51 protein-coding genes and 1 riboswitch (2 of these 52 running past the window's edge) are annotated in these 57,081 nt (G+C 67.9%); of the genes, 15 read left to right on the top strand and 36 right to left on the bottom strand.

Annotated elements, in window-relative coordinates:
* Positions 1-101: the beginning of a GNAT family N-acetyltransferase gene (locus ABZ004_RS27710; protein ID WP_355683993.1), read on the bottom strand. The gene continues 391 nt to the left of window position 1, outside the view; only the first 101 of its 492 coding nucleotides appear in the window; it begins with the start codon at positions 99-101; the stop codon falls past the left edge of the window.
* A gap of 80 nt (positions 102-181) precedes the next feature.
* Here ABZ004_RS27710 and ABZ004_RS27715 point away from each other — a divergent pair, with 80 nt between their 5' ends.
* Together ABZ004_RS27715 and ABZ004_RS27720 are read left to right on the top strand one after the other, a co-directional pair.
* On the top strand, positions 182-562 hold the full coding sequence (locus ABZ004_RS27715; protein ID WP_355683994.1) for a nuclear transport factor 2 family protein: 381 nt from the start codon (positions 182-184) through the stop codon (positions 560-562).
* A 46-nt stretch (positions 563-608) separates the two neighbouring features.
* Positions 609-878 (top strand): hypothetical protein, encoded by a 270-nt coding sequence (locus ABZ004_RS27720; protein WP_355683995.1) that lies wholly within the window; start codon positions 609-611, stop codon positions 876-878.
* Here the strand turns inward: ABZ004_RS27720 and rny are convergent.
* From rny to ABZ004_RS27735, 3 genes are all read right to left on the bottom strand, one after another.
* A complete protein-coding gene (gene rny, locus ABZ004_RS27725) occupies positions 835-2,538 on the bottom strand; it encodes a ribonuclease Y (RefSeq protein ID WP_355683996.1) in 1,704 nt (567 codons plus the stop codon). The two genes, ABZ004_RS27720 and rny, sit on opposite strands and share 44 nt — an antisense overlap.
* A 507-nt stretch (positions 2,539-3,045) precedes the next feature.
* On the bottom strand, positions 3,046-3,768 hold the full coding sequence (locus ABZ004_RS27730) for an antitoxin (protein WP_355683997.1): 723 nt from the start codon (positions 3,766-3,768) through the stop codon (positions 3,046-3,048).
* A 553-nt stretch (positions 3,769-4,321) separates the two neighbouring features.
* Entirely contained in the window at positions 4,322-4,861 is a 540-nt protein-coding gene (locus tag ABZ004_RS27735) for a regulatory protein RecX (protein WP_355683998.1), read from the bottom strand.
* A gap of 295 nt (positions 4,862-5,156) precedes the next feature.
* On the opposite strand from ABZ004_RS27735, the gene ABZ004_RS27740 reads away from it, so the two are divergent.
* Complete coding sequence (locus ABZ004_RS27740; protein ID WP_355683999.1) at positions 5,157-5,390, top strand: hypothetical protein; 234 nt, start codon at positions 5,157-5,159, stop codon at positions 5,388-5,390.
* A 981-nt stretch (positions 5,391-6,371) separates the two neighbouring features.
* Here the strand turns inward: ABZ004_RS27740 and recA are convergent.
* Entirely contained in the window at positions 6,372-7,457 is a 1,086-nt protein-coding gene (gene recA, locus ABZ004_RS27745) for a recombinase RecA (RefSeq protein ID WP_355684000.1), read from the bottom strand.
* Between the two features lie 250 nt (positions 7,458-7,707).
* Between recA and ABZ004_RS27750 the strand changes: the two genes are divergently transcribed.
* Both ABZ004_RS27750 and ABZ004_RS27755 read left to right on the top strand, forming a co-directional pair.
* Complete coding sequence (locus ABZ004_RS27750) at positions 7,708-8,499, top strand: hypothetical protein (protein WP_355684001.1); 792 nt, start codon at positions 7,708-7,710, stop codon at positions 8,497-8,499.
* A gap of 62 nt (positions 8,500-8,561) precedes the next feature.
* Positions 8,562-9,125 carry a GrpB family protein gene (locus ABZ004_RS27755; RefSeq protein ID WP_355684002.1) on the top strand — a complete coding sequence of 188 codons (564 nt, stop codon included), beginning with the start codon at positions 8,562-8,564 and terminating at the stop codon, positions 9,123-9,125.
* A 4-nt stretch (positions 9,126-9,129) separates the two neighbouring features.
* Here ABZ004_RS27755 and ABZ004_RS27760 read toward each other — a convergent pair whose 3' ends face one another.
* Both ABZ004_RS27760 and ABZ004_RS27765 read right to left on the bottom strand, forming a co-directional pair.
* Positions 9,130-9,324: a DUF3046 domain-containing protein gene (locus ABZ004_RS27760; RefSeq protein ID WP_112240694.1), complete on the bottom strand. Its 195-nt coding sequence runs from the start codon at positions 9,322-9,324 to the stop codon at positions 9,130-9,132.
* Complete coding sequence (locus ABZ004_RS27765) at positions 9,321-10,397, bottom strand: hypothetical protein (RefSeq protein ID WP_355684003.1); 1,077 nt, start codon at positions 10,395-10,397, stop codon at positions 9,321-9,323. The genes ABZ004_RS27760 and ABZ004_RS27765 overlap by 4 nt, the downstream gene beginning before the upstream one ends.
* An 87-nt stretch (positions 10,398-10,484) precedes the next feature.
* Here ABZ004_RS27765 and ABZ004_RS27770 point away from each other — a divergent pair, with 87 nt between their 5' ends.
* Entirely contained in the window at positions 10,485-15,071 is a 4,587-nt protein-coding gene (locus tag ABZ004_RS27770) for an ATP-dependent helicase (protein ID WP_355684004.1), read from the top strand.
* A gap of 50 nt (positions 15,072-15,121) precedes the next feature.
* Positions 15,122-15,907, top strand: a complete 786-nt coding sequence (locus tag ABZ004_RS27775; protein ID WP_355684005.1) for a DNA-formamidopyrimidine glycosylase family protein — start codon at positions 15,122-15,124, stop codon at positions 15,905-15,907.
* Between the two features lie 63 nt (positions 15,908-15,970).
* Here the strand turns inward: ABZ004_RS27775 and ABZ004_RS27780 are convergent, their stop codons facing one another.
* Together ABZ004_RS27780 and ABZ004_RS27785 are read right to left on the bottom strand one after the other, a co-directional pair.
* Positions 15,971-16,342 carry a YciI family protein gene (locus ABZ004_RS27780; protein ID WP_355684006.1) on the bottom strand — a complete coding sequence of 124 codons (372 nt, stop codon included), beginning with the start codon at positions 16,340-16,342 and terminating at the stop codon, positions 15,971-15,973.
* 94 nt (positions 16,343-16,436) lie between these two features.
* Complete coding sequence (locus ABZ004_RS27785; RefSeq protein ID WP_355684007.1) at positions 16,437-17,354, bottom strand: hypothetical protein; 918 nt, start codon at positions 17,352-17,354, stop codon at positions 16,437-16,439.
* Positions 17,355-17,364: 10 nt separating this feature from the next.
* On the opposite strand from ABZ004_RS27785, the gene ABZ004_RS27790 reads away from it, so the two are divergent.
* Complete coding sequence (locus ABZ004_RS27790) at positions 17,365-17,799, top strand: DUF4262 domain-containing protein (RefSeq protein WP_355684008.1); 435 nt, start codon at positions 17,365-17,367, stop codon at positions 17,797-17,799.
* Between the two features lie 86 nt (positions 17,800-17,885).
* Here ABZ004_RS27790 and ABZ004_RS27795 read toward each other — a convergent pair whose 3' ends face one another.
* From ABZ004_RS27795 to ABZ004_RS27830, 8 genes are all read right to left on the bottom strand, one after another.
* Positions 17,886-18,176: a helix-turn-helix transcriptional regulator gene (locus ABZ004_RS27795; protein ID WP_185444637.1), complete on the bottom strand. Its 291-nt coding sequence runs from the start codon at positions 18,174-18,176 to the stop codon at positions 17,886-17,888.
* 163 nt (positions 18,177-18,339) lie between these two features.
* Positions 18,340-18,834 (bottom strand): CinA family protein, encoded by a 495-nt coding sequence (locus ABZ004_RS27800; RefSeq protein ID WP_355684009.1) that lies wholly within the window; start codon positions 18,832-18,834, stop codon positions 18,340-18,342.
* The gene (gene pgsA / locus ABZ004_RS27805; protein ID WP_355684010.1) at positions 18,831-19,454 is read right to left on the bottom strand and encodes a CDP-diacylglycerol--glycerol-3-phosphate 3-phosphatidyltransferase; all 624 of its coding nucleotides are present in this window, start codon (positions 19,452-19,454) and stop codon (positions 18,831-18,833) included. The genes ABZ004_RS27800 and pgsA overlap by 4 nt, the downstream gene beginning before the upstream one ends.
* Positions 19,451-21,133 (bottom strand): 30S ribosomal protein S12 methylthiotransferase RimO, encoded by a 1,683-nt coding sequence (gene rimO, locus ABZ004_RS27810; protein ID WP_355684011.1) that lies wholly within the window; start codon positions 21,131-21,133, stop codon positions 19,451-19,453. Before rimO ends, pgsA begins: the two co-directional genes overlap by 4 nt.
* A gap of 154 nt (positions 21,134-21,287) precedes the next feature.
* Positions 21,288-22,031 (bottom strand): RodZ domain-containing protein, encoded by a 744-nt coding sequence (locus tag ABZ004_RS27815; protein ID WP_355684012.1) that lies wholly within the window; start codon positions 22,029-22,031, stop codon positions 21,288-21,290.
* A 106-nt stretch (positions 22,032-22,137) separates the two neighbouring features.
* Positions 22,138-22,719 (bottom strand): hypothetical protein, encoded by a 582-nt coding sequence (locus ABZ004_RS27820; RefSeq protein ID WP_355684013.1) that lies wholly within the window; start codon positions 22,717-22,719, stop codon positions 22,138-22,140.
* 3 nt (positions 22,720-22,722) lie between these two features.
* Positions 22,723-25,347 carry a DNA translocase FtsK 4TM domain-containing protein gene (locus ABZ004_RS27825; RefSeq protein ID WP_355684014.1) on the bottom strand — a complete coding sequence of 875 codons (2,625 nt, stop codon included), beginning with the start codon at positions 25,345-25,347 and terminating at the stop codon, positions 22,723-22,725.
* 110 nt (positions 25,348-25,457) lie between these two features.
* A complete protein-coding gene (locus ABZ004_RS27830; protein ID WP_355684015.1) occupies positions 25,458-25,976 on the bottom strand; it encodes a DinB family protein in 519 nt (172 codons plus the stop codon).
* 153 nt (positions 25,977-26,129) lie between these two features.
* A riboswitch (SAM riboswitch) is annotated at positions 26,130-26,243 on the top strand.
* A 15-nt stretch (positions 26,244-26,258) separates the two neighbouring features.
* On the opposite strand from ABZ004_RS27830, the gene ABZ004_RS27835 reads away from it, so the two are divergent.
* Positions 26,259-27,623, top strand: a complete 1,365-nt coding sequence (locus tag ABZ004_RS27835) for an aminotransferase class V-fold PLP-dependent enzyme (protein WP_355684016.1) — start codon at positions 26,259-26,261, stop codon at positions 27,621-27,623.
* A gap of 4 nt (positions 27,624-27,627) precedes the next feature.
* Here ABZ004_RS27835 and ABZ004_RS27840 read toward each other — a convergent pair whose 3' ends face one another.
* The 4 genes from ABZ004_RS27840 to ABZ004_RS27855 all read right to left on the bottom strand — a co-directional run bounded on the left by ABZ004_RS27840 (position 27,628) and on the right by ABZ004_RS27855 (position 34,632).
* Positions 27,628-29,904 (bottom strand): LuxR C-terminal-related transcriptional regulator, encoded by a 2,277-nt coding sequence (locus ABZ004_RS27840; RefSeq protein WP_355684017.1) that lies wholly within the window; start codon positions 29,902-29,904, stop codon positions 27,628-27,630.
* A gap of 28 nt (positions 29,905-29,932) precedes the next feature.
* Positions 29,933-30,913, bottom strand: a complete 981-nt coding sequence (locus ABZ004_RS27845) for an alpha/beta hydrolase (protein ID WP_355684018.1) — start codon at positions 30,911-30,913, stop codon at positions 29,933-29,935.
* A gap of 86 nt (positions 30,914-30,999) precedes the next feature.
* On the bottom strand, positions 31,000-33,060 hold the full coding sequence (locus ABZ004_RS27850) for a prolyl oligopeptidase family serine peptidase (RefSeq protein ID WP_355684019.1): 2,061 nt from the start codon (positions 33,058-33,060) through the stop codon (positions 31,000-31,002).
* A gap of 27 nt (positions 33,061-33,087) precedes the next feature.
* Entirely contained in the window at positions 33,088-34,632 is a 1,545-nt protein-coding gene (locus ABZ004_RS27855; RefSeq protein ID WP_355684020.1) for an alkaline phosphatase D family protein, read from the bottom strand.
* 128 nt (positions 34,633-34,760) lie between these two features.
* On the opposite strand from ABZ004_RS27855, the gene ABZ004_RS27860 reads away from it, so the two are divergent.
* On the top strand, positions 34,761-35,471 hold the full coding sequence (locus tag ABZ004_RS27860) for a GAF and ANTAR domain-containing protein (protein ID WP_355684021.1): 711 nt from the start codon (positions 34,761-34,763) through the stop codon (positions 35,469-35,471).
* Between the two features lie 126 nt (positions 35,472-35,597).
* Positions 35,598-36,674: an acyl-CoA desaturase gene (locus ABZ004_RS27865; RefSeq protein ID WP_355684022.1), complete on the top strand. Its 1,077-nt coding sequence runs from the start codon at positions 35,598-35,600 to the stop codon at positions 36,672-36,674.
* A gap of 3 nt (positions 36,675-36,677) precedes the next feature.
* Here ABZ004_RS27865 and ABZ004_RS27870 read toward each other — a convergent pair whose 3' ends face one another.
* The 10 genes from ABZ004_RS27870 to paaA form a co-directional block, all read right to left on the bottom strand.
* On the bottom strand, positions 36,678-37,709 hold the full coding sequence (locus ABZ004_RS27870; protein ID WP_355684023.1) for a LacI family DNA-binding transcriptional regulator: 1,032 nt from the start codon (positions 37,707-37,709) through the stop codon (positions 36,678-36,680).
* 15 nt (positions 37,710-37,724) lie between these two features.
* Positions 37,725-39,419, bottom strand: coding sequence for a ribonuclease J (locus tag ABZ004_RS27875; RefSeq protein WP_355684024.1), 1,695 nt, complete (start codon positions 39,417-39,419; stop codon positions 37,725-37,727).
* On the bottom strand, positions 39,416-40,330 hold the full coding sequence (gene dapA, locus ABZ004_RS27880) for a 4-hydroxy-tetrahydrodipicolinate synthase (protein WP_355684025.1): 915 nt from the start codon (positions 40,328-40,330) through the stop codon (positions 39,416-39,418). Before dapA ends, ABZ004_RS27875 begins: the two co-directional genes overlap by 4 nt.
* A gap of 311 nt (positions 40,331-40,641) precedes the next feature.
* Positions 40,642-41,463, bottom strand: coding sequence for a metal-dependent hydrolase (locus tag ABZ004_RS27885; RefSeq protein ID WP_355684026.1), 822 nt, complete (start codon positions 41,461-41,463; stop codon positions 40,642-40,644).
* A 105-nt stretch (positions 41,464-41,568) separates the two neighbouring features.
* Positions 41,569-43,212, bottom strand: coding sequence for an alpha/beta hydrolase (locus ABZ004_RS27890; RefSeq protein ID WP_355684027.1), 1,644 nt, complete (start codon positions 43,210-43,212; stop codon positions 41,569-41,571).
* Between the two features lie 86 nt (positions 43,213-43,298).
* Complete coding sequence (paaE, locus tag ABZ004_RS27895; RefSeq protein ID WP_355684028.1) at positions 43,299-44,381, bottom strand: 1,2-phenylacetyl-CoA epoxidase subunit PaaE; 1,083 nt, start codon at positions 44,379-44,381, stop codon at positions 43,299-43,301.
* A gap of 2 nt (positions 44,382-44,383) precedes the next feature.
* Complete coding sequence (paaD, locus tag ABZ004_RS27900) at positions 44,384-44,863, bottom strand: 1,2-phenylacetyl-CoA epoxidase subunit PaaD (RefSeq protein ID WP_355684029.1); 480 nt, start codon at positions 44,861-44,863, stop codon at positions 44,384-44,386.
* Positions 44,857-45,591, bottom strand: a complete 735-nt coding sequence (paaC, locus tag ABZ004_RS27905) for a 1,2-phenylacetyl-CoA epoxidase subunit PaaC (protein WP_355684030.1) — start codon at positions 45,589-45,591, stop codon at positions 44,857-44,859. The genes paaD and paaC overlap by 7 nt, the downstream gene beginning before the upstream one ends.
* On the bottom strand, positions 45,588-45,866 hold the full coding sequence (gene paaB / locus ABZ004_RS27910) for a 1,2-phenylacetyl-CoA epoxidase subunit PaaB (RefSeq protein WP_355684031.1): 279 nt from the start codon (positions 45,864-45,866) through the stop codon (positions 45,588-45,590). The genes paaC and paaB overlap by 4 nt, the downstream gene beginning before the upstream one ends.
* Entirely contained in the window at positions 45,863-46,801 is a 939-nt protein-coding gene (gene paaA / locus ABZ004_RS27915) for a 1,2-phenylacetyl-CoA epoxidase subunit PaaA (RefSeq protein ID WP_355684032.1), read from the bottom strand. The genes paaB and paaA overlap by 4 nt, the downstream gene beginning before the upstream one ends.
* A gap of 334 nt (positions 46,802-47,135) precedes the next feature.
* Here paaA and ABZ004_RS27920 point away from each other — a divergent pair, with 334 nt between their 5' ends.
* Positions 47,136-48,347: a DUF418 domain-containing protein gene (locus ABZ004_RS27920; protein ID WP_355684033.1), complete on the top strand. Its 1,212-nt coding sequence runs from the start codon at positions 47,136-47,138 to the stop codon at positions 48,345-48,347.
* 74 nt (positions 48,348-48,421) lie between these two features.
* On the top strand, positions 48,422-49,054 hold the full coding sequence (locus ABZ004_RS27925; protein ID WP_355684034.1) for a GNAT family N-acetyltransferase: 633 nt from the start codon (positions 48,422-48,424) through the stop codon (positions 49,052-49,054).
* On the opposite strand, the gene ABZ004_RS27930 is transcribed toward ABZ004_RS27925, so the two are convergent.
* Complete coding sequence (locus ABZ004_RS27930; RefSeq protein WP_355684035.1) at positions 49,045-50,007, bottom strand: helix-turn-helix domain-containing protein; 963 nt, start codon at positions 50,005-50,007, stop codon at positions 49,045-49,047. The two genes, ABZ004_RS27925 and ABZ004_RS27930, sit on opposite strands and share 10 nt — an antisense overlap.
* A gap of 52 nt (positions 50,008-50,059) precedes the next feature.
* Between ABZ004_RS27930 and ABZ004_RS27935 the strand changes: the two genes are divergently transcribed.
* Positions 50,060-50,446 (top strand): cupin domain-containing protein, encoded by a 387-nt coding sequence (locus ABZ004_RS27935; RefSeq protein WP_355684036.1) that lies wholly within the window; start codon positions 50,060-50,062, stop codon positions 50,444-50,446.
* 19 nt (positions 50,447-50,465) lie between these two features.
* On the opposite strand, the gene ABZ004_RS27940 is transcribed toward ABZ004_RS27935, so the two are convergent.
* On the bottom strand, positions 50,466-51,143 hold the full coding sequence (locus ABZ004_RS27940) for an alpha/beta hydrolase (protein ID WP_355684037.1): 678 nt from the start codon (positions 51,141-51,143) through the stop codon (positions 50,466-50,468).
* 162 nt (positions 51,144-51,305) lie between these two features.
* Here ABZ004_RS27940 and ABZ004_RS27945 point away from each other — a divergent pair, with 162 nt between their 5' ends.
* Positions 51,306-53,021, top strand: a complete 1,716-nt coding sequence (locus tag ABZ004_RS27945) for an alpha/beta hydrolase (protein ID WP_355684038.1) — start codon at positions 51,306-51,308, stop codon at positions 53,019-53,021.
* Positions 53,022-53,488: 467 nt separating this feature from the next.
* On the opposite strand, the gene ABZ004_RS27950 is transcribed toward ABZ004_RS27945, so the two are convergent.
* The 3 genes from ABZ004_RS27950 to dapB form a co-directional block, all read right to left on the bottom strand.
* On the bottom strand, positions 53,489-55,984 hold the full coding sequence (locus tag ABZ004_RS27950) for a tetratricopeptide repeat protein (protein WP_355684039.1): 2,496 nt from the start codon (positions 55,982-55,984) through the stop codon (positions 53,489-53,491).
* Between the two features lie 141 nt (positions 55,985-56,125).
* Entirely contained in the window at positions 56,126-56,581 is a 456-nt protein-coding gene (locus ABZ004_RS27955; RefSeq protein WP_355684040.1) for a hypothetical protein, read from the bottom strand.
* A 31-nt stretch (positions 56,582-56,612) separates the two neighbouring features.
* On the bottom strand, positions 56,613-57,081 hold the 3' portion of the coding sequence (dapB, locus tag ABZ004_RS27960; protein WP_355684041.1) for a 4-hydroxy-tetrahydrodipicolinate reductase. 269 nt of this gene lie beyond the right edge of the window; only the last 469 of its 738 coding nucleotides appear in the window; the start codon falls outside the window, past its right edge; its stop codon occupies positions 56,613-56,615.

The raw sequence follows: 57,081 nt of genomic DNA on the forward strand, positions 1-57,081 counted from the left end.
TGGGCCCAGCGCTCGCGGTGGTGTTCGCGCGTCGCGGGTGATTGCGCGGCGGCGATGAGGGCGTCGAGTTCGTGCTGTTCCGCCGGCCGGATGTCGAGCATTGTCCGAAGGTAGCCGAGGGCTTTAAGCCTGGCTAAAGGATTTCGGCGCAGACTGGGATTCTCCGAAGGGGGTGGCCGGGATGACCGATCGGAATCGGGAACTGCTGGAGCGGTTGTGGCCGATGGACGGGCAACTGGCATTGTCCGCCGAGGCCGAGCACGAGTTGCGGACCGACGACTACGTGCTGGTGATGCCGCAGTCCGGCGAGCAGATCACCGGGCGGGACACGATGCGCGCGATGCAACAGGAGTACCCGAACCCGCCGTCGATCGAGATCCAGCAGATCCTCGGCGCCGGCGACACGTTCGTCGTCCTCGGCCGATCGAACTACGCCGGCGAGATCTACCACGTTGCCAACATCGTCGAGTTCTCCCAAGGCAAAGTCGCCCGAGAAACCCGAATCTACGGCTCCCCCTTCGAGGCCCCGCAGTGGCGAGCAAAGTACGCCGATCCACGCTGAACCTGGCCGATGTACGACCAACACGGCAGCCGGTACGCCGTATTCGGTGGCCCGTTTGCCGAAGCTGATCCCGGTCCGACCTTCGCCGTACCGGGTGCCCGGCGCGACCTTCGCCGCACCGGGTGCCCGGTCGTCCGACGCGGGTCCCAGCGCGACGTACGTCGTACCGGCTGCTTGGTTGAGCGACGCGGATGCCGGCGCGACGTACGCCGGACCGGCTGCTCGGTTGAGCGACGCGGATGCCGGCGCGACGTGCGGCGTACGGGGATCCGCTACTTGGCGACCTCGGTGGCGCGGGATTCGCGGACTACGGTGACGCGGATCTGGCCGGGGTAGGTGAGTTCCTCCTCGACCTGCTTGGCGATGTCGCGCGCCATCACCTGCGCCGCGATGTCGTCGACCGCGTCCGGCAGCACCATCACCCGGATCTCCCGCCCGGCCTGCATCGCGAACACCTTCTCGACCCCGTCGTGATGCATGGCGATCTCCTCCAGCCGCTCCAGCCGCTGGACATACGCCTCGAGCGACTCCCGCCGCGCCCCCGGCCGGCCACCACTCACCGCGTCAGCCGCCTGCGTCAGCACAGCTTCAACGGTCCGTACTTCGACTTCGTTGTGGTGCGCCTCGATGCAGTGCACGACATCGTCATCCTCGCCATACTTCCGCGCGAGTTCCGCTCCAACGATCGCGTGACTGCCCTCGGACTCGTGCGTGAGCGCCTTACCGATGTCGTGCAGGAACGCCCCGCGCTTGCACCGCTTCGCATCAAGCCCGAGCTCGGCCGCCATCATCGAGGCGATGTGCGCGGACTCGACCAGATGCTTGAGCACGTTCTGCCCGTACGACGTGCGGTAGCGCAGCAGCCCCATCGTCCGGACCAACTCCGGATGCAGGTCGGTGATCCCGACCTCCGCCATCGCGTCCTCGGCAGCCCGCTGGCACAACTCGGCGACCTCGCCCTTGCTCCGCTCGTAGATCTCCTCGATCCGGCTCGGATGAATCCGGCCGTCGAGCACCAGCGAGTCCAGAGTCAGCCGCGCGGTCTCCCGGCGTACCGGATCAAAACAAGACAGCAGAACGGCCTCAGGAGTGTCGTCGATGATCAGATTGACGCCAGTCGTCTGCTCGAACGACCGGATGTTGCGCCCCTCGCGGCCGATGATCCGGCCCTTCATGTCGTCGCTGGGCAGGTGCACGACGGAGACCACGGACTCGCTGGTCTGCTCGGAGGCGAGTCGCTGGACCGCGCCGGTGATGATCTTGCGCGCCTTGACCTCACCCTCGTCCTGCGCCTGGCGTTCGATGTCGCGGACGATCGAATGCGCGTGCCGCTTCGCCTCGTCCTCGATCGCGGCGACCAACTCGGCCTTCGCCTGCTCGGTGGTCAGGTTCGCGACGCCTTCGAGGATCCGCCGGCGTTCGTCCTCGAGATCGCGGATCTCGGCCTTCCGCTGATCGAGCTCCGCGAGCTGGACCGCCAGATCGTTCTGCCGCTCCTCGGTCGCCCGGTGCTGTTCGTCGAGGCGCTCCTCGCGCTCGGTCAGCCGGTGCTCGCGCCGCTCCATCTCGAGTCGCTGCTCGCGCAGATCATCACGGATCGATTGAGCCTCGAGCTCGGCCTCCCGGCGTACATCGGAAGCCCGTTGCTCAGCCTCACGCCGTACTTCGGACGCGCGATCCTCGGCGCCCCGGCGGATCTCCTCCGCGCGCTGCTCAGCGGCCTCGGCCCGAACCCGCAGTACCGCGGCTTCCTCCTCGGCCTGCCGGCGGACCGACTCGGCCGCCGCCTTCGCACCGGCCGTGATGGTGGCAGCCTCCAGCTTCGCCGTCGCCTCGGCCGCGTTCAGGGCAGCCGACGCGTCGGCCTCCTTGCGGCGGGACAGCGTCAGCCCGATCCAGGCGAGGAGACCCACGATCAGCAGGCCGATCAGCACCAGCCCGATTGACGCCGCTACCGGCATGGCCGCGAGTGACATCGGCGTCTCCCCTCTTCGGAGTCACGCTGGGCGTGACTTTGGCTGCGACGAAGGGATGGTCCACTTGTGCGGTCGGACGACGGTACGGCGAAAGACACCAACCTTCGTGAGGCGGTGCCTTGTCAGTCATATTCCCGCCGCGATCGGAGTCGCGGTGGTCCGTCTTTCAGCTCGGTCGAGCGTGCTCTCGTGTTCATCGTTCCGGCGGGTCAGCCGGTGATCAACCGGCCCGCCGGTGCTATATCCGCCACCGTCAGGTGGAGTGATCCCTTACTGATCCCGAGGCTAAGCGCGGCTATCCACAGGGTCAAGACAAACACCCACCCCTCACATCACGGTCTGTCCCACCCCCTATCCCTCTCACCCCCAGAACCCCGCCACCCCCGCCAACCCCTCACCCCCGCCATCACCCTTGGGGGTATCACCGTAGGTACTCATCCGCCTGCGGACAGAGCTCGGCCCCGCGGGATACAACTCGCCGCGGGGCCTGAGCTGGGGTTTGAGCTGTCAGTCGCGGAGACCTGGAAGACCTTGGTCCGTGCCGGTCGCCGTCGCACCGGTCCCGGCTCCGTCAGCATTCGAGCCGGCCGAACTACTCGGCTGGTCAGCCACATCAGGCGCTTCGCCGCCAACCACAGTGGGATCGACGTCCGTCGGGTCCTGCGCCTGACTCTCCGCCTCAGGCGCCCCGTCATCTGGCCCGGTCTCAGCCGCCACACCAGCGTCATCCGCCGAAGCCGTCGCGTCATCTGCCGCCGAATCCCCCGCCGCAGCACTCTCATCCCCAGCGGCATCGCCAGCTACACCGGTCTCGTCACCCGCCGCATCGTCCGCAGCGCCCGCCTGATCGCCCGCATTGTCATCAGTGGCGCTCGGTTCATCAGCCGTGGAGCTCGTCGCGTCCCCGGCGGATTCGGCGCTGCCCGTCGTGTCGTCGCCTGCTGCGGCGTCAGTTGTTGTGTCTGACGTCGGGGGCTGGGTCGGGTCTGCACTGGTGCTATCGGTGGACTCCGGAGAGGTTTCGGAGGTACCGGGAGTTCCCTTGGCGGATTGCGAATCGACGTACTGGCCGACCTTCTCCTGCACGGAGTCGATCTTGTCGGCATACTTCCCGCCGGTCTGCTTGTCGATCAGGTCGCCGGCCTTTTCGACGCCCGCCTTGATCTTGTCCGGGTCTTGCTTGACGACATTCCGGAGCCAGTTCTTCGCCTGTTCCTGGAAATCGTTCATGTGCACCCTCCGAGAGGTGTCAGGGGCGGATCGGACGAAAATCTCAGCCTACGGACCGGTCACAAACAACCAGTCCACACTCCGGATCAGACACCGTTCGCCCCCACCCGTCAACGTCCCTCGCCGCGCACACCCCCGCCGATCCCCCGCACCCCACCATTCCTCCACACCATCCGCCCCCTAACCACGCGGCCGCTCCCACCCCAGCCCCCACCAACCGCCGTACCGGCGGACAGGAGGTATCCCCCCAATCCTGCTCCCGCCCCCGCAACTCAAGCGTGAAGCAGACGCCCCAACAGGACACCTCCTGTCCGTCGGCACGCACCCAAGCGCTCTCCATCGGCACACTGACCCGAACGCCACCTGAGCCTCAACCCGCCGATACTGCCGCGGAACACCCCGCGATCCCGGCCGCTCCACCGGCACGCACTGAGCCGAACACCACCTGAGCCTCAGCCGCCGACGCCGATTTCGACTGGGTACGTGGTTCGACTGGCCCAGGAGAACGGCGTGGTCGTCGGTTCGCCGCGCCGAGCGGGCTGAGGGGGTTGGGCTACTCGAGTTCTAGGCCGGAGTCGTTGAGGAGGGGGAGTTCCTCGTCGCTGGCGTCGAGTTCTTGTTTGATGACGGTCATGGCGAGTCCGCCGGGATAGCCCTTGCGGGCGAGGAGGCCGAGGAGGCGGCGCATGGCTACCTGACGTTCGAGGGAACGCATCGAGCGGAGTTTCTTGCGGACCAACTCGCGGGCGGTGGCTTCTTCCTGGTCCGGGTCGAGTTCGTCGAGGGCGTCGCGGGCGAGTTCGTCGTCGACTCCGCGACGGCGGAGTTCTTGGGCGAGGGCGCGCTTGCCCAGACCACGACCGCGATGGCGTGATTCGACCCAGGCGTTCGCGAAGGCGGCGTCGTCGATCAGTCCGACCTCGGTGAAGCGATCGAGCACCTCGTCCGCCACCTCGTCGGGAATCTCCCGCTCAGCCAGCAGATCAGCCAACTCGGCACGCGTCCGCGGCTGTCCCGTCAACTTGTCCAACAGAATCGACCGAGCCACCTGAGCTGGATCCGCCGCCAGATCCAAGTCCGACTCAGCGGACACCCTCGCCTGCCCACCCCCGAACTTCCGAGTCCGCCGCATCCCAGGCCGCCGCGCTCTTCCCCGCGACGACCCTCCAGCCGCACCCTCCGAAGACGACCCACCAAGCCCATCGGAAGGAGGTCCAGCAAAGCCCTCCGCCGACGTCTGACCGAGCTCAGACGACCTGGCCTGAGTTGGTACGGAATTCGGTGAAGACACCTGACCAGGCTCCGACTCCAGGGCTGACTCGTCGCGGACCGAGGCTGACTCCTCGTGAGCCAACTCTGACTTCTTGTGGGCTGAGGTTGACTTCCCTTTGGCTGAGCGGGAGCTGCTTCGAGATGAGGTCGACGGGGAGGCTGAGGTCGAGGTGGTGGTGGGTGAGCTGTTCGTTCGGGAGCCGACGGTCCATTCGGGGCGGTCCGAAGGATCTCCGGGATCGCCGAACCAGTCGGGACCACTTGAGGTTCCGCCAGACTCTGTCGACCCGGCGGAACTCCGGGCGGAGGCGTTCGATTCGTCCGGAGCAGCGGTGGGGGCGGTTGAGTGATCGGCGAAAGATCCTGGCTCCTCCGAAGCAGCCGCGAGCGGCTCGATGGAGCGGCTTGAGGGTCTCGGATCGGCCGCGGGCTTGACTCCAGTTGAGTGGATCGGCGGCGATTCCTCTTCGCCCCAGACGTCGGTGAATGTCTTGGTGCGGGTTGCGGGTGAGGTTTTGTTGCCTGAGGCGTCTGTCGGTGCCTTGGTTTCGTTTGAGTCGGTGCCGGGCTCGTCCTTGTCACCCCAGAAATCTGTGAACGTTTTGGGCTTGGCGGTGCGGGCGGCGCGGCCCTCTGTGTCGCCCCAGACGTCTGGGAGTGGCTTGGTTTCGGTTGAGCGGATGGCGGGTGCTTCGGGGGTGCCCCAGATGTCGGTGAAGGGTTGGGCTGCTTCTGGGCGATCGGGAGACGGGTGCTCGTCTTCCGGGAGCGCAGCCGCGAATGCTCGGGCTTCGTCTCGGCGGCTTCTGAACTCTCCGGCGTTGCCCGAACGGCTGCGGAGTGAGCTGGGGGCGTCCGGGAAGTCGATCGACTCGTCAGGGGTGGTTGACCAGCCATAGTGCTCATCGGCTTCGGCGGCACTGCCGTCGCTGGACTTTCCGCGGCGGCTGCCTGCCTTGCCTGTACGGCGGCCGCTGCCGGACCGATCACCCGCGACCGATCCGGCGGACCGGGGCGATCGAGCGGATCCGGCGGAGCGCGCGGATCCGACTGCACTGTCTGTGGACCCGGTCAGCCCGTCGGTCTCATCCGCAGCCCGCCTGGTGGGGGCTGCGGATCGCTTGGGCCGCTTCGTGGAGCGCGAGTCGGCGGTGCTCTGGGGATCGCCGTCGCGGAACCATGGGAGGGGCTCGACGGGTGGGCGTTCCTCGTCAGGCACCGCCGGTTTCGGCCGGGTGATTCCGGCTAGTCCCCGGCGGACTCCGTCGGGCAGCTCCGGTAGTGACTTCTTGGAGCTGCCCGGACGGTTCGCGCCGGGAGACCGGGTGGGGTCAGAAGTCGACATCGACCTCGACCGGCGCCTTGGCGTCGACCGGCTTGTCCAAGGTCGGGCCGATGCCCATCTTCTCCTTGATCTTCTTCTCCAGCTCGTTGGCCAGATCGGGGTTGTCGCGCAGGAAGTTCCGCGCGTTCTCCCGGCCCTGGCCGAGCTGGTCGCTTTCGTAGGTGAACCAGGCGCCGGCCTTGCGGACGAAGCCCTGCTCCACGCCGAGGTCGAGCAGGCTGCCCTCGCGGCTGATGCCCTGGCCGTAGATGATGTCGAACTCGGCCTGCTTGAACGGCGGGGCCACCTTGTTCTTCACGACCTTGACCCGGGTCCGGTTGCCGACGAAGTCGGTGCCGTCCTTGAGCGACTCGATCCGGCGTACGTCGAGCCGGACCGATGCGTAGAACTTCAGCGCCTTACCACCGGTGGTGGTCTCCGGCGAGCCGAACATGACGCCGATCTTCTCGCGCAGCTGGTTGATGAAGATCGCGGTCGTGTTGGTCCCGCTGACCGCACCGGTCATCTTGCGCAGCGCCTGGCTCATCAGCCGGGCCTGCAGACCGACGTGGCTGTCACCCATCTCGCCCTCGATCTCGGCCCGGGGCACCAGCGCGGCGACCGAGTCGATCACGACGATGTCGATCGCGCCGGAGCGGATCAGCATGTCGGCGATCTCCAGCGCCTGCTCACCGGAGTCCGGCTGCGAGACCAGCAGTGCGTCGGTGTCGACGCCGAGCTTCTGCGCGTAGTCGGGGTCGAGCGCGTGCTCCGCGTCGATGAACGCCGCGATCCCGCCGGCTCGCTGCGCGTTGGCGACCGCGTGCAGCGCCACCGTCGTCTTACCCGAGGACTCCGGGCCGTAGATCTCCACCACCCGGCCGCGCGGCAGACCGCCGATCCCGAGCGCGATGTCGAGCGCGATCGACCCGGTCGGAATGACCTCGATCGGCGCCCGGCCCTGCTCACCCAGCCGCATCACCGAGCCCTTGCCGCACTGCCGCTCGATCTGCGTCAACGCGGTCGCCAGCGCCTTCTCGCGATCCCCGGCCTTACGTTCCGCCGCCGCCGCACTCGCCGCTGCACCAGCCATCTGACTGCCACCTAACCCATCTAGTGATCGGGGCCGCTGTCCAGCCGCCCGGAGGATTTCTTTGTCGCCAGAGACGGTATGGGTTCGGTAGGACAGTTTTCGGTGCAACCCGAAATCTGTGGACAACTCGACCCACACCAGCGAACTTCGTACGGGACAAACTAACCCGAACACGTGTTCGAACCGCAAGTGACACGCCGAAGTTGCCCCAACATCTGCTCTGGCCCGCAGAGTGTCTACCCTGGCGACCGTGACCGAGCGCCCGGATGTCCCTGATTCCGCCGTTGTCCTGGCTCTCAGCCGGGTCGAGTTCGGCATCGACTCGGTGCTGGACGCGCTCCGCACCCAGGACCCGTTCGGCATCCGCAGCACTCTCGCCGAGTACTCCGCGCAGGAGCAGCCCAACCTGGCCGAGAAGGGCCTGATCCTCGCGATCGACCGGCTCCTGCTGATGAAGGTGCCCGGGCACGCCGAGTGGCCGGCGCTGCCACTGGCCAAGCGCTGCGAATGGTGGGTCGAGCGGCTCGGCGGTTTCGCCGCGGTCGTCGCCGGACTCCCCCGGCTCAGCGGCGCGGCCGCCGACACCCTGCCGATCAAGGACACCCTGGGCGCCGCAGTACAGGCGATGGTGATCGGGGCCGTCTGTCGTGAGTACGGCGTCGAGGCGCACGCCGATCGCACCGCGGTGATCGCCAGGGTGCTCACTGCTCGCCCGATCACGCCGGACGCAGTACTCGAGTACGACGAGCCGACTGCGGCTGGTCAGGACGTGGCCAAGCAACTTGGCTTCGGTGACGAGTCCGAGGAAGCAGGGCTGCGCAAGGGAGTCCGCTTGGTCTGGCGGATCAGCAAGCTGCTCGGCGGACTCGGTGAAGTGTTCGAGGATCGCCCGCGCGGCAGCATCGGCGCCAGGATCATCGGCAAGCTTCCGGCCGTCGGTGTCGTCGGCGGCTTCTTCGACGAGCGCAAGGGCATCCGCAAGGCCGCGTACGCCGCGGCAGAGCTGCTCCACACCGGGTCCTTCCGGGTCAAGCCGCTCTGAGCAAACCCCCTCCTGAGCAAACCCCTGTCCGCGAACTGCCCCGGACTGGAATGATCTGCGCCATGAGCGCGATCGCGATCGTTCGTCCGGACGAGACCTGGCCGGCGCAGTACGCGAAGACCGCCGAGGTCATCCACCGGATCCTCGGCAGTACTGCGGTCCGCGTCGACCACATCGGCTCGACATCGGTACCGCGCCTTCCTGCCAAGGACATCCTCGACATCCAGGCGACAGTCGCCACCGAACCCGAACTGGACGAAGCAGCCCAGCTACTTGTGGCTGCCGACTGGGAACTGCGCCCACCACGCCGTGACCATCCCGTGCCAGGCCTACCCGAGGACGAACTCCAGTGGGTGAAAAGGCTAGTCGTCGAGCCCATGTACAGACGTCGCGTAAACCTGCACATCCGGGTAGACGGCCGCGCCAACCAGCGGTATGCCCTGCTCTTCCGTGACTATCTACGCGCCCACCCGGACACTGCTGCGGCGTACGGCGAGTTCAAGCGCCGGGCGGCAGCTCTGCCGTTCGACTCTGTCGGCGACTATGCCGATCTCAAGGACCCGGTCTGCGATCTCGTCTACCTACCAGCCGAGGAGTGGGCAGCGAGAACCGGCTGGTCTGCCTGAGCTTTCAGCGCTCGCTGGGCGGTAGCTGGAGATGCGCCCAGACAGCACGCCAAACAGTCTTGGCGTGCTCACCCTGGGCCAACGCCTCGGTGACCGTCCGGCCACCAAGGCCACTCACCACCTGGGTCTCCGCCCAGGTGCGTGAGTAGGCGGGACCGAGATGGCGATCCATCCGGTCCCAGAATTCAGTCAGTCTCATGCCTGCCCGTCATTGTCCGGACGGTTCCAGCCGCCCTGCTGTCCGCCCTGCTGCGGCGGCTGACCCCAACCACCTTGCTGCGGAGGCTGTCCCTGCGGCCCAGGCTGTCCCCAGCCGCCCTGCCCCGGCTGGCCCTGCTGCGGCGGACCCTGCGGAGCCGGGCCCTGCTGCGGTGGCGGCCCCCACTGCCCCGGCTGCTGCTGTCCAGGCTGCTGCGGGCCCGGGTACTGCCCAGGCTGGGGCTGTCCCGGGTACTGCGGCGCAGGTCCCGGCTGGCCATACTGCTGCGGAGGCCCGTACTGCGGCCCGCCCGGACCCGGCTGACCATACGGCCCACCCTGGCCCGGCTGCCCGCCGTACTGGGGTCCCCACTGGCCACCAGGCTGCGGCTGGCCGGGGTACTGGCCGTATTGACCCGGGTACTGCTGCTGCGCGGCCGTCTTGCGACTCCGTAGTACGAAGAAAACCACGGCGCCGATCACCAACAGCACCAGCACGATGATCAGGATGAGCGCCCACGCCGGGAAACTGCTGCCCGCCTCGGACACCAGGTCGACGTTGCCGAGCTTGTCCAGACTGTCGTACGTCGCGGTGCGGCCGTCGACCTTGGCGCCACTGTCGTGCGCGGTGATCTTGCCCGGCATGGTGATCTTGAAGTTGATCACCGGCGTGCCACCGGTATCGGCCGCCTTGCCCAGGTCCATCCCCTTGACGGTGACGTGGATCTTGTCGCCTTCCTTGCGGAACCCGACGCCGTCCTCCGTCGACGAACCCATCTTGCTGAACGGCACGTTGTCGAACTTGCAGTTGGACCCGATGTACTTGTCGTCATCGAACGGCTTGCAGGTGACGCCGTCGGTGGTGGTCTGCTTGACCCCCTGCTCCACCTGTTCGCGGACCTTGTCCAGCGACTGGCCGCTGGACTCGAGCACCTGCTTGTCGACCCCCAGCTTCATCGTCCCGGAGACGGTCTCGTTCGAATTCACCTTGAGGTCGGCGTCGACCTTCACGCAGCCGGTCAGCGCGACCAGGCAGGCGATGCCGATGAGCGCAGCGCGCACGCGGTTCTTCATGCGCCCGATCATTCCAGAAGAGGGGGACACTTCGGCCGCCGGTGCCGCTCGCAGAAGACTGTCGGCGGCACCCGGCAAGATGGAGGCATGCAGAGATCAGGCGCGTTCAGCCGCTTCTCGCCCGCGACCCGGGCGTGGTTCGGCGACGTCTTCGAGGCGGCCACCCCGGCCCAGCTCGAGGCGTGGGACGCCATCACCGCGGGCCGGGACGCGCTGGTCGTCGCCCCGACCGGCTCCGGGAAGACGCTGGCCGCCTTCCTCTGGGCCCTCGACCGGCTGGCCACCGTGCCGCCACCGGACGACCCGAAGCTGCGCTGCCGGGTGCTCTATGTCTCTCCGTTGAAGGCCCTCGCGGTCGACGTCGAGCGCAACCTTCGCGCCCCGCTGATCGGCATCCGCGAGACCGCACGGAGGCTGGGCGACACACCACGCGAGGTCGAGGTCGCGGTCCGCTCCGGCGACACCCCGGCGAACGAGCGGCGCAAGTTCGCCACCAAGCCCTCCGACATCCTGATCACCACGCCCGAATCCCTGTTCCTTCTGCTCACCTCGCAGGCACGCGAGTCGCTGCGCGGCGTGGAGACGGTGATCGTCGACGAGGTGCACGCCGTCGCCGGCACCAAACGTGGCGCGCATCTGGCCCTCACCCTGGAACGTCTCGATGCACTGCTGCCGAAGCCGGCGCAGCGGATCGGGTTGTCCGCGACGGTTCGGCCGGTCGAGGAGGTCGCCCGCTTCCTGGGTGGCGAGCGGCCGGTGACCGTAGTGCAGCCCAAGTTCACGAAGCAATGGGATCTGAGCGTCGTCGTACCGGTCGAGGACATGGCCGAGCTGGCCAACACCGAGATCGAGACGTCGGGTTCCGCAGCCGGTCCGCCACAGCACGCGTCGATCTGGCCGCATGTCGAGGAGCACGTGTTCGACCTGATCTCGGCGCACCGCTCCACCATCGTCTTCTCGAACTCACGGCGCCTCGCCGAGCGACTGACCGCCAGGCTGAACGAGATCGCCGCCGAGCGAGCCGAGCTCGAGCTACCCGACGCTGGATCACCGGCGCAACTGATGGCGCAGTCGGGTGCCTCGCTGGCTGCGCCGCCGCTGATCGCCAAAGCTCACCACGGTTCGGTGAGCAAGGAGCAGCGAGCCCTGATCGAAGCTGATCTGAAGTCCGGCCGACTCCCCTGTGTCGTCGCGACGAGCAGTCTGGAGCTCGGCATCGACATGGGTGCGGTCGATCTGGTGATCCAGGTCGAGGCGCCGCCGTCGGTCGCGAGTGGTCTGCAGCGTGTCGGCCGTGCCGGGCACCAGGTCGGTGCCGTGTCCCGCGGAGTGCTCTTCCCGAAGTTCCGCGGTGACCTGATCGACACGGCCGTCGTGGTCCAGCGGATGCGCGACGGGATGATCGAGAGCCTGCACATCCCGGCCAACCCGCTCGACGTGCTCGCCCAGCAGATCGTCTCGATCGTTGCCCTCGACACCATCGACGTCGAGGACCTCTTCAACCTGGTACGCCGGTGCGCTGCGTTCGCGACCCTGCCTCGTTCGGCGTACGACGGGGTGCTCGACATGCTGTCCGGCCGCTACCCCTCCGACGAGTTCGCCGAGCTGCGACCGCGGATCGTCTTCGACCGGGTCAGCGGGGAGATCTCCGGCCGTCCGGGGGCGCAGCGGCTCGCAGTCACCAGTGGCGGCACGATCCCGGACCGCGGGTTGTTCGGCGTCTTCCTGGTCGGCGAATCGACCAACCATCGGGTCGGCGAGCTCGACGAGGAGATGGTCTACGAATCGCGCGTCGGCGACGTGTTCACGCTCGGCGCCTCCAGTTGGCGGATCGAGGACATCACCCACGACCGGGTGCTGGTCTCCCCCGCACCCGGTCAGCCCGGCCGGCTCCCGTTCTGGAAGGGCGATGCCGTCGGTCGGCCGGCCGAGCTCGGAGCCGCCACCGGCGCCTTCGTGCGGACGATGGCCGCCCTCCCGGCGACGAAGGCGGTCAAGCGCGCCCGTGACGCGGGGCTGGACGAGTTCGCGGCCAACAACCTGGTGGCTTATCTGGCCGAGCAGAAGCAGGCGACGAGTCGTGTGCCGGACGACATCACCATCCTGGTCGAGCGGTTCCGCGACGAGCTGGGCGACTGGCGGGTCTGCATCCATTCGCCGTACGGGGGTCAGGTCCACGGCCCGTGGGCGCTGGCGATCGCGGCCCGGCTGCGCGAGCGATACGGGATGGACGCGCAGTCCGTCTCCGGTGACGACGGCATCGTGCTGCGGCTGCCCGAGACGGACGAGGCGCCGCCGGGTGCGGAGCTGGTGCTGTTCGACCCGGCGGAGATCGAGGACATCATCACGGCCGAGGTCGGCGGATCTGCGCTGTTCGCGGCTCGCTTCCGTGAGTGTGCGGCCCGCGCTCTGTTGCTGCCCCGGCGCAATCCGGGCAAGCGGTCGCCGTTGTGGCAGCAGCGGCAGCGGTCGGCGCAGTTGTTGAGTGTGGCAAGCAAATACGGTTCGTTCCCGATCGTCCTGGAGACGCTGCGCGAGGTGCTGCAGGACGTCTACGACCTGGATGCTCTGAAGGACCTGCTGACCGGGATCGGCGAGCGGCGTATCTCGGTGGTCGAGGTGGAGACGACCGAAGCGTCACCGTTCGCGAAGTCGCTGCTGTTCGGCTATGTGGGCGCCTTCATGTACGAGGGCGACACGCCACTGGCCGAGAAGCGAGCCGCAGCGCTGTCCTTGGACCAAGGTTTGCTCGCGGAGCTGCTCGGCCGGACCGAGTTGCGCGAGCTGCTCGACGCCGAGGTCGTGCTGCGGACCGAGGCCGAGCTGCAACGACTGGCCGAGGACCGTCGGGCCCGCGACGCCGAGGGTTTGTTCGACGTACTACGGATGGTCGGGCCGCTGTCCGTCTCCGAGGCCTCGCAGCGCTGTGTCGAAGGATCCGACGCGGAGACCTGGTTGACCGAACTGGCCGCCGCGCGCCGGGTCGTCCGGGTCCGGATGGCCGGTGAGCATCGCTGGGCCGTGGTCGAGGATGTCGCCCGCCTCCGCGACGCCCTCGGCGTACCGCTTCCGCCGGGCGTCGCCGAGGCACACGCAGAGCCCGTGGCGGATCCGCTGGGTGACCTGGTCTCGCGCTATGCCCGCACACATGGGCCTTTCCGGGCTGTCGATCTGGCAACCCATCTGGGGACCGGTGTCGCTGTCGTCACGGACACCCTCCGTCGGCTGAGCGCTGCCGGGCGGGTGGTCGAGGGCGAGTTCCTTCCCGGCGGCATCGCCATGGAGTGGTGCGACGCCGAGGTGCTGCGGCTGTTGCGACGCCGGTCGCTGGCCGCACTGCGCAAAGAGGTCGAGCCGGTCGATCCGGCCGTACTGGCTCGGTTCCTGCCTGCGTGGCAGGGCATCACGAGCAGCCGAGGACGAGGGTACGACGTACTGCTGGCCGCGGTGGAGCAGCTCGCTGGCTGTGCCGTGCCGGCGTCGGCGCTCGAGTCGATCGTGTTGCCGTCACGCGTGCCCGGGTATCAGCCGTCGATGCTGGACGAGCTGACCGCGACCGGTGAGGTGGTGTGGGCCGGGTCGGGTTCGCTGCCTGGTACGGACGGCTGGGTCTCGTTGCATCTGGCGGACAATTGCGACCTCACACTGCCCGATCCGGACCCGACCTTTGAACTCGGCGAGACCCACCAGGCGGTGCTCGACGCACTGGCCGGTGGCGGCGCGTTCTTCTTCCGGCAACTCAGTGACGTCGTCGGATCCACGGCCGGTGTGGTCGATGACGAGACGCTCGTCGGAGTGCTGTGGGATCTGGTCTGGGCCGGCCAGCTCACGAACGACACGCTGGCACCTGTCCGCGCACTGGTCGGCGCAGGCCGCGGCAGCCACCGAACCCGCCGTACGACGCCGCGCGCGCGACCGGGTCGCCCACTCCGGCCGGGCCGACCGGCGATGCCGTCGCGAGGCGGCCCACCGAATGCGGGTGGACGGTGGTCGCTGCTTCCCGAACGCAACGCGGATGCCACCCGTCGAGCACATGCCGCGGCGGAAACGCTCCTCGATCGGTACGGGATCGTCACGCGGGGCTCGGTGATCACGGAACGTACGCCGGGTGGGTTCGCCGCCGTTTACAAGGTGCTGAGTGCCTTCGAGGAGTCGGGGCGTTGCCGACGTGGGTACTTCGTTGCCGGGCTCGGGGCTGCGCAGTTCGCGCTGCCTGGTGCGGTGGACCGATTGCGGGCGATGGCGGAGTTGCCGGGGACTGCCGGCTCTCCCAGTCCCAGGGCTGCTGGACGGGCGGGGAAGGAGGAGCCGGCTGCGCGAGCCGTAGTACTGGCTGCTTCCGATCCGGCGAATCCGTATGGGGCCGCGTTGCCGTGGCCGGAGCGGGACGGGCATCGGCCGGGGCGGAAGGCCGGAGCGTTGGTGATGCTTGTCGACGGGCGGCTGATCGTTTATGTGGAGCGTGGTGGGCGGACGGTGCTGAGTTTCACTGAGGATCCTGAGCTGCTGCAGCCCGCGGTCGATGCGTTGGCATTGGCGATTCGGGACGGGCATCTGGGGAAGCTCAGCGTGGAGACGGCCGATGGGGAGCAGGTCCGGCATACGGCGTTCGGGGATGCGCTGGCGAAGGCCGGCTTCCATGCGACGCCCAGAGGCCTCCGACTGCGGGCGTGAGGCAGGGGCTGAAGGCATGAGGATGTGCGCTGTGGCTGAGGATGTGAGCGGTGCCTGAGGGCGATACCGTTTGGCGGGCGGCGAAGCGGCTGGATCAGGCGCTGGCAGGCAGCGAGCTGATCCGGACGGACTTCCGGGTGCCGACCCTGGCGACGACCGACCTCAGCGGCCGGACAGTGCTCGAGGTCGTTGCGCGCGGCAAGCATCTGTTGACCCGGCTGTCCGGTGGGCTGACGATCCACAGCCACTTCCGGATGGACGGCAGCTGGCATCTGTACCGGCCTGGTGAGCGGTGGAAGGGCGGGCCTGACCATCAGGTCCGCGCTGTGCTGGAGACTGCGAACTGGTCCGCTGTCGGGTATCGCCTGCCGGTGCTCGACCTGGTGGCGACCGATGCCGAGGACGAGGTGGTCGGGCACCTCGGGCCTGATCTCCTCTCCCCTGACTTCGACCGATCCCTCGCGCTGGCGAATCTTGCCGCCGAGCCGACCCGCACCATCAGCGAGGCGCTGCTCGATCAGCGCAACCTGGCCGGGATCGGCAACTTCTACCGCGTCGAGGTCTGCTTCCTGCTCGGTCTGCACCCGTGGCGGCCGGTTTCGTCTGTCGACCTCGGTGCGGCCGTCGACCTCAGCCGTCGGCTGATGAAGGCGAATCTGCGCAACGGCACACAGGTCAGTACCGGCGTGAACCGTCCCGGTCAGCGCAGCTGGGTGTTCGAGCGAGCCGGCAAACCCTGCCGACGCTGCACCACGACGATCCTGACAGCCCCGATCGGCGAACCACCGCGCGAGCGCGTCACCTACTGGTGCCCCTACTGTCAGCCGGCCCTCTGAAGCCTTAGATGCCCTGAGCTGTCGGGTGCTCGGCTTCGTCGCCGAGGTCGAGCACCCGACGGGCTACATGAGCGGGCGGAGCTCGATAGTGTCGCCGGGACTGGTGAAGCGCTCCGCGATGGCTTCGGCGCGCTCCTGGGACGCGACGTCGAGCAGGAAGAACCCGGCCAGGTGCTCCTTCGCTTCGGCGTACGGACCGTCGGTGGCGATGCGGCGGCCGCCCTTCAGCCGGTAGATCTTCGCGTCGGCCGCCGGTCCAAGTGCCTGCCCCGAGATCAATTCGCCGGCCTCGGAGAGCTCAGTCAGCATCTCCTCGAACTCCTTGTTCATCCGCTCCCGTTCGGCGACAGGAGTCGCCCGGCCCTCCTCGGTGAAGTCGAAGGTCGGGTGCCCCCACGGCTGAGGGTTGGAGTGGATCAGAATCAGGTACTTCACGACATCCTCCTGGTCTCGTGCTGTGTACCTGCGACGTCGGAGCCGCCGAACAGCCCTTCGACATTCTGTCCGAAGAGTTTCCTGGCCCGCGCGACTAGGCAAACCGGTATGAGCGCGAGGAGGCCCAGACCTGCCGGTCGTCGTCGCGAGCAACGAGAGGCCCCAGGACTTCTTTCACCTGGTTGTTCTTCCGGTGACTGCCGAGGCCGACGCGGGCTGACTTCAGCGCCGGGCAGTCCAGCAGAGGCGCCACGGCCTCAGGACTGAGATGGCCCATGTCGATCAGCGCAACGTGTTCGACCGCTGGAGCGCTCGAGAGCAGCGAGAGATCGGTCAAGCCCCTCATCGTCTCGATCCACAGAACTCTGAGATCGCGCGCAGCCGAGAGATCCGGCAGTTGCTCGACTCTCCGCAACGACTGGAGGTGCAAGTACTCCAGGTGCGTCAGCTCGCTGACGACTGAGATGTCCGCGAGGCCGCGGATCTGCCAGAGCTCCAAGTACTGCAGGCGCCCGACATGCCGCAGCGCGCGGAGGTCTGTGGTGCCACCGAGTTTCAGATCGAGAGCCCGGAGTTCGTCCAACGGTTCCAGGAACTCGAGGCTCGGGACGGTGATGGATCTCAGCGTGAGATCAACGAGCGAAGTCAGCCCTCCCACCACGTCGAGGTCCTTCGTATGACCTTCCAGGGAGAGCGAGCGCATCTCGCTGAAACGAGATAAGGCTCGGACAGACAGTCGCTTCTTCGTAGCACCGAGGCGGAGGGATTCGAGGTTGTCCGGCAGATGACGAAGGCCGTCCAGATCATCGAGCCCGCGGGCGTCGACAGCGAACCTCATCAGCCTGGGGAACCAGCGAAGGAAGTCGAGATTGCCGATGGCCCCGTACGCGCGCAACGTGACCCGCGGCCGAAACCCCTGTGGACAACCCTCCGCACTGCGCGAAACGCGGATACCTTCTCTGATGCATCGAACATCTGTTCGAATCGGAGAGGAGAAGCCCATGTGCTTCAAGTGCGAAGGAATGACCGACGATGAGTACGTCCGGCAGATCGGGCAGCACCTCACTACCCACGGGTGGATGGTGAACCACGTCGAAGCCGACGGCGAGCGCAATCCGTCCTTCGCCTACACACTCGGCCTGAGCCTGCATGAGCATCCGGAGCTGATCATCTTCGACTGCCCGCCGTATCCGGCGTACCGGGCGCTCGAGCCGCTGGCGCTGGCCGTGCTGGCAGGCCGCCGTTTCGACGAGGGTGCCGACGTCAACGACCTGTACGCCGGACGTCCGCAACTGCTCCGGCTGCCGGACTCGTCGACGCACTTGTATGTGGCCAACGATCTGTTCCGCCGACCAGGCGGGCCGCCCATTCCAGCCCTTCAGCTGGTGTGGCCCACTCCCCGACGGTCACTCGCCGAACTGCTGGATCTACCGGGCCATGACGGGGACGCCCGATGAGTCCCTTGATGGCACCCGAAGACCGCGGGCAGACGAACAATAGCCAGACGCGCGCAACGGCGTCCGGCCGGAATGCAGCAGGGCGGTCAGGCCGCCGAGGCGACGACCGCGGGCTCGATGCTCGGGTGCGCCAGCACCAGAGCCTCTTCGCGGGCCAGGTCCTCGCTCACCTCGGCGAAGATCGTCGACAGCGGCACATCGAGCGCCGTGCAGATCGCGGCGAGCAACTCGCTGGAGGCTTCCTTCTGACCGCGTTCGACCTCGGACAGGTAGCCGAGACTCACCCGGGCATCGGCAGACACCTCGCGCAGTGTGCGCCCCTGGCGCAGCCGCTTACGCCGCAGGACGTCGCCCAGCAGGCCACGAACCAGCACCATGAGGTTTCTCCCTTCCGCCTGTCGGACCGAATCTACTCGCACGGTAGCTCGGCCGTGAGGACCAACGGTACCCGTTGCCGGGTCACTACTCCTCGCAATGTCCAGCTTCGGTGCGCCGTGCCAGTCTGCCCTACCTGTTCCCATGCTGGTCTCAACACTCCGATCAGCCTGGTTCTTCCGCGACCATTTCGACCGCCAGCTCGAAGACACCTTGGACACTGCCCCTTCGGACGGCCTCCCGGTCACCGGTCAGGGACAGCTTCCGGACCCGTACGCCGGCCGGCCCGGCGGCTCCCACGTAGACCGTGCCCGCCTCGATCCCGGCCTGGGGGTCGGGTCCGGCCACACCGGTGGTCGCCAGCCCGTAGGTGGCCCCCAGCCGCTCCCGCACACCTGAGGCGAGGGCAGCTGCAGTGTCCGGATGCACCGGCCCGACGTCGGCCAACAGGTCCGCCGGAACGCCGGCCAGAGTCGCCTTCAGATCGGTCGCATAGACGATCACGCCTCCGCGGTAGATCGCCGAGATCCCGGGGACGTCGGTCAGCGCCGCACCGACCAGGCCGCCGGTCAGGGACTCCGCGGTGGCCAGCGTGGCTCCGCGGTCCCGGACCAGTTCGATCAACTTCTGCAGCGCTGCCTGTGTCGCGTCCTGGGTCATGGCAGCGGGCGCTTGGCCGCGGCTCGAAGGCGAACGGCCCGGCCGACGTAGTCCAGGCCGGTGACGAGAGTGACGATCACCGCCGCAGCCATGAAGACGACGGCGGACCAGTGCACGACGGCCACCGAATGCCAAGGAAGGAGGTAGAGGCCCAGTGCGAAGGCCTGCAGGACGGTCTTCAGCTTGCCGCCGCGGCTGGCCGGCATGACGCCGTGCCGGATCACCCAGAACCGGAGCGCGGTGACACCCCACTCGCGGACCATCACCACGATCGTCACCCACCACGGCAGGTCGCCGAGGATGGACAGCCCGATGAACGCGGCGCCGGTCAGGGCCTTGTCGGCGATCGGGTCGGCGATCTTGCCGAAGTTGGTCACCATGTTCCAGCGCCGGGCGATGTCGCCGTCGAACCGGTCGGTGACGATGGCCACCACGAACGCGGCCGTCGCCAGCAGCCGGTTGCCGTCGCCGCCACCACCGTCGCGGAGCAGCAGCCAGACGAACAACGGCACCAGGACGAGCCGCAGCACGGTCAGCGCGTTGGCCACGTTCCAGGCACTGGGCGCGCTGAGCGGGCCGGCCGCCGCGCGCGGCACCGGGTTCGTCGGCGGGATCGTCACGCGGTCAGGTTAGCGGCCGGGACGCCTTCCCGGGTGATCACGTGCGCGGCGTACTCCGCGATCAGGTCGACTCCGTCGCTGCCGACCACCTCGGCGGTCACCAGGTCTCCCACGGCCAGGTCGTCCGGGAAGCCGGTCAGCGTGGTCGAACCGTCGACCTCGGGACCCTGATGAGCCGCGCGTCCCTCGGCGGTGTCGCCGTCGAGCGACTCGACCAGGATCTCGACCGTCTCACCGATCCGGGCCTCCGCGCGGGCGGACGTGACGTCCTCGGCGAGCCGGGTGACCCGGTCGAGCCGGGCGGCGATGGTGTCCTCGTCCAGCTTGCCGTCGTAGCCCTCCGCCTCGGTGCCGTCCTCGTCCGAGTAGCCGAATACCCCGATCGCGTCGAGGCCGGCGCGGGACAGGAAGTCGCAGAGAATCTCCACGTCGTCCTCGGTCTCCCCCGGGAACCCGACGATCACATTGCTCCGGATGCCGGCGGTCGGCGCCTGCGCGCGGACCATTTCGATCAGGTCGAGGAAGCGCTCGGCGTCGCCGAACCGGCGCATCCGGCGCAGCAGCGGGCCGGAGGCGTGCTGGAAGGAGAGGTCGAAGTACGGGACGACGCCGGGGGTCGAGGCCATCGCCTTGATCAGGGTCGGGCGCATCTCGGCGGGTTGCAGGTACGAGACGCGGACCCGGGTCAGGCCGGGAACGGCCGCGATCTCGCCGACCAGCGTCTCCAGGAGCCGGATGTCGCCGAGGTCCTTGCCGTAGGAGGTGGAGTTCTCCGACACCAGGAAGACCTCGCGGACACCGTTCTCGGCCAGCCAGTGCGCCTCACCGAGGACCTCGGTCGGGCGGCGGGACACGAACGCACCACGGAAGGCAGGAATCGCACAGAACGCGCACCGCCGGTCACAACCAGAGGCAAGCTTCAGCGGCGCCATCGGCCCACCGTCGAGCCGCCGCCGCATCACCCGCGGCCCACTCGCCGGCGCAGACTCCAGATCCGGAGCATCAATAGTCAGCTCCCGCTCCGACGCCTTGACAGTCCGTCCCTTCAACTCACGCTCTCCGGCAGTCCCATCGAGCTCGCCGTCGGTCGCGATGCCGGTCAGCTCAGCGCGAGTCACGCCGGCTGCTTCTAGTTCGGCGTCTGTGAGGGCTTGACCGTCGAGTACGCCGAACTCCTCGTTTACCGGGGTCAGGGGGCGGGGGGTGTCGCCGTGGCCGGGGAGGGCTACACCGGTGGCGTTAGCGCGGTCGGCAGGGGCGAGCGGCAGGAGCTTGCGGCGGTCGCGGGGGACGTGCGACTGGTGCTTGTTGCCGGCAAGGATGGAGCGGAGGCGCTCGGAGATGTCGGCATAGTCGTCGAAGCCGAGCACTGCGTCGGTCTCGGGGAGCGCCTCGGCCAGCTGTTCGCCGTACCGCTCGGCGAGGCAACCGACGGCGACGACCGCCTGGGTGCGGCCGGAGTCTTTGTAGTCGGACGCGGCCAGCAGCGTGTCGACGGAGTCCTTCTTGGCGGCCTCGACGAAGCCGCAGGTGTTCACCACCACGGTGTCCGCCTCGGCGGCATCGTCGACGAGGCGGAATCCGCCGGCTTCGAGCCGGCCGGCCAACTCCTCGGAGTCGACGTCGTTGCGAGCACAGCCCAGCGTGACCAGGGCGACGGTGGTAGGAGTCTTAGTCATCACCCCCGAGTATGACTGCTCCCCGCACCCCACAGAAACCAGCCACCACCCAACACCCCCGTCCGGCTGGTCCCCGCCCACCCGCTTCCCACCCCGCAGCGAAGAAAGCCACACCTACCCGGAGCACAGGTGTCCTCAACGTTGGGCGGGGAGGTTACTTGGATTTTTGGATTGTGCCGGTGGGGGTTATCAGGAAGCGCTTGAATTTCAGGGTGGCTGGTTTGTCGTTGATTTTGAGGGTGATGTTGGTGAGGGAGCCGAGGGTGACGCGGATTGAGCCTGGGTAGATGACCGTCTGGGACGAGCCGGGGCCTAGGAGGCCCTGGAAGAGTTTGAGGCCGTGGTAGTCCCGGAGGGTGACGTAGGCGCCGTCCTTGCTGCCGGTCAGCGTCACCTTGAGCTTCGTGGCAGCCGGTTTGACGGGTTTCACCGGTGGTTTCGTGGTCGTCTTGGCAACGGTCGGCTTGATCGACGGCGTCACGGCGACGGTCGGCGTGGACTTGGAGGCGTTGGCCTCGATGTCGCTCGGCAGCGTGAAGAGCCGGATCATCCCCCAGCCCATCAGGCAGACCAGGATTGCGCCGACGACGAGCGTCCAGCGTGGCCTGGCCGGGTGCAACGCGGGGCTCTTCTGGTTCAGTCGCTCCTCGCGGCGGCCGGTGTCGACCGCCGGGTGCGTCTCGTCGTACTTCGCCAGCAGCGCGTCCGGATCGGCCTTGACCACGCGCGCGATCGACCGGATGTGGCCGCGGGCATAGAAGTTCCCGCCACAACGGGAGAAGTCGTCGGCCTCCATGGCCGTGAGGAGGCCGCTTCTGATCCTGGTCGCGGCGCTCAACTGCTCGATCGTCATGCCGGCCCGTTCGCGGGCCGCCGTGAGCTCGCTACCGATACTCACGTGCTCACCGCCTCTCCACCGTGCGCAGATCCTTCGGTCCCGTCGACTTCACTAGTCAACGGTCGCGGGCCGACGGGGTCACGCAAGGCTCAGAGTTCTCGCCTGATCAGAGTTGTTCCCTGACCGGACACCTTGCGTCCGCGAGCATGTGCAGCGCCTGCACCACTTCCCCGTTCGACGGCCGCGCCGTCAACCCGAACGGTACCGCGAGCGACGTCCCGGTCAGTCGACGGTTGGCATCGGTCACCTTGCGAGTTGCCGACGACATCGCGCCGAGCACCGGTCCGGGGTCGAGCAGGTGCACCGCGATCCGGCCGTCGTCGAGCGGGTGCCGGCGCCGCAGTACGGTCACTTCTTCGATCTCTTCCCAGCGGGTGCCGATCCACTCGTCGCGGATCCGCAGCCGGATGCCGACCCGGTCGGCGACGAGCATGTCCCCGACCGTCATCGCCCGGGCGCAGATCACGGCCAGCGCGGCGAAGGCGGCGGCCGCAAGCCAGCGCAGTACGCCGGTGGCACTGGTCGAGGCAGAGGCGGCGAAGCCGATCGCGACCAGCGCCGCGCCGGCCGCCAGTCCGCCGTGCACCTTCTGCGACGCACGGATCGTGAACTCCTGGGTCACTGCGTCCAGATCACCGGGCTGAGCCTGGACGGCCGCCGCATGGGGCATCGTGGAAGAGGCGGTCACGGGTCACTCTCCTCGCAGGGTGGCGATGAAGTCCTCCAGGTCGTCCGGTTTCACCAGGACGTCGCGCGCCTTCGAACCCTCGCTCGGCCCGACCACACCCCGGCTCTCCAGGATGTCCATCAGCCGGCCCGCCTTGGCGAAACCGACCCGGAGCTTACGCTGCAGCATCGACGTCGAGCCGAACTGCGTGGAAACGATCAGTTCGGCCGCCTGGACCACCAGGTCCATGTCGTCGCCGATCTCGTCGTCCAGGTCCTTGGAAGGACCGGCGACGGCGGCGACGTCTTCGCGGTACGTCGGCTGCAACTGCTCCTTGCAGTGCTCGACGACCGCCCGGATCTCGTTCTCGGTGACCCAGGAACCCTGGATCCGCATCGGCTTGCTGGCGCCCATCGGCAGGAACAGCCCGTCACCCTGACCGACCAGCTTCTCCGCTCCCGGCTGGTCCAGGATGACCCGGCTGTCGGCCAGCGACGAGGTCGCGAAGGCGAGCCGGGACGGCACGTTCGCCTTGATCAGACCGGTCACGACGTCAACCGAAGGCCGCTGGGTGGCCAGCACCAGGTGGATACCGGCGGCCCGGGCGAGCTGGGTGATCCGGACGATCGAGTCCTCGACGTCGCGCGGGGCGACCATCATCAGGTCGGCGAGCTCGTCGACGATCACCAGGAGATACGGGTACGGCGTGAGCACGCGCTCGCTGCCCGGCGGCGGCTTCACCTTGCCGCTGCGGACCGCCTTGTTGAAGTCGTCGACATGGCGGAATCCGAAGGCCGCCAGGTCGTCGTACCGCATGTCCATCTCGCGGACGACCCACTGCAGCGCCTCGGCCGCCTTCTTGGCGCTGGTGATGATCGGCGTGATCAGGTGCGGGATGCCCTCGTAGTTGTTCAGCTCGACCCGCTTGGGGTCGACCAGCACCATCCGGACCTCGTCCGGCGTGGAGCGCATCAGCACCGAGGTGATCAGCGAGTTCACGAACGACGACTTACCCGAACCGGTGGCGCCGGCCACCAGCAGGTGCGGCATCTTCGCCATGTTGGCGACCACGAAGCCGCCCTCGACGTCCTTGCCGAGCCCGGCGATCATCGGGTGGTGGTCGTTGCGCGCGGTGGCGGACCGGATCACGTCGCCGAGGCTGACGATCTCCTTGTCGGTGTTCGGGATCTCGATACCGATCGCGGACTTGCCCGGGATCGGCGAGAGGATCCGCACATCGGCGCTGGCCACGGCGTACGCGATGTTCTTGCTGAGCGCGGTGACCTTCTCGACCTTGACCGCGGAGCCGAGTTCGACCTCGTACCGGGTGACCGTCGGGCCACGGGTGTAGCCGGTCACCTGGGCGTCGATGCCGAACTGGTCGAACACCTCGGTCAGCCGGTCCACGACGGCGTCGGAGGCCTTGGTCCGCGCCTTGTGCACCGAACCAGGCTTCAGGATCTGGCCGTCAGGAAGCGTGTAAGTGATGTCGCCGGACAGGCTCAACTGCTCGACGCGCTGTGGCAGCGGCGTGTGCGGCGGCGGCTCGGGAGCCGACTCGGACTGGGCGGCAGCGGCAGGCTTCATCGCGGCAGCAACAGCCCCGTACGCCGGTGGTGCCTCGACTCCGGCATTGCCGTCGACGTCGTACGGCTCCTCCTCGGCGGCCTTCTTGCGACTCCGCTTGGAGATCTCGCGGCCCTCGAGCACCGGCGAGTCATAAGGCTTGACGGTCGGTTCACCGTCGTCGTCCAGTGCAGCGTTCGCCCGGCGCTCCTTGCGACTGAGCCGCACGGTGTCATCCGCTGCTGCGGTGACGGAGGGAGCGTCGGCGGGGAGCTCAGTACGACCGAGCAGTACGTCGAACGCGGCCCGGACACGCAGCGGGATCGCGTAGATCGGCGTACCGGTGACTACCAGCGCGCCGAAGATCGAGAGCAGCACCAGGAGAGGGGCTGCGACGTACTGCGTGAGTAGGTCGGACAAGAGCGACGACACGACGTACCCGATCGCTCCGCCGGCCTCCTTCAGGCTGCCGGAATCGGGGTTGCCCGGGCGCGGGATGCCGTTGGCGATGTGCACCAGGCCGAGCACGCCGAGCGAGATCGCCGTCCAGCCGATCACCTGGCGTCCGGCCGGGCCGTTGCGGTCCGGGTGACGCAGGGTGCGGAGGGCGATGAACAGGAGCATCAGGGGAACGGCCCAGCCGAGCATGCCGACGCTGCCGCCGACCACGGTCCGTGCGGCGTTGCCGACCGCGCCGGGCAGCTGCCACCAAATCGCGGCGGCCACGACGACGGACAGGCCGATCAGGGTGAGGCCGGCACCGTCGCGACGGTGTGCCGGGTCGAGGTCGCGCGCGCCGTGGCCGACACCGCGGACCATGCTGCCGATCAGATGCGCGATGCCGATCCAGCACTTCACGAAGCCGCGGCCGAGGTAGATCATCGCGGCCGCGAACGGACCCGCGCCAGTGGATTGGGACGCGCTGGGACGCGCAGTGGTGCTGCCACTGCGCTTCTTCGCGCTCTGCCCACGCTTCTGGGCGCCTGACGGACGGGAGCGTCCACCAGCTGCCGACCGGCCCGTTGCGGGGCTGTTGGCTGCCGACTTCCGCGCCCGCGCCGGGGAAGACGTGCGGGTCGCCATATCTAGCAGGCTACCCCGACAACCACTCGAGTCCCACGTGTCACACGCCGATCACACTCCCCCATCCGTCACGTCACGGGTCAGGGACGGGCAGGTCAGGGACCGGCAGGTCAGGCGCCGGTGGTGCCGTCCAGTTGTTCGCGGACCAGGTCGGCGTGGCCGCAGTGCCGGGCGTATTCGCCGATCAGGTGGATGTAGATCATCCGGAGCGAGGACACGTTGGCACTGAAAGTGAACTGCTCGTCCAGAGAACGCCCGGCGGCGGCCTTGTCCGAGAGGGCCCATTCGTCGATCAGGCCCTCGTACTCCGCCTGGGCCCGGGACGCGTCGATCAGCTCGAAGTCCGCGTCCTTGCCCAGCTCCGGCGCGAAGACGGGCTCGGCAGGAGCGTCACCGGCGAAGTGGATCCGGAACCAGATCCGCTCGACCTTGGTGAGATGCCGGATCAGCCCCAGCAGCGAGAGGTTCGACGGCGGCGAAGGCCGCTCGGCCAGCTGCTCCGCGGTGAGCCCGGCGCACTTGTGCAGCAACGTCGTCCGGTAGAAGTCCAGATAGCCGGCCAGCAGCTCGCGTTCGGGAGCGATCAGTGAGCCTTCGGGGCGGGTGACTTCGGGTGCGGTCCAGGTCATCCCCAGATCCTCTCCTACCCGCACCCCCACCTCGGACACCGGTGAGGCTCACAGGCGGAGGCACCGAGGTATATCTCACGCCTTGTCACTGAATCTCGCACAGTGAGATAGCTGCTGGCGCATTCGTCATCGCGTTGGTTACCGTCTTCGGCAGGTCATGAGTGTCAGCGTCAAGCCCCGGCTCGCTGGCCGGCAACCCTCCTCCGCGGTGGGGTGCCCCGGGTGAGGACCCGGCCGTTCGGATACCCCGATCGGCAAGTGCGGACTTCCCGGGAGCAGAACATGTCGATCCTCTCCATCCTCGAGCCGGCCAACAGCACCGCCGCGCGGCCGGCCACCGTCCGGCTCAGCAACGGCAGCATCCCCGCCACCGTCGGCTCGGACCTGCTGGTCCCGCTGGCCGACGGTCGCGTGACGGACTACGCCAACTTCGACCACGGCGCGAGCGCCCCGTGTCTGGAGTCGGTGCGCGCCGCGGTCGAGGCGGCCCTGCCGTCGTACGCCTCCGTGCACCGCGGCAACGGGTACGCCTCCCGCATCACTACCCAGTGGTACGAGCGGGCCCGCGCCGAGGTGCACGGCTTCGTCGGCGCCCGCGAGGACGACCAGGTCATCTTCACCCGGCAGACCACTGACGCCCTCAATCTGCTGGCCCGCGCCGTCCCGGCCGACGCGACCGTGATCGTCTTCGAGTCCGAGCACCACGCGGCCCTCCTCCCCTGGCCGGCCGAGCGCACCGTCCGTCTCGCGGCACCGAGCTCGGCGAACCAGGCAGTCACCGCGGTCGCCGACGCACTCCGCATCGCCCCCGAGGGACCGCGGCTGGTCGTCGTCACCGGCGCCTCCAACGTCACCGGCGAGATCTTCCCGATCGCCGAGATCACCAAGGTCGCCAAGGCGCACGGCGCCCGGGTCTGCCTCGACGCGGCTCAGCTCGCCCCGCACCGCGTGGTGGACATTGAGGAGCTGAACGTCGACTGGGTCGCCCTGTCCGGCCACAAGCTCTACGCCCCGTACGGCGCGGGCGCCCTGATCGGCCGCGCCGACTGGCTCAACGCGGCCGACCCCTACCTGTACGGCGGCGGCGCGACGGCATCAGTAGCCGGCACCGAAACCGTCTGGAACCAGGGACCGTCCAGGCACGAAGGCGGTTCCCCGAACGTCATCGGCGCCATCGCCTTGGCAGCAGCGTGTGCAGCAATCACCAAGCACCGTGAGGCGATCGAGCAGCACGAGCGGAGCCTGCTGGCGCGGCTCCGGACCGGTCTGGCCCAGCTGCCCGGCGTCACGACGTACTCGATCTTCGGTGCGGAAGCGGATCGCGTAGGCACGGTCTGCTTCACGGTCGACGGCATCAGCTCGACCCTGGTCTCCGCAGCTCTGGCAGCCGAGTACGGCATCGGCGTACGGGACGGCAAGTTCTGCGCACACCCGCTAGTCGGTCACCTGCTTGCCGACTCCGCCGAGCACGGTACTGCGGTGCGCGCGAGCCTCGGTCTCGCGACGACCCGCGAGCACGTCGACCGCCTGGTCAACGCGATCCGCACCATCTCCACCACCGGACTCAGCAGCACCTACGAAGAGACCGCCCACGGCTGCCAGCCCACGAACGACCCCCGCGACCTCGACGCCCCGCACATCTGGTGAATCGTCAGCCCGGCCCTCCGTGGCGCCTGGCTGTCATCCAGGTGGCGATCTGGCTACGCGAGCTGAAGCCGAGCTTGTCGAGGATATGGACGACGTGTGACTCAGCGGTACGCCGGCTGATCACCAGGCGCAAGGCGATCTCCTTGTTCGTCAGCCCTTCGGCTACCAGCTCGGCGACCTGATACTCGCGCTCACTCAGGGAACCAAGGCCCGGATCCGCCGTGACCGGTGGCCCGTCGGTGGTGACCGGCCCCACGGCATAGGAGATCGCCTGACCGAACTCGACGGCTGCAGCAACGCCACGGTCGAACGCAGTCCGGTAGCGGTCCGGACCGAGGGCATTAAGCGTGTTCCGCTCGCAGGTCTCGTGGGCATCGATCATCATCAGCGAGCCCAGCAAGGGCTGCCCGCCACCGAGCGGCCACAGTCTGCTCGCCACTCCCAGCAACCCGGCGGTCCTCTCGTACTGGCCCATCGCGGCGGTGGTCCAGCACAGCAGCTCCAGCCAGGTCACCGCGCCGAGTACGTCGTTGAACGTCTGGGCCAGCCGGATCCCCTCGGTCAGATCGGTGCTGGCCTGGCTGTACTCCCCGAGCACCCAGCGACTCAGGGCCGAGGCGAAAAGCAAAGCACTTCGTGCGTACTGCTCGCCGGTGACGTCACACAACTCCAGGCCACGCCGAGCAGTGGCCAGCCCGTCGCGCGGGCGCCCCTGCCAGATCTCCGCCTGGGCAATGGCCGAGTGGACCTGCAATGTGAAACTTCCGCCCGGCAGCCCAGCGAGGGCTTCCCGGAACAGCGGCAGCGACTTCTCTATGTCGCCAGTCAGGAAGTAATAGGAGCCCAGCAAGAACACCGTATGGGCAGCGAGGTCGTCGTCCCCAAAGTCGTGCGCTACCGCCTCTGCTTCCCTGGCGTACGAATAGATCATCGGTGCGTGGCCGAGCAGACTCAACGCGTACGCCGTGATGCCTAGCGTCTCACCACGATCCCTGCTTTGCTCCGGGTTCAGCTCCAGCGCGCGTTCGAGCCAGACTCTTCCCTCCGCCGTATGACCGCAGAACAGCCACAGGAAATGCAGTGCATTGACCAGCCGCAGCCCTGTCGCTTCCTCCCCCGCGGTGCTGAAGCAGAACTCGAGTGCGGCTCGCAGGTTCGCGTGCTCCGGCCGCGACTGCTCGTACGTCTCGATCTGTGCGACACCGCGTCGCCAGTCGCGGCTCCATCGCCCAGCCAACCGCAGGTAGTGATCCCGGTGCCGTACTGCGATCTCTCGGCCATCCAGCTTTGCCGACCCGTACTGGCGAATCGGCTCCAGCAGATGGAACCGCCCCGCCTCTGGGTCGGCCTGCACGATCGACATGTCCACCAACCGCGCCAGGAGCGGCAGTACGTCGAGCGAGTCCACCTTCTCCCCTGAGCACACCGCTTCGGCCGCCACCAGGTCGAAGCCGCCGACGAACACCGACAGCCGCGCCCACAGCAGTTGCTCCGGTTCGGAGCAGAGGTCGTAGCTCCAGTCCATCGTCGCCAGCAACGTCTGCTGTCGGGTCGGAGCCGTCGAGTTGCCTCGGGCAAGCAACCGGAATGAGTCCAGCCGCTGCAACAGGTCACTCACAGCAAGCACTCGCGTCCAAGCTGCAGCGAGCTCAACCGCCAGCGGAATCCCGTCGAGCCGGCGGCACACTTCGACCACGCCGGGCCAGTTCCGCTCATCGACCCGGAACCCGGGAGACACCGCAGCCGCTCGCTCTGCGAACAGCCGCACCACGTCAAGTTCCAGAGCAGGTGCAAGGCCGCTCACTTCACCGACGAGCAGTGGCGGCACCGAGAACACGTGCTCGCCGTCAACTCCCAGCACATGGCGGCTGGTCGCCAGCACACGGATGCCCGGGGCTGCGGCGAGCAGTAACCCCACGAGCTCAGCACAAGCTCGGGCAAGGTGCTCGCAGTTGTCGAGGACGAGCAGCAGCGATCGATCCCGCAGATACCCAGCAAGCCTGGCGGCAGGATCGTCGTCGGCATCACGCAGCCCGAAGGCGAGACTCACTGTCCGCGCCAGCAACGCCGCGTCCTGTACTGCGGCCAGCTCCACCAACCACACGCCGTCGGGAAACGTCCGGCGGACCTGCGCCGCCACCTGGAGCCCCAGCCTGGTCTTGCCGACTCCACCGGCGCCGGTCAACGTGACCAGGCGGCCGGTGGACAGCAGAGCCCGGGTGTCGGCCAGCTCCTGTCGTCGCCCGACGAAGCTCGTCAACTCTGCTGGCAAGGTCCCCATCGGTCCTATGCCAGCACACACCGGTCGATCAGGCGAGCAGGTACTTGAGATCGGCAGCCGCGTGCCGGAACTCGGCCCTGGTCGAGGGGAGGTCGTGGATCGGGTTCAGCAGGGCCATGTCATGGATCTGGCCCACATAGAGCACGGAGATGACGTCCACGCCGGCTTCGTCCAGCTTGTGGCCGTAGGCCTGCCCTTCGTCCCGCAGTACATCGTTGCCCGACGTGTGGATGATCGCCGGCGGCAGGCCGCGCAACTGCTCCACCCGGGCTTGCAGCGGCGCGGCGTACGGATTGTGCCGGGTTGCTTCGTCGGGCGCGTAGACGTCCCAGCCGAACTTCATGAATTCGCGGGCCAGGAATCGGCCGTCGGCGAACTCGCGGTACGAGTCCGTGTCCAGCTGCGCGTCGGTTGCCGGGTACATCAGCAACTGCGCTTTGATCTCAGGTCCGCCGTGGTCGCGGGTGTACAGCGTGAGAGCCGCGCTGAGGTTCCCGCCGACGCTGTTGCCGGCCACTGCCAGCCGGCTGGCGTCCAGACCGGCCTGTGCACCCTCGCGGGCAACCCATTGCAACGCGGCGTACGCCTGCTCCAGCTGGACCGGGAACACCGCGTCGGGGATCGGTGTGTACTCGACGAACACCACGGCGTACCCGGTCGCGAGCACGAGGTCATGGGTCAGCCGCTGGTGGTTGTCGAAGTTGCCGGCGATCCAGACGCCGCCGTGCAAGAACAGCACCACCGGTAGCGACCCGTCGACTCCGGACGGGCGCTGGATGTAGATCTTGGTCCGGACCCCCTCGACCTCGATGTCCCGCTCTTCGACGTCGACTCCGCTCAGGTCCACCTCGACCGTGCCCTGCAGACCGCTGAGCGTCGCCCGTACCTGGTCGCCCGGCAGCAGCCAGAACGGTTCTGGGTTCTTGTTCACCTCGGTCAGGAACTCTCGGACTCGCCGTTCGATCCTGAGGTCGGTCCCTGCGTCGGGGACCTCGAACGCTGCATTCATGGGTCAACTCCTGCTCACGGATGGGACTGGTGGCCCGAGTTCACCACCGCCCACCGTGAGCCGGCATCCGTCAAAATACCGACCTGCTACTCCGGCTGCAGTCCTGTGTGGTGAGCAGCGAACGCCAGCAGGTCGGCCCATTCTGATGCGACCATCGCGGCGGGCTTTCCGAAGCCGTGGCCGGTGTCGACCTCGATGCGGGTCAGGACCGGAGCGGAGCCCGCCTGCGCGTGTTGCAGGGTTGCTATGAACTTGTGGCTGTGCAGCGGCACGACGCGATCGTCGTGATCGCCAGTAACGACCAGAGTCGCCGGGTACGTCGTACCGTCGTGCAGGTTGTGTAGCGGTGAGTACGCCAGCAAGTCCTCGAACTGGTCGGGGTCGTCGGGTAGACCGAAGTCCGAGGCCCAGGCAGCGCCCACGGTGAAGAGGTGGAAGCGCAGCATGTCCATCACGCCGACACCGGGCAGTGCGACGGCGAAGAGGTCCGGGCGCTGAGTCATGACAGCGCCAACCAGTAGACCGCCGTTGCTGCGTCCATGGATGGCCAGCTGGCCTGCAGTAGTCACCCGGGTCTTCTGCAGATGCTCAGCGACGGCGATGAAGTCGTCGAAGACGTTCTGCTTGTTCTTCAACCGGCCTGCTTCGTACCAGTCGCTGCCGTACTCACCACCGCCCCGCAGGTTCGCGATCACCAGTACGCCGCCGGCTGCGAGCCAAGCGGGCCAGCCCGGCCGGTAGTCGGGGAAGATCGGGACGCGGAAGCCGCCGTACCCGTACAACATGGTCGGCCGCGGCTCGGACCAGTCCAGGTCAGCTCGCGTGATCACGTAGTACGGGACCTCTCGGCCGGGCTCGACCACTCGGGTCATGGTGATCGGCGGCGCGACGAAACCCGCTCCGGAAGACGCCAACAGAGGAAGGGCCTCGATCTCGCCGGAGGCGGCAGAGACGACGTACGACGTGGTCGGCTCGGTCGAGGAGGACATCCCGACGAACACCTCGTCGTGCGTCGCTGAGGCGTGCAGGTCGACCAGACCACCCCGCGCGAGCGGGATCGACCGGGTGTTGCCGCCGTCGAGGTCGTGCAACCGGAGCTCGGGCTGCGCATCGACCAGGTAGAGCGTCGCCAGCCCGGCGGCAGTCCCGTACGCCGAGAGCAGCGCGTCCTCCGCCTCCGGGATGACGTCAATGAAGTTGCCCGAGAGATCACTGCTCACGACCCGCCCACGCGGCGCATCCCGGGTGGTGCGCAGGATCAGCCGCTCCCCCGCCATCCGGACGAAGCCGATCTCGTCGGCGAACTCGTCGATCACCTTGATCGGCTCACCGAGCCCGTCGGCGGTGACCGGGTAGAGCCAGAGCCGGGTCGCGGGGTCGGTGCCCTTGCGGAGATGGGCGACGACGTACCGGTCGTCGTCGGAGACCACCGGTCCGATGTTCATCCGCGGGTCGTCCGGGAAGCTGAGGATCAACTCGTCGTCGGCCTGCGGCGTACCGATCCGGTGCAGCTTGAGCTGGCCGCCGCCGAGCGCCTTGGTCTCGGTGCCTTCGGTGCGCCCGCTCGCGGGATAGTGCGAGTAGAGGTACGCCGAGGAGTCGGGCAACCAGACCGCCTCGGAGAACTTCGCTTCGGTCACCACGTCGTCGACGGCCTCACCAGTGGCGATCTCTAGCAGCCGGAAGGTGGTCCAGTCGCTGCCGCTCTCGTTGATCCCGTACGCGAAGTACCGGCCGTCCGGGCTGACGGTGAAGCTGCCGAGCGAATCGGTGCCGGCCTCGGACAGCGTGTTCGGGTCGATCAGCACCCGGCCGCCCTCGAGCAGCCCGGCGAGCGAGTCCGCGACGTACACGACGTCCTGCGCGGTCGTCCCGTCGTTGCGGCCGACGAAGAACCAGCCCGACTCGTGCACCGGTACGCCGGCCCGTGGGCGCGCGAGGATCTCGGTCATCGTGCGCGCGAACCACGGCCGTTCGGCGTACTGCGTCAGCATGCTTTCGGTGAAGGCGTTCTGCCGGCCGACCCAGTCCTTGGTCTCGGCGGCGTCGGCATCTTCGAGCCAGCGGTAGGGATCGGCGATCTGGTGGCCGTGCAGGGTGTCGACGATGCTCTCGTCGCGACGGCTCTCGGGATACTCGACGGTCATACCGCCAACCTAGTACGCCGCATCCGTTCAGCTCGAAGGATTTCCCCTTCCTGCAGGCTGCAGATCCTTACGCCACAGGACGGTGCCGTAGAGGTCACGCAACGAGACGGCGAGCACCTCGCTGTGCGGGTCGATGGCGGCGTGGCCGAAGAACTGGTTCCCGCCGCTCGGCGGCTGGTTCGGGAAGTCTGCCGCCTTCTGGAACTCGACCTTCGGGCCGAAGGTGGAATCGAGTGCGTTCGGGCCGAAGGTGCCTGCGTTCACCGGGCCCGCGACGATCTCCCAGAACTGGTCGAAGTCCGTGTACGCCGCGCGCGAAGGGTCGTAGTGATGCGCGGCGCAGTAGTGCACGTCCGCCGTCAACCAGACCGTGTTGCGCACCTTGCGTCGCTTGAACTGCGAGAGCACCCAGGCCATCTCGTGCTCGCGCCCACCGGGTGCACCGGCCAGTCCGTTCGCGACCGCCTCGATCTCCGTACCGTCCGGGACCAGCACGCCGAGCGGCATGTCGCTGGCGATCACCTTCCAGGTCGCCTTCGACGCGGCGGCCTCGCGCACCAGCCAGGCTGCCTGCTCGCTACCGAGCATCGCGACCGGCCCAGCGACATCGGGAGCCGGGTTGGCGCCACGGTAGGTCCGCATGTCCAGGCAGAACACGTCCAGCAGCGGTCCGTAGCTCACCTTGCGGTAGATCCGGTCCCGGCCGGCGGTGTGCACCATCGGCAGGTACTCGAGGAACGCCTTCCGGGCCCGCGAGGCGAGCACGTCCACGCGCTTCTCGGTGTACCGATCGTCGGTCAGGATCTCACCGGGGTACCAGTTGTTCAGCGTCTCGTGGTCGTCCCACTGGCTGATCAGCGGCACGTCGGCGTACAGGTCGCGCACGTTCTGGTCGAGCAGGTTGTACTTGTAGCGGCCGCGGTACTCCGCCAGCGTCTCGGCGACCTTGGAGACCTCCTCGGTCACCACGTTCTTCCACACGGTGCCGTCGGCAACATTCACGGTGGCCTGGATCGGGCCGTCGGCGTAGATGTTGTCGCCGGAGTGCAGGAAGAAGTCCGGCCGGGTCTGGTGCATCGCCTTGTACGCGATCATCCCGCCGATCTCCGGGTTGATCCCGTAGCCCTGGCCGGCCGTGTCGCCGGTGAAGACGAAGCTCAGCGGGCGGTTGCGGCCCGGCGTACTGAAGGAGCCGCAGGCAGTCTCGCCGATACGGCCGGAGGAGTCCTCGAAGCCGATCCGGTAGTCGTAGCGCTGTCCGGGCCGCAGCCCGCGCAACGGCAATTGCGCGGTGAAGTCGTCGTCCGCGGAGGTGACCGGTCCGCGCAGCCGGATGGCCCGGTCGAAGCGGCCGTGGCTGGTCAGCTCGACGACCAGGCGCGACCGGCGGTCGGTGCGGGACCAGACGACGGCCGAGTTCGTGGTGACGTCCCCGCTGGCGATCCCGGACGTGATGGCCGGCCGGGTCCGGCGTACGACGTTGGGCGCGGCGGCGGCGGACGCGGCTGGAAGAGCGAGCGATGCGCCCGCGGCGGTGGTGGCGGCCAGCAGCTGGCGGCGACTCAGGTTCATGCTGCCGAAGGTGCTCGCCGGAGATGACGGCCGGGTGACGGCAGAGCGAACTACCTGACAACTCAACAGGGGTGGTGAGCCCTTGCGTGGAGCTCGATGATTGAGGCACGAGCGGGCGGGAAGGACCCATGACACGCGAACATCGCCTCACCCAGATCTTCATCGAGCTGGCCGACACGCTGGTGGCCGAGTTCGACCTGGTCGACTTCCTCAGTGGACTCGCCGAGGCGACGGTCGAACTGCTCGACGTGGACGCCGCCGGGCTGATGCTGACCGACGACGACGGCGTACTGCATGTGCTGGCCTCCTCAGAGGACCAGGCCGAGGTCCTGGAGCTGTTCGAACTGCAGCACGATCAGGGCCCTTGCCCGGAATGCTTCCGGACCGGTATGCCGGTGGTCAACGTCGATCTCTCCCGCTGGCCGGACTTCGCCGCGGCCGCGGCAGCCGCCGGCTACGCGTCGACCCACGCCCTGCCCTTGCGCCTCAGAGGCCAGGTGATCGGTGTCATGAATCTGTTCCGCACCCACCCCGCACGACTGACCGACGCTGACGCCGCGCTGGGGCAAGCGCTGTCCGACATGGCGACGATCGGACTCCTGCACGAGCGCGAGGTCCGGTCCCACCAAGTGCTGACCCAGCAGCTCCAGCACGCACTCGACAGCCGGGTCCTGATCGAACAGGCCAAGGGAATGCTGGCCGAACGAGCCGGTCTCGCTCTGCCCGAAGCCTTCACCGCGATGCGCTCGTACGCGCGGCGCAGCGGCTGCGGCCTCACCTCGGTGGCGGCCGGTGTGCTCGACGGCACACTCCGTACCTCATCCTTAATGACCAGTTAAGCCCCCGATGGCTTGTGTAGTACCGGCGGAGATGGTTCCGTTGCGGGTGACAGCCACACTTCTCGTGGCGCTGCCCCGGACCCCGGTAGCGCATCGACGATGCACTGCCCGGACGGAGCTCCCCCTTTGACACAACTCGTTGCCGATGACCCGCGCCCGCAAGGAGCGCAACAGCGCCACGCGAGCCTCTACAGCGATCTGCTGAACACGGTCCGCGAACTCGGGCTGCTGAAGCGGCGTCACGGCTATTACTGGACGCGGATCGGACTGGTCCTCGCCGCGCTCGGCGGCATCGTCACCGGATTCATCCTGCTCGGTGACTCCTGGTTCCAGCTCCTGATGGCCGGTGCACTCGCGCTGGTCCTGGTCCAGGTCGCGTTCCTCAGCCATGACAGCGCGCACCGGCAGATCTTCGACTCGGCCAGCTGGAACGACTGGACCGCGCGGGCGCTGGCCGGTGGGCTGGCCGGGATGAGCATTACCTGGTGGCGCAACAAGCACAGCAAGCACCACAACGCGCCGAACCAGCTGGGCAAGGATCCCGACATCGCGATCGGCGTCGTCGCCTTCACCCCCGACCACGTCGCCCGGCGTACGGGTCTGGTGAAGTGGCTCGGCGATCGCCAGGGCTGGCTCTTCTTCCCGCTGCTGACGCTCGAAGGCCTGAGCCTGCACGTGGCGAGCATCCAGCATCTCCTCCGCCGTAACGCGACCAGAGTCGAGCGGGTCGAGGCAGCAATCGTGCTGTCCCGGCTGGGCCTCTACGTGGCCGCACTCCTCATCCTGCTGCCGCCCGGTAAGGCCCTCGCGTTCCTCGGCCTCCAGCTGGCCGTCTTCGGCGTGATCCTCGGCGCCTCGTTCGCCCCGAACCACAAGGGCATGCCGCTGGTGCCGAAGACGATGAAGCTGGACTTCCTGCGCCGCCAGGTACTGATGTCGCGCAACATCCGCGGTGGTGTGCTGACCGACTTCGCGATGGGCGGGCTGAACTACCAGATCGAGCACCACCTGTTCCCGAGCATGCCGCGGCCGACCCTGAAGCAGGTCCGGCCGATCGTCCGCGAGTACTGCGAACTGCACGGCGTTAAATACACCGAGGTCGGGCTGTTCGAGTCCTACAAGATCGTCATCGACTACCTGAACAACGTCGGCCTGCGCGCCCGGGACCCGTTCCAGTGCCCGTTGAGCGCGCAGATGCGCTGACCGTCAGCTCGACGGCGGAATCTCGCCCGACCCACGGATCGTCAGTTTGACCGGCACCCGGACCGTCCGCCCCGGGCGGTGCGGTTCGGGGAGCCGCTCGGTCATCAGCTGGATCGCCGTCCGGGCCATCACGTCGGCGGACTGGGCCACCGCGGTCAGTCCCGGGCTCAGCAGGTCGCCGAGCGCGAGGTCGTCGAAGGACACCAGGGCGACCCGGTCACGCCGGCCCGCCATCCCCCGGAGTACCTCGGCTGTGGTCATGTTGTTGGCCGACAGGATCGCGGTCGCGGGCTCGGGCCGGTCCAGTACTGCGGACAGGGTGATCCCGATCCCCTCGGTGGTCGGCTCGCTCAGGTGGACCAGGTCCTCGTCCACGTCGATCCGGTGCCGGGCCATCGCGGCCCGATAGGCGACCACGCGTTCGCGGGCGGTGAAGATCCGCTCGTCGTCACCGAGGTAGGCGATCCGGCGATGGCCCTGCCGGATCAGGTGGTCGATCGCCTGGTCGATACCGCCGGCGTTGTCGGCCAGCACGGCGTCGGCCTCGATCCCGTGCGCCGGCCGGTCGATCGTGACGACCGCCATCCCGGCGTCGACGTGCGGCGCCAGGTACTCCTGGGTCTCGCCGATCGGCGCCATGATCAGCGCATCGGGGCGCCGGGCAACGAACTCCAGGCAGACTTCCCGCTCCCGATCCGGGTCCTCGTCGGTCAGGCCGATCATCACGACCGAGCCGCTGCCCCGGGCCCACAGTTCGACCGCGCGGCCGAGCGAGGCGAAGAACGGGTCGCCGATGTCGCGGATCACCACCGCGATCGTGCCGGTCTTGCCGCGCCGCAGCATCCGGGCGCTCTCGTTCGGCGTGTAGTTCAGTTCCTTGATCGCGGCCTGGACCTTGGCGGTCAGCTCCGGGCTGACGTTCGGCTCCTCGTTGACCACCCGGGAGACGGTCTTGAGCGCCACGCCCGCCCGGGCCGCGACCTCTTTCATGGTGGGCCGGCGCTGACCAGCTCCGTTGACACCAGTGATGCTCACAGGCCCACCTTTCAGTTAGCTTTCCACGACGACCGGGATGATCATCGGCCGGCGACGATGTGTGTCGCTGACCCATTTACCGACCACGCGGCGGATGACCTGCTGCAACTGGTACATGTCGTCCACCCCGCTCCCGATCGCCTTCTCGATCTCGGCCTCGATCTTCGGCTTCAGGTCGTCGAAGACAGTGTCGTCCTCGGCGAACCCGCGCGCCTGGATCTCCGGTCCGGCCGTCAGTTTGCCGGTGACAGAGTCCATCACGGCGATCACCGAGATGAAACCCTCGTCGCCGAGAATCCGCCGGTCCTTCAGCGAAGTCTCCGTGATGTCGCCCACGGTCGAGCCGTCGACGAACACGTAGCCGCACTCGACCTTGCCTGCGACGACGGCCTTGCGGTCGATCAGATCGACCACCACCCCGTCCTCGACCACGACGACGTTCTCCGCCGGTACGCCGGTCTGCCGGGCCAGCTCCGCGTTCGCGTGCAGGTGCCGGATCTCGCCGTGCACCGGCATCACGTTGCGCGGCTTGACGATGTTGTAGCAGTAGAGCAACTCCCCCGCCGACGCGTGCCCGGACACGTGCACGAGCGCGTTGCCCTTGTGGATCACGTTCGCGCCGTGCCGGGTCAGCCCGTTGATCACCCGGAACACCGAGTTCTCGTTGCCCGGAATCAAGGAAGAAGCCAGTACGACGGTGTCGCCGGGCTGGATCTGTACGACGTGATGGTCGTTCGCCGCGATCCTCGACAGCGCCGACATCGGCTCGCCCTGCGACCCGGTGGAGACCAGCACCACCTGCTCGGGCGGGTAGTTCTCCAGCTCACGCATGTCGATCAAGGTGTCGCCTGGGACGGTGAGGAAACCGAGGTCGCGAGCGACGGCCATGTTGCGGACCATCGAGCGCCCGACGTACGCGACCTTGCGGTGGTGCTTCACGGCGGCGTCCATCACCTGCTGGACGCGGTGCACGTGCGAGGCGAAGCAGGCGACGATGATGCGCTGGTTCTTCGCCTTGCTGAAGACGCCGTCCAGCACCGGGGCGATGTCGCGCTCGTGGGTGGTGAAGCCGGGCACCTCGGAGTTGGTGGAGTCGACGCAGAACAGGTCGACACCCTCGTCGCCGAGCCGGGCGAACGCGTTCAGGTCGGTGATCCGGTTGTCCAGCGGGAGCTGGTCCATCTTGAAGTCACCGGTGTGCAGGACCAGGCCGGCCGGCGTACGGATGGCTACTGCCAGGGCGTCCGGGATCGAGTGGTTGACCGCGACGAACTCGCACTCGAACGGGCCGAAGGTCACCTTCTCGCCCTCGGTGACCGTCTGCTGCGGCACGTTGCGGTGCCGGTGTTCCTTGAGCTTGCCCTCGAGCAGCGCCAGGGTCAGCTGCGAGCCGACCACCGGGATGTCGCCACGCTCGCGCAACAAGTACGGCAGGCCGCCGATGTGGTCTTCGTGGCCGTGCGTCAGGACCACCGCCACGATGTCGTCCAAACGCTCCCGGATGGGCTGGAAATCCGGGAGGATCAGGTCGACACCGGGCTGGTTCTCGTCCGGGAAGAGCACGCCGCAGTCGACGATCAGCAGCTTGCCGTCGTACTCGAAGACCGTCATGTTCCGGCCGACCTCGCCGAGGCCGCCGAGCGGGATCACCCGGAGCGCGCCGGGCGCGAGCGGGCCGGGAAGGTCGAGATCGGGATGGGGGTGACTCATGCAATCAGTCCTGCCGTCTTGAGGTCGGTGGTGAGCCCGTGGAGCTGCTCGGGCGTCGCCTCGACCAACGGCGACCGGACTGTCGCGTGCTCGATGACGCCGGCCAACCGCAGCGCGGCCTTCACCATGATGGCGCCCTGAGTTCTGGTCATGATCGCCTCGACGGCGGGCACCAGCCGTCGGTCGATGGTTCGCGCGGTAGCCAGGTCGCCGCGCACGACCGAGTCGATGAGTTCGCGGTACTGCTCGCTCGCGACGTGGGCGACCACGCTCGCGATGCCGACCGCGCCCATGGCGAGCCAGGCGAGGTTCAGCTCGTCGGCACCGCAGTAGTAGAAGAGGTCCGAGTTGGCCAGCACCTTGGTGGTCGCGGCGACGTCGCCCTTGGCGTCCTTCACCGCGACGATCCGCGGGTGCTCGGCGAGCGCCAGCAATGTCTCGGTGTGAATCGGTACGCCGGCCCGGCCGGGAATGTCGTACACCAGCACCGGCAGGCCGGTCGCGTCGGCGACGGCGGTGAAGTGCACCTTGATGCCTGCTTGCGGCGGCTTGTTGTAGTACGGCGTGACGACGAGCAACCCATGTGCGCCGGCGGCCTCCGCAGCCTTGGCGGACTCGACGCTGTGCGCGGTGTTGTTCGAACCGACGCCGGCGATCACCTGAGCGCGGTCGCCGATCGCGGCAAGCACCGCCTTGACCAGCTCGACCTTCTCGGCGTCCGTGGTGGTCGGTGCCTCGCCGGTGGTCCCGTTGATGATGAGGGCGTCGTTGCCCTGGTCGACCAGCTGGGTGGCGACCTTCTGCGCGGCATCCAGATCGAGCGAACCGTCAGGGGTGAACGGGGTGATCATCGCCGTGGTCAGCCGGCCGAAAGGCGGCGCCGTCGAGGCGGAGGATGCGCTGGAAGACATGGGGCTCAGATTACCGCTCCGCATGCTCCGGGAAATGAGTAGGCCTGGTAGCTGTCCGCTCGGGGGTCCGGGCAGCTACCAGGCTCACTCGTCCTATCGTTGCGGCCCCAGGAGTCGTTACAGCTTCCACCAAAAAAGTCAGAAAAACTTTCTGCTCACACTGTCCGTGACGCCACGATCACCATAAGCATTCACCTGGCGCGGATTTGCCCTGGCCGAGCACCCGCAACGAGCAGAGGTTCGCGGCTGCGTTGGAGTCCGGTGGGCATCCGTCTTATCTGCTGGGGAGTCCGCAGGACCTCTGACCTGTACTACGGTCCGCCGGCGATCCAGATGGAGGTCGTGGACCAGAGGTGCTGCAGGAGCTGGATGGCACCGGGGAGTAGCAGGACTCCGCCGATGACGAGGGCGGGGACGATCAGGAGGTTCTCGACCCAGCTGCCGGTGCGGAAGCGGAGGGGGCGTGGGAGACGGATCTCGTACCAGGTTTCGCCGCGGATGGGGAACGGCCAGAGCCAGGGGCAGCCGGAGCGGGTGAGGCTGTCGCCCAGACAGTGCACGAACATGCCGAGCGCCACGGCGACGCCGATCCAGCTGCCGATCTGAGCGAGACCAGCTTGGAGCGCCTCCGCGTACGTCGTACCGGGTAATGCGTCGGCGGCGGCGTCCGGGAGGACCGCGTTGACGACGGACCAGCCTGCGGCTCCGAGGGCGGCGAGGACGATCCAGTCACCCAGTACGTCGGCTGCCAGCACCAGGCCGGCCAACGCGATCGCCAGCACGGCCCACTTGCCACCACGCTCCCCCGCCGCGGCGGCGAGGAATCCGAGCAGCGCTGCGGCAGCAACGGTGTGGGTGGCGTGCCGGTGTTTGCCGGTGCCCTCCTCGTCGCGCGGACCTTTGGTGACGTTGTAGAGCACACCCGAGAAAGTGCGGATGGCGCCCGAGACGATCCGCGTGATCGGGCCCAGCAGCCGGGACGCCTTCGCGCCCGGGTGATCAAGATCCGGCAGCAACGCATACCCGGCCGTCGCGGCGGCGAACGGAACCACCTCGGCGACCGAGGTCAGCCCGACCAAGGGCGCCACCGCGAGCCCCGCACACCAACCCGACAACGCATGCGAACGCCCCATCACGGCGCCCCACCCCCATCACTCGTGAGCCGCCGATTCTTTCAGCGCACACCGACAGATCTGGGGAGGCGCACCCGATGCCACGCACCGGGTGCGCCACACAGCTCAGCGCGAAGGCGGCCACCACTGGAAGGGTGGGACGTTCTTTGCCGAGCGCAACGTTGAGGGCTGAGCGAACGGGACCTCGTCCGGCTTGCAGACGGTGCCCGCCTTCGGCAACGCGCCGGTGAGGAGATAGGCGCTCGCCTTGTTGTCGGCGCAGGTCGAGGAGAACAACGACGTGTGGCCCCAGCCGCTCACGCTCAACAGTCGCGCGTTCCCGAGCAGCTTCGACGTGCTGACCGCGTCCTCGTACCGGGTGGCCGGGTCCCAACGGTTACCGATGACCAGCACGGGAGCGGACGTGTTCTTGTTGAACGGACCGAGGTAGCGGTCCGAGTCGTGCCCCGGCCAGCGCACGCAGACGCTGGACTCCCAGTTCCAGGCCCGGCCGAAGTACGGCCACTTGCGATCGGCCGCACGCGCCGCGAAGGTCCAGGCGTCGGCGTAGCTCGGGATCAGCGAGTCGGTGCACCAGACGCCGTAGAACCCTTCGGCGCCTTGCGTGTACGCCGGGTCGTCAGTCAGTCTGGCAGGCTTGGCCTGCGCGAGAGCCGGCCTGGACAGCTTCGCCTTGGCGGCGCGAATCGCGCTGACCTTCGCGGTGTCGAGTCCCTGCAGATAGTCGGCCAGCCCCTCGAAGCCACCGGCGCTGTAGAGAGAGCCAAGCGTGGTGCCGATCATGTCGGCATAGGTGACCGTGTAGGTGCCGCCATCGCCGTCGGGCAGCTCGAGCGGGTGTTTGCGCAGCCGGGCCGCCAACGCGTCGAACCGGGCCTTCGGGCTACCAGCGCTGAACGAGCAGTTCTTGCCACCGGCCTTGCAGAGCCGCAAGAACTCCTGCAGCTCCTGGTAGGCGCCCTGCTCGCTCTCCAGTCGCGCGTCGACCGGCTTGGTCAGGAATTCCAGGCCCCGCCCGGTGGCGTCCGAGACCGGGTCGATGACGCCGTCGATGATGATCGCGCGCACCTTGTCCGGGAACATGTTCGCGTAGACCGACCCGAGGTAGGTGCCGTACGAGTAGCCGGCGTACGTGAGCTTCTTGTCCCCTACGGCCTGCCGGAGCGCGTCCATGTCGCGGGCGACGTCGGCGGTGGACATATGGTCGATGATCGGTCCGGCGTAGTGCGCGCAGGACTTGGCGTAGCGCTTGTCGTAGCCCATCCACGCCCGCTCCTCGGCCGGCGTGACCGGGAACCCGAACGGTGCGGTCGCCGCGTCGGCCTGCTCCTGGGTCTTGAAGCAGGTCAGCGGTGTGCTGCCGGCGACACCGCGCGGGTCGAAGCTGATCAGGTCGAACTTGGCTCGCACTTCATCGGAGTACAGGTAGCCACCGACTCCCTGCAGGAACTCCACACCCGAGCCGCCCGGGCCACCCGGGTTGAGGAACAGCGAACCGATCCGGTGCTTGGGGTCGGTGGCGCGGATCCGCGAGACCGCGAGGTCGATGGTCGGACCGTGCGGATCGTCGTAGTCCAGCGGCACCTTCGCGGTGGCGCATTCGTAGCCCTCGGCGTTCTCACACGCATGCCAGGCCAGCTTGGGAACCGGTGGTCCCTGACTGGTGCCGGCTGCTACCGCCGGTGCACTGCTGAGCAGCCCGGCGACCAAGGCGCCAAGAGTTGCGAACGTCGTCCAGCGTCGAGACATCTGACCCCCAGGTGAGCGGAGTGCGGCTCTCGGATTCTGCCGCACGATCCGGTCATCCGGTGGGACGGTGGCAGCTTCCTGCCCGATCAGGCGTCGAAGTCGAGGGTGACCTTCTCGCTGGTCGGGTGGGACTGGCAGGTCAGCACGTAGCCGGCCCGGATCTCGTCCGGCTCGAGCGCCCAGTTGGTGTCCATCCGCACGGACCCCTCGACGACCTTCGCCCGGCAGGTGCCACAAACCCCGCCCTTACAGGCAAAAGGAGCATCCGACCGTACGGCGAGTGTCGCGTCCAGCACCGCCTTCGCGTGCTCCCCCAGCGGGAACGTGGAGCGTCGCCCGTCCAGGATCACCGTCACCTCGGCGGCATCCTCGTCGACCGCGGTCTCCTCGACCCGCGCGACCGGCGCCTCGTCACCGATATGGAAGAGCTCGGCATGCACCGTCTCGCGCGGAACGCCCTGCTCCAGCAGGAGGTCCTGAGCGCCGACGACCATCGCATACGGCCCGCAGAGGAACCACTCGTCGACCGACTTCACCGGCAGCAGCGCGTCGAGCATCCGGCCGAGCCGCTCCCGGTCGATCCGGCCGCTGAAGAGCTCGACCTCGGTCGACTCCCGCGACAGCACGTGCACCAGGTGCAGGCGTTCGGCGTACACATCCTTGAGGTCGGCCAACTCGTCGGCGAACATCACCGAGCCGGCCGTGCGATTCCCGTAGAGCAGGGTGACCCGGCTCTCCGGCTCGACCGCGAGCGCGGTGGCGATCAGCGAGAGCACCGGGGTGATCCCGCTGCCGGCCGCGACGAACGCGTAGTGCTTGGCGTTGGCCGGATCGAGCGTCGTTCCGAACCGGCCGAGCGGCGTCATCACGTCGATGGTGTCGCCGGGCTTGAGTTCACTCGCCGCGTACGACGAGAACTCGCCACCCGGGATCTTCTTGACCGCGATCCGCAGTACGCCGGAACCGGCCGGCGAGCAGATCGAGTAGCTCCGGCGAACGTCGTCATCGGTACGGCGTACCGTCAGATGCTGGCCGGCGGTGAACTCGTACTCCGCGGCGAGGTCGGCCGGCACCTCGAAGGTGATCGCGACCGAGTCGTCGGTGATCGCATCGATCGCCTTGACCTTCAAAGGATGGAAACTCGCCCTGCGGCGCGTCAACGTAGTCATCGTCAGATCGCCTTGAAGTGATCGAAGGGCTCACGGCAGGAGTTGCAGCGCCAGAGCGACTTGCAGGACGTGGATCCGAAGTGGCTCAGCTCGGTGGTGTCCGGCGAGCCGCACAACGGGCAGCGGATGGTCAGGCTGAGCATCACCGGTCCCCCGACGGCGCGGGTCCCGGTCGGCGGCGCGATGCCGTACTCCGTCAGCTTCGCCTTGCCCTCTTCGCTCATCCAGTCGGTCGTCCACGCGGGCGACAACGCCGTCTCGACGCGCCCCCGGAGATGCAGAGAACTCAGCGTCAGCTCGACCTCGTGCCGGATCAGGTCAATCGCCGGGCAGCCGGAGTACGTCGGGGTGATCGTCACGACCACTTCGTCGCCCTCGTGCCGGACGCCGCGCAGTACGCCGAGGTCGGCGATCGTCAGCACCGGCACCTCCGGATCCGCGATCTCCCCGACCGCGTCCCAAATTGCCTGCTCGGTCACCATTTCGCTCCGGGATGCGAGCGGGCGATGTGCTGCAGCTCCGCGAGCAGATAGCCGAGATGCTCCGAATGCCGGCCTTCCCGACCACCGGAATGCTGGTACGACGAAGTCGGCACGGTGCACGTCGATTCCTCGATCACCGCGGTGACCCGGCGAAGCCATTCCTCTTCCACGGTTGCCGGATCGACAGCGACCTCGAGCCGCTGCACCAGGTCATCGGAGGCGAACAGCTCGCCCGTGTAGGGCCACATCGCGTCGAGGCCGGCCTGCATCCGCCGATGGCTCTCGTCGGTACCGTCACCGAGGCGCAACACCCACTGGGTCGCGTGGTCGACGTGGTAGGCGACCTCCTTCACGGCCTTGCCCGCGACACCGGCCAGCGTCTCGTCGGCGCAACCGCGCAGCTCGTCGTACAGGAGGTGCTGGTACGTCGCGAAGAACAGCAGGCGGGCGATCGTGGTCGCGAAGTCGCCGTTCGGGAGCTCCACCAGTTGCACATTGGTGAACTCGCGCTCGTCGCGGAAGTACGCCAGGTCGTCCTCGGTCACGCCGGTCAGCTGCCCGGCGTACTGGAGCAGTGAGCGGGCCTGGCCGAGCTGGTCGAGGCCGATGTTGCCGAGAGCAACGTCTTCCTCGAGCTGCGGGGCGGCCGCGATCCACTCGGCGGTGCGCTGCGCCGCGATCAGCGCGTCGTCACCCAGCCGGAGTGCATAGGCAGCGAGGTCGCTCACAGATGGTCCACACCTTCGGGGACGTCGTAGAACGTCGGGTGCCGGTAGACCTTGTCGCCGGCCGGGTCGAAGAACTCGTCCTTCTCGTCCGGGCTGGAGGCGGTGATATCGGCCGCGGGCACGACCCAGATCGACACGCCTTCCTGACGGCGGGTGTAGACGTCACGGGCGTTGCGCAGCGCCATCGTCGCGTCCGGCGCGTGCAGGCTGCCGACGTGCACGTGCGACAGACCGCGACGCGATCGGACGAAGACCTCCCAGAGTGGCTCGATCATGCTGCGCTCACCTTCTTGGCGGCCTGCTTCTGTGCTTGTTTCCGGGCGTACGCCGCTGCTGCCTCGCGGACCCAGGCGCCGTCCTCGTGGGCCTTCACCCGATGCGCCAGCCGCTGCTCGTTGCAGGGACCGTTGCCCTTGACAACTTCATAGAGCTCCGCGAAGTCCGGCTGGGTGAAGGAATAGTGCCCGGTCGCCTCGTCGTACGTCAGCCCGTCGTCGGGCACCCGGATCCCGAGCACGTCGGCCTGCGGGACGGTCATGTCCACGAACCGCTGCCGGAGCTCGTCGTTGCTGTGCCGCTTGATCCCCCACGCCATCGACTGCTCGGAGTGCGTGGAGCTCGCGTCCGGCGGGCCGAACATCATCAGGCTCGGCCACCACCAGCGATTCAGCGCGTCCTGGGCCATCGCCTTCTGCTCGGGCGTGCCGTTGCACAGCGTGTGCAGGATCTCGAAGCCCTGCCGCTGGTGGAACGACTCCTCCTTGCAGACGCGGACCATGGCCCGCGCATACGGCCCGTACGAACAGCGGCAGAGCGGGACCTGGTTGACGATCGCGGCGCCGTCGACCAGCCAGCCGATCGCGCCGATGTCGGCCCAGGTCAGCGTCGGGTAGTTGAAGATGCTGGAGTACTTCTGCTTGCCGGTGTGCAGCAGGTCGAGCAGGTCGGCCCGGTCGACGCCGAGTGTCTCGGCCGCGGCGTACAGGTAGAGCCCGTGACCGGCCTCGTCCTGCACCTTGGCCATCAGGATCGCCTTCCGGCGCAGTGACGGCGCGCGGCTGATCCAGTTGCCCTCGGGCTGCATGCCGATGATCTCGGAGTGCGCGTGCTGCGCGATCTGCCGGATCAGGGTCTTGCGGTACCCCTCGGGCATCGCGTCGCGCGGCTCGATCCGGCCGTCCGCGTCGATCGTCGCCTGAAACCTGTCCATGCCCGTCAGCATAGCCCACTTGTGACACTCCCTCCCCAAACCCAACAAAAAGTGTCACACCCCCTTTCCAATCATCGGTCCGTTGTTCCCCGGCGTGTCGGGCCTCATCGGTCCGTTATTTCGTCGCCATCGCACGGCTGCCTCCGCAGCAGCACGAGGCAACAAGGGACCAACCATCCCCGACACCCCGGGGAACAACGGACCGATGATCGGAAAGGGGTGGTGCTAGGACCACCTGGGGAGTGGGGGTAGGGCAGTGGGGTGGGGGGCGGGGGGGCGGCAGGATTCAGGTAACAGCTCAACCCCACCACAGTTTTCTCAGAGAGGGACTCCCGTGACGCATCTCGCGACCTCACCCGCCGTCTCCGCCGACCATCGCGGTCCGGTCCGGGGCGCCGAGCGGGCGCTGGCCCCGGACCTGATCCGCGGCGGCATGCTGCTGATGATCGGCCTGGCCAACGCCGCCAACTTCGCCTTCGCCGGCAGCCCGGGCCTGAACGGCACCCCGCACGGCCTGGAGCGGATCCTCAACTTCCTCAAGATCACCCTGGTCGACGCCCGGGCCTACCCGGTCTTCGCGGTGATGTTCGGCTACGGCCTGGTCCAGCTGGCTCGGCGCCAGCGGAACTCGGGCGCGACGCCGGGCGCCGTACGGAAGATCCTGCTGAAGCGGAACAGCTGGCTGGTTGCCTTCGGCCTGGTCCACGCGACACTCCTGTACTTCGGGGACTTCCTCGGCGCCTACGGCATCGTCGGAGTGCTCTGCACCTTGCTGCTCCTCAACCGCGGCGACAAGTTCCACCGGATCGTCCTAGTCATCTGGGGCGCTCAAGTCGTCTACACGATCGTGGTCGCCGCCATGACCGCACTGGCCGTCATCGGCTCATCCGGGCCTACCCACGGGATGACGAACGACCCGAACCCGTCGCTCGGTGCGACCAGCTACTTCGCCAGCATGGTGGACCGGCTGCACGAGTGGCCTGCGCACACGGCGTACGTGCTCGGCTTCGTTGTCATCGTCTGGTTGGGCATGTGGGCCGCTCGCAAGCAGCTGCTGGAGAACCCGCAGGCACACCGGGCACTGCTGACCCGTGTCGCCGCCGTCTGCATGAGCATCGTCGTCCTTGGTGGCCTGCCGCTCGCTCTGGTCGCCGCTGGTTGGTTGAAGGTGGATGACGCGGCCCTGAGCTCGATGACTTTCCTGCACAACATCAGTGGGCAGTTCGGCGGACCTGGGTACGTCGCACTGTGGGCACTCCTGGTCGGCAAGCTGCTGGCTCGCCGCCGGCCGCTGAGTACTCCGGTCGTCGCAATCTCCGCACTCGGACAGCGCTCGATGTCGGGCTACCTGTTCCAGTCGGTGTCCTGGATGCTCCTGCTGGCACCGTTCACGCTGAACCTGGGCGACCGGCTCGGCAACACCGCCTTCACCGCAGCCGGTGCCGCGATCGTCGTCTGGACCGTCTCGGTGATCGCCGCCTATCAGATGAAGAAGCACAACTACCGGGGTCCCGCCGAGACGCTGCTACGGCGACTGACCTACTGACCCTCTAGCCGCCGCTCGGCAGGACACCTCCCCGACGGGTGTCCTGCCGAGAGGCATTTGACAGGATGGGCGGCATGAGTGACGACTTCGGCGTACCGGAACCAGAGCACCTGACATCGATCGGTGCTGCCGAGGACCCGATTGCCGAGTCGAGTGTGCGCCTGGCGTTGCCGGCCGAGGCCGATGCGATCGGGCAGATCCAGGTGGCCGCTTGGCGTCGCGCTTATGAAGGATTGCTGCCGGCCCAGGTGCTCGCGGATCTCGACCCGATGCAGTTCTCTGCCCAGTGGCGGGCCGCTCTGTTGATGCCGGGCGAGGCGCGGAACCGGGTGATGGTCGCGCTGGCTGGTCGGACGCTGGTTGGGTTCGCTGCGATCACTGCGTCTGATGACCCTGATGCGGATCCGCGGCACGATGCTCTGATCGCTGAACTGGCTGTGGATCCTGAGGCGACTCGTGCCGGGCATGGGTCGCGACTGTTGAACGCAGTGGTCGACACCGTGCGGGCCGATGGGTTCAGCCGGGTGACTGTTTGGGTCAACGCGACCGACGACGTTCTACGCGCCTTCTACACCGAGTCCGGGTGGGCGCCTGATGGCGCGCATCGCGAACTCGATCTGCACGGCGACGGCTCGGTCCGGGTCAAGCAGCTCCGGCTGCACACCGATCCGTCCGAGCGCACCGAGCTGGATCTCACTCAGGCCTGAGCAAATCGCTTCCGGTATTCACTCGGCGGCAGGCCGGTACGTCGTCTGAGCTGGAGGCGGAGGTTGGTCGCCGTTCCGAGACCGCATTGGCGGGCGACCGCGTCGAGGCGGATCTCGCCTGCTTCCAGGAGACGGCACGCGAGCGCGACTCTTTCGCTGGTCAGCCACGCGAGCGGCGTCGTACCGAGTTCTGCTTGGAAGCGGCGGTGCAACGTCGCCTGACTCATCGCCGCATGGCCCGCGATGTCGGCGATGGTGAGTGGGCTGGCCAACTCGTCGCGGATCCATGCGAGGAGAGGTGCGAGTGAGGTGTCGGCGATCGCCGGCACCGGGCGGTCGATGAACTGACGCTGGCCACCTTCGCGGTGGGCGGTGTAGACGAGCCGGCGGCTGACCAGGTTGGCGATCTCGGCGCCGTGATCCTGCCGGATGATGTGCAGCCCGAGATCGAGCGCCGCGGCACTGCCGGCTGCTGTCAGAACGTTGCCGTCGTCAACGAACAGGACTTCGGGTCCCAGCTTCACGGCTGGGTACATGCGCTCGAACAACTCGGCCCAGCGCCAATGCGTGGTCGCTCGGCGGCCGTCGAGGACACCGGCCGCCGCGAGAGTGAAGGCGCCGGTGCAGAAACTGACCATCCGGGCCCCGCGCGCGGCAGCCCGGCGTACGGCCTGCTGGACCTCCTCGGACGGGGAGACCTCGGGGTCCGGGCGGTTGGGCACGATCACGGTGTCGGCGGTCTCGACGGCTTCAAGACCGGCCGGGGCGGTCAGGGCGAAGAAACCCGAGTGCATCTGGGCCGGGCCACCCGGCGTACAGAGGGTGAAGTCGTACCAGCGGCGGCCGAGTTCGGGGCGGCGGAGGCCGAACAGCTCGGTCGCGACGCCGAGCTCGAACGGGTTCGAGCCCTGGTCGACGATCACCACGACGCGGTGCGAGGATTCTTTCGGCATGTGCTATTCCTAGCACTCACGGACGGTGGACGCACGCGGCCAGGATGGTGCGGTGACCAACGAACCGATCGACCTACGGGCCGTCCTGAAGACCTTCGACGAACTGTGGAGCCCGCGGATCGCCGCGCGGATCAACGACTACGACGTGCGCGTGACGCATGTCGCCGGGTCCTACATCTGGCATGTCCACGACACCACGGACGAGTTCTTCCTCGTCCTCGAGGGCGAGCTGAGCATCGCCCTCCGCGACCCTTCCGAACGCGTCGTCTCCCTCACCCCGGGCACCGTTTTCGTCGTACCCCGCGGCATCTACCACCGCCCGTTCTCCGACGCCGGAGCCGACATCGTTGTGATCGACCCCGCCGGTACGCCGACCACCGGCGACACCCACGACGCGCTCCCCGACCACATCAAGACCCACACCGGAATCCCGATCTGACCTCTCGTACGACGAGGCACTAGCTGCCGAAGCGAGCCTGGATCGCCGCCAGCAACTCGGCCGGCCGGGTGCGCTGGACCGCGTGCCCGGCCCCCTCGATCGTCACCAGCTCGGCGTCGGGGATCAACTCGGCAACCTTCACCAACAGCTCCTGCGGCACCCCACTCGTCGAGCCGCCACCGACGACGAGAGTCTTCGCCGTGATCTTCCAAAGGTCCGCCCACCAGGCCGGATCGGGATCAGCCAGCTGCCCGAAGATCGAGACGATCACCTGCCAGTCGAACCCGGGATCCTCCTCTGGCTCCGGCGGCACCGTCCAGTCCCCCTGCCCGTCCGGCGGCGGACTGTCGACGAGGATCAACCCGGTCAGCCGTTCGGAGTACTGCTCGGCAAAGATCGCCGCCACCGTGCCGCCCATTGAATGCCCGCAGAGCAAAAACTCGTCCAGCCCGAGCTCGTCCACAAACTCGAGCAGATCGTCCCGCATCAACTCGAACGAGTACTCCCCCGCCCGCACGCTCCCGCCATGCCCCCGCTGATCCAGCGCGATCACCCGCCACGTCTCACTCAACTCCGGAACAACTGCCGCCCACGCCGAGGCATCGGTACCCGATCCGTGCACCAACACCATCGCCGGCGCATCCTCCGCCCCGAACTCGTCGTACCGAAACCCGCCCGCACCCAACTCAACCTTCAACAGCCATTTCCTTCCAGTGCCGATGTTGCCGTCAACGTAACCGGCCGGCGGTCTATAGCAGTTGGGCGTTCTTTCGACGGGCCGGGGGTGGTGGTCGCTCGCGAGAGGATGACGTGACAGGTTGTGATGGTTCGAGCACGATTGGCCATCACTGGAGGATGTATGACGTTGCGTACCCTGGCCGCCGGCCTCGGTATCTCTGCTCTCTGCGCGACTGCGGTGCTGGTGGTGCCGGGGTCCACTGCGACGGCGTCGTTGCAGCAGACGAACGCCGTACAGGACGGACCCAACCGCGTCGCCAGGAAGTATCTGGACCAGAAGATCAACTGGCAGGTCTGCGGTGATCCGGAACTCAAGACGTCCTGCGCCAGGATCGTCGTCCCGCGCGACTGGTCGGATCAGGCGCGCGGCATCGACATCCAGCTCGCGATCAGCAAGTCCGGGTCGGCCAAGAAGCCGAGCCGGGTGGTGTTCGGCAACCCCGGCGGCCCTGGCGGTGCGGGGCTCGGCATGGCGCCGTACCTGGCCAGCCTCCCGGCACTCGCCAAGGACCACCTCGCCGTCGGCTTCGACCCGCGCGGCACCGGCGACAGCACCAACGTCACCTGCCAAGGCGCACCCGCCTTCACGATGGACGCCCGCGACCGCCACCCCTGGAATCTCGACCTCATCGCCGAGGCCTCGAACCTCACCCGCCCGTACTGCGAGGCGCAGTCGCGCGGGCTGCTCCCGTTCGTCAACACCGTCCAGACCGTGCAGGACATGGACCTCGTCCGGCAGCTGCTCGGCTACGACAAGATCGACTTCGTCGGCTACTCCGCCGGCACCTGGATGGGCGCCTACTACCAGACCTACTTCCCCACCCACGTCGGCCGCTTCGTGCTCGACTCGAACACCGACTTCACCGCGCCCTGGCTGAACACCTTCATCGCCCAGCCGCAGGCCTTCGAGCGCCGGTTCCGCGAGGACTTCGCACCCTGGGCCGCGAAGTACGACGCCAAGCTCAAACTCGGCGGATCGCCACGCTTGGTGATCAGGACCTACGAGCGGCTCCGGGCGGCACTGGCGAAGCAGCCGGCGACCGAGGACTTCCTGGACGGCTCGGTGCAAATCAGCTACGACCAGAACACGCTCGACAATATCGTCACCGGGGATTTGTATACAAAGGCGGATTTCCATTCCCTCGCGCTCGATCTGGCATTCCTGCGCGACCTTTCCGACGCGCAGCGCAAAGGCGGCGCCCGGGCGGCCCAGCACAAGGTCGACCAGCTTCCGATGGCGCGCCAGCAGGACCTGGTCCGGCGGGCGTCCCGGCGTACGGTCGGCATCACTCCGTTCGGGCAGCCCTTCGCGGACGACGCCGAGAACGCGACCTTCACGGCCGTCACCTGCAACGACACCGAATGGCCGCAGGGTCGCGAGTACGGCGAAGTGCTCGCCGCGCGACTCGGCCCGAAGTACCCACTGCTCGGCTGGTCGATGAGCGAGAACCCGTGCGCGTACTGGAACCGGCCGAACCTGCGGCTGCGGATCCCTACAGGCAAAGGCTTACCGACGACGTTGATGGTCCAGTCGGTGCACGACCCGGCAACGAATGCAGCACTCGCCACCTCCGCCCACAGCCGGTACGCCGGTTCGCGGCTGCTCACGATCACCAACGAGGGCGACCACGGCATCTACGGCGGCGTGAACAAGTGCGCCGACAAGATCGTGAACACCTTTCTCACCACCGGCCGGGCACCGGCGAAGGACCTGTCCTGCGCGGGCGAGGGCATCCCGGCACCCTCGGCGGCCGACCCCGGCGCCGAGGGCGACGAGGCACCGCTGGTCCGGATCGCCGGATTCACGAAGGCGGTTTCCGGATATCTGCACTCCTGAGCTATTTCTGCGGTCGCTCAGTGCTACTTTCCGGTGTTGATCATTTCGTCATTCCAGCCGGTTTTCCAGCACGGAGAGAAAACGCCTCGTCACGATCGGCAAGATCGTGGCGAGGCGTTCGTTGTCAGGACATGTTTGTCAGGGCGATGTCAGGGTTCCGTCCCTGTGCGACAGAGCGTGACCACGACAATCTTGAGTCAGCGCGGGAGAACCGTCAGCGTCGACCGGGAGGGCTCGATGCAGCGGGGATCATCGCCGACGTGGCTTCGGCCGGCTGTGAGGTGGGGGGACTGCCTGGGGGGTCAGACAGAGGCCACAGCCGGCCGGGCCAGGTAACGGCGCGATGACCGCTCCCGGCCGCAGATCCCTCGCGGGGTACCTTCGATCCCCCAGGTCGTGGTGCCTCGCGAGGCTTTTTCTGTGCCCAGGCTGGTCATCGGGTCGATGGGTACGCATCGGCTGATGACCTAGAGCCGGAAGGAGCGGTCGACTTCCGAGGTTGGGCCTGGATAGCCGTCGGCGACGGCCGCCAGCGGTGCATGGCGGCCGGCGGACCAAGCCGCGCGGAAGGCGCGCCGGTCCAGACTCGCTTCGATGGCCTGTTTGGTCCGCTGGAGATCGGCCTTCTCGATCTCCGGGACCGGGGCGCCGATGACTTCACGGACGCCGTCGGCCGCGCCGAGCAGGAAGGCCGCGTACTCCGTCCGGTTCCGCTGCTGGGCCACGGTCGCCAGCTCCTCGAGCACACTCGCCGAGCGCCAGCGATCGCCCAGGTCCCGGTGTTCGGCAAGGCTCTCGTCGAGCAGGTGCACCGCTCGTTCGGTCAGTCCGCGTCGCCGTTCGACGATGCCGAGCTGGTTCAGCGACCAGGCCACGCCTTCGCGATACCCGAGCCGCTGCGACAACGCCAGGCTCTCCTGCAGCAACTCCTCGGCCTCAGCCAGCTCCCCGGCGTACTGCGCGATCGTGCCGAGGCTGATCAACGACCAGGCCAGGCCTTCGCCGTCGCCGAGCACCCGGAAGCTGTCCCGGGCCCGCTTGCACCGCCGCGCCGCGATCTCCAGGTCGCCACGCAGCCAGGCGACGAAGCCGAGCTGGTTGTGCGCCCACGACATCCCCGAGCGGTCACCGAGGCTCTCGAAGAGGTCGTAGCTCTGGCAGTGCAGGTTCTCCGCGGTCACATAGTCGCCGCGCTCGCGCGCCACTCCGCCGAGCCGCTGCATGACCAGCGCAGTACCGGCAGTGTCGCCGAGCTCCTTGTACTGCGCGAGCGCCGACTCCAAGCGCGTCGTCGCCACGTCGTACTCGCATTGCAGGAACGCCAGCATCCCTGCCCCGAGACAAGCTTTGGCCTTGTACGGCGCGAGCTCGGTGTCACCCTTGTCGGCCAGCTTCAACGCGCGTTCGAGCCAGTCGCTGCCTTCGGCGTAGTGGCCGCGGAGATAGCAGAACAACCACAACCCACCGGCCAGTCGAACCGCTTCGGTCACCGCGCCGGTTCGCAGTGCCCAGGCCATCGCCGCGCGAAGGTTGTCCAGTTCGCCGTCGAGCCGATCGAGCCAGTCGCCCTGATTCGCCCCGCGCAGATGGGCTTCGGCCTCTTCGGCCAGTGCGATGTAGAACCCCGCGTGGTTCCGCGCGGTCTCCTCCTCCAGCCCGGCCGAGGCCAGCTGGCCGGCGGCGAACTCGCGGATCACCGCGAGCATGTCGTACCGCCCGATGCCGCGATCGCGCGAAACCCGGATCAAGGACTTGTCGACCAGCCGACTGGTCAGGTCCAGCGCCCCGGCGCGCTCCAGCGGCCCGGGCACCACCTGCCCGGAAAGCACGGCGGCGGCGGCGTTCAGCGACCAGCCGCCCACGAAGACCGAGAGTTTCGCGAACAACTCACGCTCAGCGGTCGTCAACAGCGCGTGGCTCCAGCCGATCGCGCCGGACAACGATTCCTGCCGAGGACCCGCCGTACTGGATCCACCCGCCAGGATCGCGAATGAGGACTCCAGCTCGGCTGCCAGTTCCTCTACGGTGAGCACGTTCGTCCGCGCCGCGGCCAGCTCGATGGCGAGCGGCATCCCTTCCAGGCGGCTCACCACGCGCGCGACCTGGTCGATCTGCCCGCTCGGTTGATGCCCCCTCGCCGTCGCGCGATCGACGAACAACCGCACGGCCGGCGAAGTGTCCAGCTGCTCGTCACTCTCGGGCAGCGCAAGCGGCGGTACGACGTACACGCTCTCGCCCGGCACCCGCATCAGCTCGCGACTCGTCGCCAGCACGGTGAGATTCGGGCAGCACTCCAGCAGCACTGAGACGGCAGCGGCCGCGTCGGCGAGAACGTGCTCGCAGTTGTCCAGCACCAGCAGCAGACTTCGGCGGCCGATCTGCTCGGCGATCTCCTCGATCAGCCGCCCGCTGTCCAGCGGATGCAACCCGGTCGCAGCGGCGATCGCCGGTGTCACGGCAGCCGGATCCGAGACCGGCGCCAACGGCACCCAGCAGACGCCGTCGTCGAACCGATGGCCTACCAGCGTTGCCACGGCGAGGCCGAGTTGGGTCTTGCCGACTCCCCCGGGGCCGCTCAAGGTGAGCAGCCGGGTGACTCGCTCGCCGATCAGCCGGGCGGTTTCCTCGACCTCGGTGGCCCGGCCGATCAGCTCGTTGGCCGCGACCGGCGGCACCCGCATGACCGAACGAGTGGTGTCGGCATCGCGCCGGGCGGCAGCCGTCAGCTGGGCGCGATCGGGCGCACCGAGCCGCAGTGCGTCCGCCAGCAACCGCAACGTGTGCGGTCTGGGCGCACGACGGCGTCCCCGCTCCAACGCCGCGATCGCGTCGACGCTCAGGCCGGCCAGTTCGGCCAGCTTCTCCTGGGACAGTCCGGCGTCGCGCCGGTGCCGTCGGAGCAAGTCACCGAAGCCAGTGCCCTGCACGTCGTCCGAGCCGCGGCGAGACCCGTCTGATGGCAAAGGACGGCTCCACCCAGTCTCCGACCTGTCGACACGGCGGTCGCCGCGTCACTGAGAAGGTATCCCGTACCCGCCCGGATTGTCAGGCGGAACGGCTCGTTCCTCGGCAACTCACAGGAAACTCCCCGATTCCGGGCAAGATCAGGCCGGATCGTGCGGTGCCTGGTCGTGCTGGGCGATGGCGGTGCGCATCGAGGAGCGGGCGCGCTTGCGGTCGCCGGCCGCGTCGTACGCCGTGGAGAGCCGGAACCAGACCCGCCAATCCTCCGGCGCCGCCTCGGCCTCTTCCTTGAACTGCGTGAACGCCGCGTCGGCCGCAGCCCGGTCGATCCGCCCCGACGGCCTTCGCGGGAGATCATCGACGGGCAGGCCGCCGGCTTCGGCCAGTTCGTGCGCGAGCGCCTCGGCCCGGCGACCGAACTGGATCTCCCGCCAGACCAGGTACAACCCGACGAGCGGGATCACCAGCACGGCGACCCCGAGCACGATCGCGACCGGGTCGCCGGTGCCGATCAGCAAGACGCCGCGCCAGCCGAGCAGCACGGCGTACGCGATGAAGACCACCGCGATCACCACGACGGAACGCTTGGCCGTCATGCCACTCCAGGTCGGGCGAGTGCCGGTCTCATCAGTCCAGGTCGAGGAAGTGCTCGAGGCCGACGGTCAGGCCCGGGGTGTCGACGACCCGCCGGATCCCGATCACGACGCCGGCCATGAACGACTCGCGGTCCATCGAGTCGTGCCGGATCGTCAGCGTCTCACCGACGTCACCGAACAGCACCTCCTGGTGCGCGATCAGCCCGCGGAGACGGATCCCGTGCACCCGGATCCCGTCGACGTCAGCACCTCGCGCGCCGTCGAGCGCGGTCGTGGTGGCGTCAGGGATCGGCACCGCTTTGGCTTCCTGCCGGGCAGCCGCGATCAGCTCCGCCGTGCGCCGCGCAGTACCGGATGGTGCGTCGACCTTGTTCGGGTGGTGCAGCTCGATGATCTCGACCGACTCGTAGTACTTCGCGGCCTTCGCGGCGAACTGCATCATCAACACCGCACCGATGGAGAAGTTGGCAGCAACCAGTACGCCGGTACTACGGTCTGCC

Source organism: Kribbella sp. NPDC006257 (assembly GCF_040613535.1).
GTDB lineage: Bacteria > Actinomycetota > Actinomycetes > Propionibacteriales > Kribbellaceae > Kribbella.

Excerpts from the sequence above, each read along its gene's own strand:
- ABZ004_RS27840 (WP_355684017.1), bottom strand. The coding sequence starts at position 29,904 with ATGGGGACCTTGCCAGCAGAGTTGACGAGCTTCGTCGGGCGACGACAG.
- ABZ004_RS27795 (WP_185444637.1), bottom strand. The coding sequence starts at position 18,176 with ATGGTGCTGGTTCGTGGCCTGCTGGGCGACGTCCTGCGGCGTAAGCGG.
- ABZ004_RS27885 (WP_355684026.1), bottom strand. The coding sequence starts at position 41,463 with ATGGGGCGTTCGCATGCGTTGTCGGGTTGGTGTGCGGGGCTCGCGGTG.
- ABZ004_RS27945 (WP_355684038.1), top strand. The coding sequence starts at position 51,306 with ATGACGTTGCGTACCCTGGCCGCCGGCCTCGGTATCTCTGCTCTCTGC.
- ABZ004_RS27800 (WP_355684009.1), bottom strand. The coding sequence starts at position 18,834 with ATGACCCAGGACGCGACACAGGCAGCGCTGCAGAAGTTGATCGAACTG.
- rimO (WP_355684011.1), bottom strand. The coding sequence starts at position 21,133 with ATGACTAAGACTCCTACCACCGTCGCCCTGGTCACGCTGGGCTGTGCT.
- ABZ004_RS27925 (WP_355684034.1), top strand. The coding sequence starts at position 48,422 with ATGAGTGACGACTTCGGCGTACCGGAACCAGAGCACCTGACATCGATC.
- ABZ004_RS27770 (WP_355684004.1), top strand. The coding sequence starts at position 10,485 with ATGCAGAGATCAGGCGCGTTCAGCCGCTTCTCGCCCGCGACCCGGGCG.
- ABZ004_RS27930 (WP_355684035.1), bottom strand. The coding sequence starts at position 50,007 with ATGCCGAAAGAATCCTCGCACCGCGTCGTGGTGATCGTCGACCAGGGC.
- ABZ004_RS27875 (WP_355684024.1), bottom strand. The coding sequence starts at position 39,419 with ATGAGTCACCCCCATCCCGATCTCGACCTTCCCGGCCCGCTCGCGCCC.
- ABZ004_RS27845 (WP_355684018.1), bottom strand. The coding sequence starts at position 30,913 with ATGAATGCAGCGTTCGAGGTCCCCGACGCAGGGACCGACCTCAGGATC.
- ABZ004_RS27730 (WP_355683997.1), bottom strand. The coding sequence starts at position 3,768 with ATGAACGATTTCCAGGAACAGGCGAAGAACTGGCTCCGGAATGTCGTC.
- rny (WP_355683996.1), bottom strand. The coding sequence starts at position 2,538 with ATGTCACTCGCGGCCATGCCGGTAGCGGCGTCAATCGGGCTGGTGCTG.
- ABZ004_RS27860 (WP_355684021.1), top strand. The coding sequence starts at position 34,761 with ATGACACGCGAACATCGCCTCACCCAGATCTTCATCGAGCTGGCCGAC.
- ABZ004_RS27760 (WP_112240694.1), bottom strand. The coding sequence starts at position 9,324 with ATGAGACTGACTGAATTCTGGGACCGGATGGATCGCCATCTCGGTCCC.
- paaB (WP_355684031.1), bottom strand. The coding sequence starts at position 45,866 with ATGATCGAGCCACTCTGGGAGGTCTTCGTCCGATCGCGTCGCGGTCTG.
- ABZ004_RS27835 (WP_355684016.1), top strand. The coding sequence starts at position 26,259 with ATGTCGATCCTCTCCATCCTCGAGCCGGCCAACAGCACCGCCGCGCGG.
- ABZ004_RS27755 (WP_355684002.1), top strand. The coding sequence starts at position 8,562 with ATGAGCGCGATCGCGATCGTTCGTCCGGACGAGACCTGGCCGGCGCAG.
- paaE (WP_355684028.1), bottom strand. The coding sequence starts at position 44,381 with ATGACTACGTTGACGCGCCGCAGGGCGAGTTTCCATCCTTTGAAGGTC.
- ABZ004_RS27850 (WP_355684019.1), bottom strand. The coding sequence starts at position 33,060 with ATGACCGTCGAGTATCCCGAGAGCCGTCGCGACGAGAGCATCGTCGAC.
- ABZ004_RS27955 (WP_355684040.1), bottom strand. The coding sequence starts at position 56,581 with ATGACGGCCAAGCGTTCCGTCGTGGTGATCGCGGTGGTCTTCATCGCG.
- dapA (WP_355684025.1), bottom strand. The coding sequence starts at position 40,330 with ATGTCTTCCAGCGCATCCTCCGCCTCGACGGCGCCGCCTTTCGGCCGG.
- ABZ004_RS27830 (WP_355684015.1), bottom strand. The coding sequence starts at position 25,976 with ATGACCTGGACCGCACCCGAAGTCACCCGCCCCGAAGGCTCACTGATC.
- ABZ004_RS27825 (WP_355684014.1), bottom strand. The coding sequence starts at position 25,347 with ATGGCGACCCGCACGTCTTCCCCGGCGCGGGCGCGGAAGTCGGCAGCC.
- paaD (WP_355684029.1), bottom strand. The coding sequence starts at position 44,863 with ATGGTGACCGAGCAGGCAATTTGGGACGCGGTCGGGGAGATCGCGGAT.
- ABZ004_RS27765 (WP_355684003.1), bottom strand. The coding sequence starts at position 10,397 with ATGAAGAACCGCGTGCGCGCTGCGCTCATCGGCATCGCCTGCCTGGTC.
- ABZ004_RS27715 (WP_355683994.1), top strand. The coding sequence starts at position 182 with ATGACCGATCGGAATCGGGAACTGCTGGAGCGGTTGTGGCCGATGGAC.
- recA (WP_355684000.1), bottom strand. The coding sequence starts at position 7,457 with ATGGCTGGTGCAGCGGCGAGTGCGGCGGCGGCGGAACGTAAGGCCGGG.
- ABZ004_RS27855 (WP_355684020.1), bottom strand. The coding sequence starts at position 34,632 with ATGAACCTGAGTCGCCGCCAGCTGCTGGCCGCCACCACCGCCGCGGGC.
- paaA (WP_355684032.1), bottom strand. The coding sequence starts at position 46,801 with ATGGACAGGTTTCAGGCGACGATCGACGCGGACGGCCGGATCGAGCCG.
- ABZ004_RS27890 (WP_355684027.1), bottom strand. The coding sequence starts at position 43,212 with ATGTCTCGACGCTGGACGACGTTCGCAACTCTTGGCGCCTTGGTCGCC.
- ABZ004_RS27790 (WP_355684008.1), top strand. The coding sequence starts at position 17,365 with ATGACCGACGATGAGTACGTCCGGCAGATCGGGCAGCACCTCACTACC.